The organism is Agrobacterium sp. DE0009 (assembly GCF_007680755.1).
In the GTDB taxonomy this organism is placed as follows: Bacteria; Pseudomonadota; Alphaproteobacteria; order Rhizobiales; family Rhizobiaceae; genus Agrobacterium; species Agrobacterium tumefaciens_B.
Genome location: NZ_VEIU01000004.1, coordinates 113,696 through 171,366, shown reverse-complemented (window position 1 = coordinate 171,366; position 57,671 = coordinate 113,696). Strand labels below are relative to the sequence as shown.

The following is a 57,671-nucleotide window of genomic DNA, read 5'->3' as shown; positions in this document are numbered from 1 at the left end:
GTCGAATTTGACAGCTCCAAACCCTGGAGCGCTGATTTTCTCAGCGACATCAACATTCTCTCCGCCAAGTCGGGCGTCCTCGTTCCACTGTCCAACTTTGCTTCGCTCACGCGCACGCAGGCGCCTGTCACCATCAACCAGACGGGCCAGCTCGTCTCCACAACGATCTCTTTCAACCTACCGGATGGGGTCGCGCTTTCCGATGCCACAAGCCGGATCGACCAGATCAAAACGACCATCGGTCTGCCGCAGGACGTCTTCACCAGCTATGGCGGCACGGCGGCGATCTTCCAGCAGAGTCAAGGGAATACCGGCATCCTCATTTTGGCAGCTGTGTTGACGATCTACGTTGTGCTGGGCGTGCTCTATGAAAGCTTCATCCACCCGCTGACCATCCTCTCCGGCCTGCCGGCCGCTGCCTTTGGCGCACTGGTAGCGCTTAAGGTGATGGGCATGGATTTCTCGATCATTGCGCTGATCGGCCTCTTGATGCTGATCGGCATCGTCAAGAAAAATGCGATCATGATGATCGACGTGGCAGTGGAGCTCATACGCGAAAAGGGCGAGGCGCCGGCGACCGCCATTCACGAAGCCTGCGTCCGGCGTTTCCGGCCGATCATGATGACGACCTTCTGCGCCCTTCTCGGGGCCCTGCCCATCGCACTCGGCTCCGGCGCAAGTTCGGAACTGCGCCAACCACTTGGCATCGCGGTGGTCGGTGGTCTTATCGTCTCGCAATTGCTGACGCTCTTCATCACGCCCGTCATTTTTGTGGAAATGGACCGATTTGGCCGGTTCCTGTCAGGGTTGTTTTCCCGCAATAAAAATGTCGAGCCCCATGCGCCACAGCAGGAACAGGGCGCGAAACCTGAGCCGGATTCCGTAGCGGCCTAGCGCATTTCCTCAAGGCGTTTCAACGCCTGGGGAAACCCTTTTCCCTGCAGCTGAAACGAGACAATGCGACCCTGAAGATCGGGCGCCTCGATTGTGAGTGTCTGTTCCGCCTTCAGTGCCGAGACCAGCTCGACAAAGGGCGAGAAGGAAACAACGCAGCCAACCGGTAAGCAAGTGCTGACCTGCACCTCCTGCAAGCGCATATTTCCCGATTTGACGGAGAAGAGCTTGGTGACGGCCAAACCAAAGGGCAGAACCATCGTGCCAGCAAGCTTCCCCGGTGCTTCTTCACCGGCGAGCCGGAACTCCACGGAAACGACGAGCTTGCGGGTCTTCTCCTCCAATTGCACCTGGGCCATCGCGCAGGTCCGCTTCGTCTCCTGCGTCGCGCCAGAGGCTTTCTCGGGGCCATCGTCATTTCCGGGTGCAGTACAGGCAAGCTGCCAGCTTCCGTGAGCCTCGTGCAAGGATGCTGCGCCTTGCGACGTCTCCTGTGCAGCTGCGCTGTCGAGAGAAAATGCGACGAACAGCAAAGTGAAAGCCATAGCACTTGCGCAACGCGTCTTTCTACACCGCATCAGAAACGAACCCCAAGTTCGGCGGCAGCGGACTGATCCATCAGGCCAGCGCCGAAAACTGCACCATAACGGAATGTCAACGTGGCGGACGGCGTGAGATCGTAGCTTAGCCCCAAATTAAGTGTTGCTGCGTCTCGCGAACCTGTAGTGCTCGCGATCGAAAACGCCTCGCCGCCGTCGGAGAAAAGGCTGCTGCCCATGGCAGTGTCGCCGTAATTGTGACGCCAGGCGAGATCGAACATTGCGCGGCCAAGCATGCCTTCCAGCGCGACATCCCTTGTGATGCGCGCACCGAGCGTCGTGGAAAGCTGTTCGTAGCGTGCCGACGCTGAGGACACGGCGGCGATCCCGCTTTTTTCGCCAAAAGCTTCGGTGCGGCTGTTTACGTAGGCGATGTTGGCATAGGGCTCGACATGGGTCAGATCGAAATCGAAACGCCAGGCTGCTTCGGCAAAGACCTGCGACGTCGAGCCGCCATAGCTGGCGGAGAGGTTTTCGCTGAGTGTCGAGAAATAGACCGAGCGGCGCGTATCCATATCCTGAAAGGCATGGATCGCCCCAAACCGCAGAGACGCAGGCCCGATCATTGTGCCCGCATAAGCAGCCACATAATAACTGTCGACCTCTGCTGAAGCAGCAAATGTCGTCTGGTCAATCCTCTCGTGGCTGTAACCGCCCGCCACACCGGCGCGCCAACTTTTCCCGAGGTCACCATCAAGTCCGAAGAGAATGCCGCCGCCCTTGCTATCAACCGATGAGCCATTGCCATCGCCATCAACACGTCCACGCGACCCGAAACCGCTGGTCCAGAAGCTCGGCGATCCTTCATCCTCGAACAAGAGGTCCCCGTCGTGCTTCCCATAAGCGACGGGCATGATTGGCCGTGCATCGATGCTGTCGAAGGCGCGGCGCAGCCGATCCAGAATAACGTCCCGGGTCTGGCTGCTGCGATTGACCAGAGTCATGGCAACCGACGGATGGATTTCTCCGGCAAGCTGCGAAAATGCCAGTTGCGTTTCACCGCCCTGAAGGAAAATGGCAGACTGATACAGGGCTGCATTTTCTCCGAGGGCCTGAACGGCGTTGGCCGCTGCTCGGGCATTGGCTGTGGTGGTTTGCGCGGCAAGAGATCCGGGGGCCGACGATGTCGGGCTGAACGACAGATAAGCGGTGCCAGTGTCGTCGCTCTTTGCGACAGTCGCGGTCAGATAGGCAAAATTCTCATCGATCCGGGCGAAAGCGCCGGTTATGCCACCCGTCGCAGTGAGGATCTGGTAGCGCGTGTTCAGACTGAAAGCAGATCGGTTCGTCAGCGGCGTGACGACGAGGGTTACGTCATTGGCGATTGTTACGGTACCGTTCACCGCAAGCCTGTCGGAATTACCGGCGGTATCTATATCAACCGCATATTTGGCGCCCGCAGCGAATGTAGCGTCGCCTGTCGATGTCAACGTACCAAGCGGATTGCCCGGAGCCAGCGTACCGCCCGGACCGATAGCAAGGCCGGCAACAGTACCCGTACCGCCGAGCGTCGCGCCGTCGCCCACTGAAACCGCGCTTGCCAACGAGCCATTGACGGTCAGTTTTCCGCCTGAGACCGTCGTCGGCCCCAGATAATTGCTGACGGCCGAGAGTTCGAGGTCGCCTGCACCGGTCTTTTCGAAGCTGCCCGTGCCGTGAATCGCATTCGAAAGCCTGCCGGCGCCATCCACGACGAGCGCCGCGTCATTGGCGATCTCGCCGGAGCCAAAGCTTCCAGCGGTTCCCTTCAAGGTACCGCCAGATATCGTGGTGCCGCCGGAATAGCTGTTGTTTCCAGAGAGCGTCGTCACGCCATTTTCCGCAACAACGCTGCCCGCTCCCGAAATATCGGCTTTGACGAGGTATGCAGTCTGCGAGTGATTGAAAACGATCCGGCCAGCGCCGGCTCCAAAGCTGATCGCCTGAGCATCGATGGTACCGGCCGAACGGGCGGTCTGTCCGGAAGCTGCGCCGACATTCAAGACGCCAGCCGAACCGGCAGAGGACGCAATGAGGATGGTAGGCGCCGCGAGCGCTGCGCCGCCTGTTACGTCAACGCTGCCATCCCCGGCAGAGCCGATGACCAAGGTGTCGTCAACAGAGACGCGCGAGCCGATGCCGTTGACGAGGACGGCACCATCAGACCCCGCCGAAGAACCCACGGAAAGCCGGTAGGCATCGAGCGACGCACCATTCGTCACAATCAAACTGCCGGAACCGGATTGTCCGACCGTCATGCGGCCGGAGGCCCCAAGGCCGTTATCGATGTAAGCCGTTATATTCGAGCCGGCACCTGTGATGGTCATCGTTCCCGATGAGCCCGAGAGATCCCCCAGGACTACCTGCCCCGCCCGGATATTTCCGCCGGCGCTGGCTGTAACCTCGGCCGAAGCCGTGTCCTGATAACCGGCGATCAAGGTGCCGGTCATCGTCCAGCTAGAGCCACCGCCGGTAACGGTGACCGATGATGACGAACCGCTGAGCGCAGCGACGACACTGTTTCTACTCTCGACAGCGCCACCGGCTTCAACCGACATCACAGCGTTGCCACCGCGACCGACAATGATGTCGCCCCCGCTGCGCAACGTGCTGCCAGCGCCGGAAATCCTGGCGGAGCCCGTACTGGCGGCACTATTGCCGAGTACGACGGCTTGACTGCTGACGATGCCGCCACCCGTGACGGTCAAGGACCCGGTGCCGGCATCGCCGATCGCAAGTCCGCCACGGCCGACCGTTAAGGCCGATCCCTCGCCATCGATGCTGGCTGCCCCGGTCGCCCCGGCAACAGCGCCGAGCCGGGCGGCGGCGCTCTCAACCTTGCCACCGGCGGTCACATTCAAGGTTCCGTTGCCGGAAGCCCCACCGGGATCGGCGACATCGCCACCGACCTGAAGATCGCCCGTGACCCAGGTGGACCCATCGCCGGTCACCGTCGCAATGGAGGCGGAATGGCGTCCGATGATGGCGCTGTCGCTGGTCGCTGATGCCGCTGCCTCAACAGTAAGGTGCGCACTGCCCTCGTTTCCGGCGACCAACTGACCGGTTTCCAGTGCCGAGCCAAGCCTGCTCAGGGTGACTTGGCTTCCCGACGCAGAGGAAAGATTGGCAATGACGGTCGTGGTTTCGCTGAGGAGTTTTCCGCCTCCCGTCACCGTCAGTGTGCTGACACCGGCATTGCCGATGACGGTGCCGGCCGCAACCGTCCAGCGGCTGCCGGCGCCGGATATAAGCGCGTCACCTTTCGTTCCTGCCCCCTCGCCCAGAACGGCCCTGTCGCTATTTACCGTGCTTCCGGCAAGAATTTTCAGGTCGCCCCTCCCGCCGCCGCCGGATGGCGCGCCGCTGGCACCGTATCCCACAAAGATCGTGCCTGCTGTAACAAGAGTGGACGAGTTGTCGAGTGTCAGGGAGCCGTTCCCTGTTGCCCCTTCGCCGATGTAGACGGTGCCGGTCGAGGTCGCGCTACCGTGTAAAAGGGAGAGGGTACCGATGCCGTTACCGCCGACCGATAAGAGACCCTGGTTTTGAAGGGTCGCGCCCGAGAACGTGACGGTACCGCCAATTCCCGCGCCGACCCCAACGCTGAGCGAATTTGACAACAGGCTCCCATTGATTACCAAAGTACCGGACGAAACTTGTCCGACCGTGACGGAATTGGCCATGGCAGATGTGCTGGTCGCGAGGACCGGGCCATCGCCGTTGATCAACACGTCATCGCCGGCATCGGGCACCCGGGCTGAGGGCGCCCAGTTCGTCGAGGTAGACCAATCGCCGCCCGGAACGCCGTTCCAGTTCAGGGTTTCCGCCCAAGCACTCTGACCAAGGCTAACGGAAAGCAGGATCGACAAAAACCAGCCTGTACCGAACGCCGAATGGCGGCCGGCAGCTTTTCTGCGTGCAAGACTTTCCGGAGAGGTTTCCCTTTCCAAAAAGAGGCAGAAACAACCGGACATTCAATCTTCCCTAATGAGCGCCGAACGACATCCATGATTCGGCGAATCATTTCTTCACCGAACCAGGTGCATTAAGCCATTTTGGAAAGTGAGCGCCAGCTATAACGTCACGACGACAGGGTTTTACTTTGAACGCCCGGATCAGTGCCGGGAAATGCGGGCGACTGCAGCTGATATCTTGCGTGAAACGCCGGCGACATCGCAGGTTTACTGACGGGCAAATCTCCCGAAGGCCCCACCCGAAAAGCACAGCGGATCGCCATCGCGATGGGCCGCGCGAAGCACTTCGCCGACGATGATCGTGTGGTCGCCCGCATCATGGGCAGCAGCCTTGCAGCATTCGAAACGCGCAAGCGTTCCGGGGATGACCGGCACGCCTTCGTCGTTCAGTTCCCAGTCCAGATCGTCAAAGGCGCGTCCGTTGCGGGTAAAGCGGGCGCTCAGCACATCCTGATCAGCGCTCAGCACATGGATCGCGAAATGCGTCGCGCCATTGAAGGCTGCATAACGCGACGAACTTTTAGCCGGCGACCAGAGCACCAGAGGCGGATCGAGCGATACGGACGCAAAGCTGTTGACCGTCATGCCGATCGGGCCTTCCGGGGTCGTGGCTGTTACCACCGTAACACCGGTGGTGAAAGCGCCGAGCGCATTGCGAAAGCTGCGGCTGTTTTCGCCGCCGGGAACGAATACATGTTCATTGGGCATCTTGATTGGCTCTGCAACTGTCATCACGCCACCTCTTTTCCAATCGCAAGGGTGTAGAGTTCAAACCATGTCTGGCGGTCCATCGTCACGCGAAGCGCATCGGCCGCGGTTCTGATACGCTCAATATTGTTGGTGCCGAGCACCGGCACGATCTTTGCCGGATGGCGCAGCAGCCAGGCGATAGCCACAGCCGTCGCATCGACGCCCTGTTCCTTGCCGACGCGCTGCAGGGCAGCCATGGTGCCGCCATGCGCGCCTGAAAACAGCGAACCGCCGCCGAGCGGCGACCATGCCATGGGCGAGACGCGCTTTTCCTGCAGGTAGGCGAGATCGCCATTGGTGAAGGTATCGGTGGCAAGAAGGCTCATTTCGATCTGGTTGGTCACGAGCCGGTTGCTCATGGCCAATTGCAGCAGCGAAAAATCCCACGGGCGGAAGTTGGAGACGCCCACAGCCTTGACCTTGCCGGAGGCGACCAGCGCATCGAGCGCCTTTCCGGTTTCTTCCGCATCGATCAGAGGGTCGGGACGGTGAATGAGCAGCAGGTCGACGTGATCGGTTCCCATGTCGCGCAGCGAGGCTTCGACCGAGGCGTTGATGTGGTCAGCCGTCGTATCGTAATGCTTGACGCGGGCGGCGGAGTGTCGGCCAGCCGGTGCGACGATGCCGCATTTGGTGACGATTTCGATTTTGTCGCGCAGTCCGGGCGCCGCCTTAAGGCCGCCGCCGAGAATGGCTTCCGCCGTGTACCCGCCGTAAATATCGGCCTGATCCATGGTGGTGATGCCCTGCGCCAGGCAGGCCTCGATCTTGGCCTGCACATGCGCCGGCGAAGTGTCTGCGTCGTCTCCGATGCGCCACATGCCGTAAACGATGCGGCTGAGTTCGAGTTTGTCAGAAAGAGCGATACGTTCCATCAGTGGCGTTCCCCGTTGCCGAGCGGCGTAGCTGGCGTTTCAGAAGGCACCCGGCCGTAGGCATGCGGCAGGGAGCAGGTTTTCAGCTGCGGCAGAACCTTGGTGCCGAAATGTTCAGCCTCGTCAAGATGCGGATAACCAGAAAGGATGAACGCGCGGATACCCATCTTCTGATAATCCTCCAGTGCCGAAAGAACCTGATCGGTCGAGCCGACAAGTGCTGCACCGCAGCCGGAGCGCGCCCGGCCGATGCCGGTCCACAGATTGGGTTCGACATAACCGAACTTGTCGGCGAGTTCGCGGGCACGCGCCTGATGCGATACGCCGAGCGAACCGCTGTCATGGGCGCGGTTGCGGATCAGCTGGCCATATTCGTCATCGAGCTTTGAGACCAGATGTTCGGCATAGTCGCGGGCTTCCTGTTCGGTATCGCGCACCACCATATGGACACGCAGGCCATAATCCAGCGTCCGGCCATGGGCTGCGGCCCGCTCGTTGGCGGCGCGCATGCGGTCTGCCAGCTGGTCTTTCGTCTCCGGCCACATCAGATAGACGTCACACTGTGCGCCGCAAAGTTCCAGCGCGTCGGGAGAATAACCGCCGAAATAGAGAAGCGGGCCGCCATTCTGCTGGTAGGGTCTTGCCGGTTCGGTCGAAACGCCCTTGAACTGGTAGATTTCGCCGTCATGGTCGATGGTGTCGCGCGTCCAGGCCTGCCGCAAAATCTCGACGACCTCGTGGCTGCGCTTGTAACGAAAGGCGCTGTCGGCGACTTCGCCCGGGAAGTCCGAACTGATGACGTTGAGCGTCAGGCGGCCCTTCAGCATGTGGTCGAGCGTGGCAACCGTACGCGCCAGCATGATCGGCTGCATTTCGCCGCAGCGGATAGCCGCCAGAAAATTGATGCGGTCGCTGATCGGCGCGCAGCCCGCAACGAAGCTCAACGTGTCCTGCCCGACCTGATAGGACGAAGGGCAGAGAATGTTGCGGAAACCGAGTTCCTCGGCTTTTTTGACGATATCGGAGCAATGTTCGAAGCTGGAGCGCAGGCTGCCATCCGGCACGCCGAGATAGGCGTAATCATCGGAACACAAAGCGGAAAACCAGGAGACCTCGGCAGCATCGAGATCAGCGGATGTAACGGGTACGACGGTCATGCAATTCCTCCTCAGGGCCGCTCTCGTTTTTCTTGCATAACATCAAGAAATATGTAAATCAATGATGTATCAATTTTTGTTTAGGGGGAGGAACTGCATCATGAAACACACTGGCGGCAGCCTGCCCATGTATCTCCAGATCGCTGAAATGCTGGTGCGCGAGGTGGCGGCAGGGCGGCTGATCGACGGCGAGAAGCTTGCGCCGGAGCGCGATATGGCTGCCGATCTCGGCATTGCCGTCGGTACGCTACGCAAGGCGCTCGCCGAATTGCAGGAGCGCGGCCTTCTGGAGCGCGTACAGGGTTCCGGCAACTACATCCGCGCGGTCAGCGATCCGCAAAGCGTCTACGCTTTCTTCCGGCTTGAACTGATCGAAGGCGGCGGCCTGCCGACGGCGGAGGTTCTGGATGTGGCCCGCCTTGCCAAGCCCGCCGACCTGCCGGCCTTCGGCACATCGGCCGAAGGACACAGGATTCGCCGCCTGCGGCGCATTGCGGGCAAGCCAGCGGCCATCGAGGAAATCTGGCTTGATGGCTCTTACGTCGACACCATCGCCATCGAGAACATGTCGGAATCCCTCTATCTCTATTACCGAACTCGCCTCAACCTCTGGATATCGAAGGCGGAGGATCGCATCGATCTCGGTGACGTGCCCAAATGGACGCCAGAAGTGTTCGGCCAGAAAGCAGGCGCATCCGTGCCCCGCGTCCTCCGTCTTAGCCAGGCGCAGGACGGTGCAGTGGCGGAAGTTTCCTGGACCTGGTTTGACCATACCGTCGCCCGGTACGTTTCTCGCATACGTTGAGATTGCGCAAATTTCGCGTGATCCACGCGAATGAAGGAATTTGACGGCATGCAAGAACGCTGCGGCCTGTCGCGCGGGTGATTTTGCGGTTATATTTCTTTGAATCAACGACTTAATGGTTTTTGATTTTTGTCAGAAATAAAATTGATACACTATTGATTTCATTTTTATGAAAGGTAATATCACGACCTCAGGGAGACAGGCGTTTTCGCCATCCCACGATATCGCCGGACAATCGGGATTGATTTTCGAAGATGCGATACGGGGAACTTGAAGGTTGGTACCGGCTATTGCGTCCACTCAAATTTTGGACGCGCCGGTCGTGAGGAGGAATTATGGCTTCGGTCAGCCTGCGCAAGCTGGACAAGAGTTACGGTGCGCTTCGCATCGTCAAGGGCATCGACCTTGAAATTAACGATGGCGAATTCGTCGTGTTCGTCGGCCCCTCCGGCTGCGGCAAATCGACGACGCTGCGTATGGTCGCAGGGTTGGAAAGCATTACCGGCGGCGAGGTGAGGATCGGCGACCGTGTCGTCAACCGGCTACCGCCGCGCGAACGCGACATTGCCATGGTGTTTCAGGACTATGCGCTTTATCCGCACAAGACGGTGCGCGAAAACATGGGTTTCAGCCTGAAGGTGCGCGGCGTCAGCGCTTCCCAGGCCAATGCCAGCATCGATGAAGCGGCGAAGATGCTGGGCATCGAGCACCTTCTCGACCGGCGGCCTGGCCAGCTTTCCGGCGGCCAGCGTCAGCGAGTAGCCATGGGACGCGCCATAGTACGCCGCCCGCAGGTCTTCCTGTTCGATGAGCCGCTTTCCAACCTGGACGCCAAGCTGCGCGGACAGGTGCGCACCGAAATCAAACGCCTGCATCAGCAGCTCGGCACGACGATCATTTACGTCACCCATGATCAGGTGGAGGCCATGACGCTCGCCGACCGCATCGTCATCCTGCGTGGCGGCGATATCGAACAGGTTGGTACGCCGGATGAGGTTTATAACCGCCCGGAAAGCGTCTTTGTGGGTGGTTTCGTCGGTGCGCCCGCCATGAATTTCGCCCGCGCCAGGGTCAATGGCGACCGGCTGGCATTTTCCGACGGCAACTCCCTGCCGATGGCGGCCATCCGGCCATCGCGCGAAACAGGGCTCGAAGGCCGAGACGTCATCGTCGGCATTCGCCCGGAACATTTCGGCCCCGCCGAGGGCTTCGACAGCCAGCTCGCCGTCCGGGTGCAGGTGGTGGAACCACTGGGTTCGGACACCCTCGTCCATTTCAGCCTCGGCGACGCGGCGCTGACCGCACGGATGCCACCGCAGCTTCGGCCAGCGCCGAACGAGGAACTGCGGATCGGGGTCGATCCGTCCAAGGTCCATCTTTTCGACGCAAAAACGGAGCGCTCGATCCACTGATTGCCGGGCGAAAATTGCAGCGGCCAAGGATTAATAACGGGAGGAACACATGACACTTAAAACTATCAGGGGCAAAGCCCTCATGGGCGCAGCGCTCTGCGCAACAATGCTCGCTTTTTCGGGACAGGCCTTTGCCGACGCCGAACTGAAAATCTTCGTTTCCAGCCAGCATCAGCCGGATGTCTGGCGCAAGGCGCTGGACCAATATGAGGCAAAGACGCCGGGCGTGAAGGTGGTGATCGAGACCGGCGGCAATACCTCGGAGATGCAGGCGCAATATCTCAACACCGTCATGTCGGCCAAGGATTCGAGCCTTGACGTGCTAATGCTTGACGTCATCCGCCCCGCGCAATTCGCCACCGCCGGCTGGACCAGCGATTTCTCCGGCAAGGACTTGTCCGCCTATCTGCCGACCTATGCCGAAGCCAACACCGTGGGCGGCAAGATCGTGGCGCTGCCTGCCTTCGCAGACTCCATGTTCCTCTATTACCGCAAGGACCTGCTCGACAAATACGGCATCAAGCCGCCGACCACCTGGGACGAGCTGAAGGAAGCCTCCAAGAAGGTGATGGAAGGCGAAAAGAACCCCGAGCTTCAAGGCCTGTCCTTCCAGGGCAAGGCGATCGAAGGCGCGGTTTGCACCTTCCTCCTGCCCTATTGGAGCGAGGGCAAGTCTCTGGTTGAAAACGGCAAGCTGAACTTCGACAATCAGGCGGCGGTGGATTCGCTCAAGCTCTGGAAGACCTTTGTCGATGAAGGCATTTCCAAGAAGAATATTTCGGAAGTCGCGACCGACGACACCCGCAAGGAGTTCCAGGCCGGCAAGGTCCTCTTCGCCGTCAACTGGTCCTACGCCTGGACCCATTTCCAGGGCAAGGAATCGCAGGTGAACGACAAGGTCGGCGTCGCCCGCCTGCCGGCCGTCAAGGGCGGCGAGCAGACGACCTGCCTCGGCGGCTGGGAATTCGGCGTCTCCGCCTATTCCAAGCAGCAGGATGAAGCCAAGAAGCTGGTGGAATATCTCTCCAGTCAGGATGTGTCGAAGTTCATGGCGATCAACGCAGCACTTCTTCCCACCTATGCCGCGCTCTACAAGGATGCGGACGTGACCAAGACGATCCCGTGGTTCGCGGACGCCCTGCCCGTCGTCGAAACGGCAAAGGCCCGTCCGGTTACCCCGCGTTATAACGAGGTCAGCGAAACAATCCGCACCACCGTCAACGGGGTGCTTGCCGGCGTGATGACACCGGAAGATGGTGCAAAGCAGATGGAAAGCCGTCTGCGGCGCGTTCTGCGCTAAGCTTTGAGGCCGGAAGGCGGCATGCGCGCCATGCCCTTTCCGGCCGTTTCGACTGACAGGAATAAAGCCGCCTGAACGGCGCGATAAACGGGCCGGACATGAACCGGCCCGATCGGGAGACGATGACGTGAATCCAGTTGCGGGAGTGGCAGACGTGACAATGCCGGAAAGAACGATGGTCAGGGTGGATGAGCAGAAATTGCCGGGCTGGACGCGGTGGCTCGATCTCGGCGACCGGTCGCTGGCCGTACTGCTGCTCGCGCCGGCGGCGATCCTGCTTTCGCTCATCATCGTTTACCCGGTGGCGCGGCTCGTCTATACGAGCTTCTTCAGCCTATCGCTGACCTCTGGCCTGCCGGCGGAATTCATCGGCTTTGAAAATTACACGGCGATGTTCGACGATCCGATTTTCTGGGAAACGACCTGGAATACGGTGCTAATAACGCTGATCACCGTGCCCGGCGCACTATTCATGGGCCTTGGCCTCGCATTGCTCGCCAACCTGCCTTTCTCCATGCAGTGGCCAATGCGGCTTTCGCTTCTCATCCCCTGGGCGCTGCCGCTCTCCTTTGCAGGTCTCATCTTCGCGTGGTTCTTCCATTATGAATATGGTGTGGTCAACGACGTGCTGAACCAGCTGGGCTTTGAAGGCATCATCTGGTTCAACTCACCGAACTGGGCCTTTGCCGCCATCTGTCTGACGATTATCTGGAAGACCTCCTCCTTCATGGCGCTCATGATCCTCGCGGGGTTGCAGACCATCCCGCGCTCGCTTTACGAGGCAGCGGATGTGGATGGCGCCGGCAAGATCAGGCAGTTCTGCGAAATCACCCTGCCGCTTCTGAAGCCATCTATTATCGTCGCCCTCATCTTCCGCACGATCACGGCGCTACAGACATTTGATATTCCCTACATGATGACCGGCGGCGGCCCCGGCACATCCACCACGACGCTTGCCATGTATATCCACCAGAACACCGTCTCCTTCCTCGATCTCGGTTACGGTTCAGCGCTGGCGGTCATGATGTTTGCGCTTTCCATGTGCGTCACGGCCGTTTACCTCCGTATCATCAGGACGAAGGACTGATCCCATGAGCACCGTTGCCACCTCTTCCGGTCTGTCCTCCTTCTTCTCTGGCAAGCCGCTGCGGTTCATCGCGGCCTCCATTCTTCTGATAAACGGCCTTTTCCCGGCTATCTGGATCCTCTTCACCTCGCTGAAAACCGAGGCGGAGCTGACTGTCAAACCGATCACCTGGTTTCCGCACGCGCCGACGCTCGCCAACTACATGCAGGCCTTTTCGGATCAGCCGCTGCACCTCTTCCTGTTCAACAGCTTCATCGTGGCGCTGCTTTCCACGGCACTGACCATCCTGATTTCGGTGTTGGCGGCTTACGCGTTGGCTCGGCTGAACCTTAAATACCGGGCGCTTATCCTGTCGCTCATCATCGCCGTTTCCACCTTTCCGCTGGTGACGCTGCTTGTGCCGCTGTTCGAAATCATGCGGGCGCTCAATCTGCTCAACAGCTGGACGGCGCTGATCCTACCCTACACGGTGCTTTCACTGCCGGTGTGCACGCTGATGCTGGTTTCCTTCTTCGAAAGTATTCCGCGCGATCTCGAAAACGCTGCCATGATCGATGGCTGCACCCGCATCGGCGCGCTGTTCAAGGTCGTCGTGCCGCTCTGCGCGCCGGGTGTCTTCACCGCAGGCATCCTTGCTTTCGTGAATGCCTGGGACGAGTTCCTGCTGGCGCTCTCCTTCAATTCCAACCCTGCGTTGCGCACACTGCCCGTTGGCATCCAGCTTTATCAGGGGGAGTTCGCTTTCCCCTGGCCGGTCATTTCGGCAGCGTTGGTGGTCGGCATTGTGCCGGTCGCGATCCTCATCGTCATCTTCCAGGAACGGGTTGTCTCTGGCCTCACCGCCGGCGGTCTCAAGGGCTAAAAGGTTAAGTCATGCATTTCGAAAAGACCCACGATGGATTTACGCTCTCAATCGGCAACCGCGCCATCCTGGCCCATTCGCCCGATAAGCCGGCCTTCTTTGCCGGTTTGGGCAAGGAGCGGATGGAGATGTACCGCGGCAATTTCGATATCGAAGACTACGTCATCGAAAGGACTGCCCTGCGGTATGCCCAAGTCAGTGACGGCGCAGTGACGCTCTCATCTGAGAAGGGTCAGGTGCCGCGCCTGCGCCTGACACTGGACGGTCATGCAATTCGCATGACAGCGCTGGACAACACTATCAACCGCCTCTGGCTGCGTGTCGTTGCTGAATCGGATGAGCACGTCTGGGGCGGAGGCGAACAGATGTCCTATTTCGACATGCGCGGCCGCCGTTTCCCGCTCTGGACCTCAGAACCGGGCGTCGGCCGGGACAAGACGACCGAAATCACCTTCAAATCCGACCTCAGCGGCAAGGCCGGCGGCGATTATTACAACACCAACTATCCACAACCCACCTACCTCTCGTCGCGCAAATATGCCCTGCACGTAGAAACGAGCGCCTATTCCGTTTTCGATTTCCGCAATGGCGATTTCCACGAGATCGAGATCTGGGCCATCCCCGAAAAAATCGAGCTTTTCGCCGGTGACCGGTTTACAGACATTGTTTCAGCCCTGTCGCTGCGGTTCGGGCGGCAACCCGAATTACCTGATTGGGTCTATAATGGCGCGATCATCGGTTTAAAGGATGGCGTCAACTCTTTCGCCAGACTGGAAAAAATCCGCGCTGCCGGAACGAAGGTTTCAGGCCTCTGGTGCGAGGACTGGGTGGGACTTCGCCAGACATCCTTCGGCGCGCGGTTGTTCTGGGACTGGCAGGCAAACGAAACCCGTTACCCGCATCTGCGCCAGAAAATCGCCGAGCTTGCGGATCAGGGCGTCCGGTTCCTCGGCTATGTGAACCCCTATCTTTGCGTCGACGGCCCGCTCTTTCCTGTCGCTGAAGCGGCCGGTTATTTCGCCACCGACGCCGAGGGCAAAACGGCGCTGGTGGATTTTGGCGAGTTCGATTGCGGCGTGGTCGACTTCACCAACCCGGCTGCCGCTGACTGGTTTGCAGAGGCGATCATCGGCAAGAATATGCTGGATTTTGGCCTCTCGGGCTGGATGGCCGATTTCGGCGAATATCTGCCGATCGATATCAAGCTTGCGAACGGCGTCGACGCCAAGCTGATGCACAATGCCTGGCCCACGCTCTGGGCCGAGGTCAATGCGAAAGCCGTGGAAAGCCGCGGCAAGACCGGCGAAGCCCTGTTCTTCATGCGCGCAGGCTTCACCGGCGTGCAGGCCCATTGCCCCCTCATCTGGGGCGGCGACCAGTCGGTCGATTTCTCCCGTCACGACGGCCTTGTCACCGTCATCTGCGGCGCGCTCTCATCCGGGCTCATGGGCAACGCCTACCACCACTCCGATATTGGCGGCTACACCAGCCTTTTCGGCAATGTGCGGACGGCGGAACTCATCATGCGCTGGACGGAGATGGCCGCCTTCACCCCGGTTATGCGCACCCACGAGGGCAACAGACCGCGCGACAACCTGCAGATCGATCAGGATGAAGCGGTTCTTTCCCATTTCGCCCGCATGAGCGCGATCTATGTCGCGCTCGCTCCCTATCTGAAATCGCTTTCCGCCGAAGCGGCAAAGACGGGCCTGCCGGTGCAGCGGCCGCTTTTCCTGCATTACGAGAACGAGTTGCAGACCTATGCCATTCAGGACTGCTATCTCTATGGCGAGGACATGCTGGTCGCACCGGTCTGGAAGGCGGGCGAAACGCAACGCTCGCTCTACCTTCCGGGTGACGGCGAATGGGTTCATCTCTGGAGCGGCGCGCATTATCTGGGCGGACGGGAGATATCCGTCGAAGCACCGCTCGGAGAACCGGCGGTGTTCTATCGCGCAGATTGCAATCACCGTCAGCTATTTGAACGGCTTCGCACCATCGGCTAAAGGCTTTGCCCCTTGCGTCACCCCGTCAGGCGGGGTGACGTGATGGCCTTCTTGAAAAGCGCGGTCATCGCGTCGCTGATACCCTGCGACGGGCTGACCTCGAAGAACAGGCCCGGCGAAGCGCATTGCTGCATGCGTGTGCCGATTTCCGACTGAAACGGCTTGATCCAGCTATTATACCAGTCATTGGTCGGCAGCGGCAAATAGGTGGTGTAGAGCACGGCGATGCGAAAGCCCTTTTCTTTCAGCTTCGTGCAATATTTGAGGTCGATCGGTTCCTGACAGCGACCGCCCGTCGTTTTTTTGGTGCAGGTCGAGGGCTTGTAACTATCGCCGACGCCATCGGTTACGAAGAAGACGATCTTCTCCGGACTCGCCGAACTCGCGCCTGTGCCGGAGTTACCGATCTTGTCCCCGATCTGGGTCAGCGCCCGGTCGAAATCCGTCTGCTGGTCGTTGTTGAATCCCTGCTTGGGGATAGACATCAGGTCAACTTCGGCGGCTTTTTTCTTCGCCGTCGCCAGATCCGATGTCAGCGGCACGACTTCAAGTAGCTTCGTATCTTCGGCTTTTTCCCCGAAGGAATAGACTGCCATACGATATTGATTGCTGCTTTTGCGCATGGACTTCGCCGTATCCATAAGGCTCGCTGTCGCCTTTGCGACCACATTGATGCGCGTGGTCACGCCGAGACGTTTTGCCTTGTAGTAATAGCTGTTGGTATCCACCACACCGTCCTTCACGATGTGACAGGCGAAAGCGCATTTATCGCTCGTATTTGCGACCATGGTGGCAACATCGGTCGGGGTCGCACCCACCCCCATGGACGGCGTGTTGTCCAAAAGCACGTAAAAATCGCTGAAGGTTTCCGTTTCATATTTGGCGGTGGCAGAGCCAGAAACCGTGAAGAGATCTTTTCCCAGTATCTTGGAAAGCGTGGTATCGACAGAGGCCTTGAAGTTGACGGAAGACACAATCGCATTGCCGCTTTTTGTCACCTCTATATCGAGAGACAAAAGCGAATAGTCGGGATTGGCTCGCTCATTGCTTCTGAAAAATGCGGCGCCTTCGTCGCCGCCAAGCGTAATGACGCCATCTGCGGACATCTCCTTTGCCTTGTGAACGCTTGACGAGCTATCGGAGACCACCGCCAGAGCCGCCGCATCCGCCGCCCTCTGCAGGTCGGATTTTACGGTCATGCTGTGCGTTACATCCAGCGCAACGCCGGCAGTACCGATGAGCGGCACCAAAAGCAAAGCAGTTAGAATTCCGAAATTCCCTGATCTGTCCTGCCAGATATTTTTCAAGTTTGCCCCCACAGCGTTTGGAGACAGAACTTAGAAAAAGACCGTTGAAAGGCAGTTTCGAAGGATAACTAATTTTCGATAAATCTAATTTCCTAAATAACTAAACGTCGATCCGCTAAGCCTTCCGCTATGCTGGTCATCACCCGGTCAGGCGTGGCGAGCTGATCGCCTTCTTAAAAAGCGCCGACATGGCCTCGCTGATACCCTGCGAGGGGCTGACTTCGAAAAACAGGCCAGGGGAGGCGCAGGCTTGCATGCGTGGGCCGATCTCCGTTTCGAATGGTGCGATCCAATTATCGTAGTGCTGATTACCAGGAAGCGGGAGGTAAGTGGTGTAAAGCACGGCGATACGGAAGCCTTGTTTTTTGAGGTTGTCGCACAGCTTGGTGTCTATGGGTTCCTGGCAGCGTCCATTCCAAATCTTTTTCTTGGTACATGCGGCTTTTACAGCATCGGCCACGCCATCCGACACGAAGAAAAGGATTTTTTCAGGTGTAGCGGAACTCGCGCCACTTCCCGATGTTCCCATCTTCGGTATTATCCTCGTCAGTGCACGGTCGAAATTCGTATACTGGTCGCTTTTATAATTGTGGCCTGGAACTGACATCAACTCAATTCCTCCGATCTTTTTTTTGGCCGCCTGCAAATCCGAGGTACGCGAGACAATCTCCGGAAGGTCTTTGTTAAAAAAGGCATCCTCTGCTGTCTTTCCGAAAGTGTAGACAGCAATGCGATACTGATCAGGTTTTTTGCGCGTGTCCTGAGCCGTGTCCATCAAACTCGCGGTCGCCTTTGCAACCACGTCGATGCGCGTCGTCGCGTTGATGTATCCCTTCGCCTGCGGATCCTTGTTTTTGAGCCGGAAATAGCTGCTGTTGGGATCGGAAGATCCGTCCGCCAACGTGACATGGCAGGCGAACTGACAACCGAGGGCGGCTTTCATCGTGGCCACATCGGCGGCGTTGCGCCGACGCCCATGGAAGGCGAGTTGTCGAGCAGCAGATAGAAGTCGGTATAGGTTTCCGTCTCATATTTGGCAGTTGCGTTGCCGGAAACAGTCAGGAAATCCTTTCCGAGGACTCTGGAGAGAGTTGTATTGAGCGAAGCCTTAAAACTCACTGACGATTCGATCACGGTGTTATTCTTCTTCACCTGTATATCGAGCGCCAATAGGCGATATTCCGGGTTCCCCCGCTGATTGCTGTGAAAAAAAGCTTCAGCCTCTTCCTTTCCAACCGAAACGACGCCGTTGCTGGCCATTCGCCGTGCAGCCTCGGCACTGGCTGAACTTTCCGCAACCACGGCCAGAGCCGCAGAATCCGCTGCCATCTGAAGATCGGATTTCACGCTCATGGCTCGAACGACATCCAGCGCAACGCCGGCGGATCCGATGATCGGTATGATCAACAGAGCACTCAGAATCGCAAAGTTCCCAGACTTGTCCCGCCAGATGTTTTTCAAGCTCAGCTCCGAATTATCAGAATTCGGATGAGGTTTATTTCAGTGTCGTTGCGATATAGTTTATCTATATAACTAATTACCAATAAATCCGATATTAATAATAACTATATTTAAGTAATATATAGAAGACCTATGATCTGTCGGCGGAGCCGTTGACATTTTTAGATCATGTCCTACAAAACAATCTCTTCCGAGGGGAGCACCTGACGGTGCTGAGATGGCGATGAGCCGGACCCTTGAACCTGATCCGGGTCATGCCGGCGTAGGAACGGAACTGTCGCGCCTTCAAGGGGCTGCCCATTCTCTTCTCCGCTATGCTTGATCTATGTGATCGTCACATCTGGAGACGACCGATGACGCTGAACACTTCCTCTCTTCGCACATGGTGCGTTTGCGTCTGAGGACCGGCTCATGCGTGCCACCCATGCGCTGAATGGTGTTGGTCTTCTGCTGCTTCTCTGGCAGGCGGGAACATGGCTGTTTGCGCCGCCGCGTTATATTCTGCCATCGCCCGCCGATGTCGCCGCCGCCTTTTGGCGCCAGCCGGGCTTCCTGTTCGGTCAGGCCACGGTGACGCTTGGTGAAATGGCGCTCGGGCTTGCGGCAGGCGTTACCGCCGGTGTCCTCGTCGCCTTCACGATTGCCGCCACCTCGCGCTTCGGCCGCTTCGTCTGGCCCATGGTCCTGGTGTTGCAGGCCTTTCCGGTCTTCGTGCTCGCCCCCATCCTCGTCCTCTGGTTCGGCTTCGGCATGGCTTCGAAAGTGGTTATGACGGCGATCATCATCTTCTTTCCCGTCGCTTCGGCTTTCACCGATGGCCTCAACCGCACGGACCGCGCCATTCTCGACGCCGCCTCGCTGACACAGGCGAGCCATTGGCAAATCCTCACCCGGCTGCGCGTGCCGCTGGCGCTTCCCTCGCTGATTTCGGGCTTGAGGGTGGCGGCGCCGCTCGCCCCACTCGGCGCCGTCATCGGCGAATGGGTAGGCTCATCGGCCGGGCTTGGTTTCGTGATGATCCAGTCCAATGCCCGTATGCAGACCGATACCATGTTCGCCGCCATGGCCATTCTGGCCGTCATGGCCGTGCTGCTCCGGCTGATCGTGGATCGGACGACAGACAATCTCGCGCCCTGGGCCAAAGAAACAGAACACAACATTCCTTTCAGATATTTACGGAGACTGTCGGCACCATGAAACGAACGCTTCTTTCCCTCGCCATCGCCGCGGCAAGCGTCCTTGCGCCCATGCAATCTGAGGCCGCCGACAAGCTGACTGTGTTGCTTGAATGGTTCGTGAATCCTGATCATGCCCCGATGGTGATAGCCAGGGAACGCGGCCTGTTCACCGAGGCCGGGCTGGAAGTGGAACTGGTGCCGCCAGCCGATCCTTCCGCAGTGCCGCGCCTTGTCTCGGCGAAACAGGCCGATATCGGCGTACATTACCAGCCAAACCTTTATCTCGACCACGAAGCCGGCCTGCCACTCGTGCGTTTCGGCACGCTGGTGGAAACACCGCTCAACACCGTTACGGTTCTCGCCGATGGGCCGATCAAGAGCCTGAAGGACCTGAAAGGAAAAAAGGTCGGTTTTTCCGTTTCCGGGTTCGAGGATGCGATGCTGAAGCGCATGCTGGAGAAAGACGGGTTGACGAAGGACGATGTCGAACTCGTCAATGTCAATTTCTCACTCTCGCCGTCGCTGATCGCCGGCAAGGTGGACGCTACGCTTGGCGGTTTCCGCAACTTCGAACTGACGCAGATGAAGCTTGAAGGCCATGAAGGACGATCTTTCTTTCCCGAAGAAAACGGGGTGCCTGCCTATGACGAGCTGATCTTCGTCACTCATCGCGAACTGACCACGGACAGCCGCCTGCCACGCTTTCTTTCCGCCGTGGAACAGGCCGCGATCTACATTACCAACCATCCGCAGGAAGCCTGGCAACTCTTCATCAAGGCCTATCCGAACCTTGATGACGCGCTGAACAAGCAGGCCTTTTTCGACACGCTGCCGCGTTTTGCTAAGCGCCCGGCGGCACTCGACCGCGCCCGATACACCCGTTTCGGCGCTTTCATGCAGGAGATGCAGCTGATCAAGCAGGCCCCCGCAGCGGAGGATATTGCCGTGGAGTTGCAACAGCCATGAGCGGCAATTTCCCGACAGCGGCAACGGCCGCCGAAATTCTGGACTGCGTGCGGCAAACGCGCCCACGCGTCCATTGCCTGATGAATACCGTGGTGCAAAAATTCACCGCCGACGGCATCACCGTCGTCGGCGGCATTCCCTCCATGACGACCTCACTCGAGGAAATCGAAAGCTTCGTTGCCAGGGCGGATGCGCTGACCGTCAACCTTGGCACGCTGGATTCGGAGCGACGTAAGGTCATTCGCATCGCGATCGAAATCGCAAATGCATCTGGCAAGCCGTGGATCGTCGACCCCGTGCATGTCGACTATTCACCCTCGCGGCTGGCGTTCGCGCGCGAACTCATTGCGCTTTCCCCTACCGTTGTACGCGGTAATCACGCCGAAATGACCCTGATCGGCGACGTCCCCAACGTCGTCAGGATCGAGACCGGTCCTGTGGATCATCTTGGCGATGCAACGCGCAGCGTGAGGATCGTCAACGGCCATCCCTGGATGGCAAAGGTCACCGGTACGGGTTGCCTCTCGGGCGGTGTCATCGCCGCCTTCATGGCGGTGGAGAAAGACGCGCTGACGGCGGCGGCTTCTGCCCTTGCCGTGACAGGCGTCTGCGCCGAACTCGCCGCCAAACAGGCGCGCGGCCCGGGCACTTTCGAACCGGCTTTTCTGGATGCGCTTTCCGAGATTTCCGGTGACGCCATCATCAACCACGCGAGGATAGAGAATGCACAAGGTTGATTACCGTCTAAACGCGCTGGTCGACGCAAGCCTCGGCGATGTTGCGCCTTTGCCGGAGCTTGCTCTGGCGGCAGCACTCAATGGGGCAACGATTTTGCAATATCGCGACAAGCATGGTTCGACCCGGGACATGATCGACAATGCCCGCGCAGTTCAAGCGGCTATTGCCGGTACAGGTGTGCCTCTGGTCATAAACGATCGGGTGGATGTCGCGCTCGCCTCCGGCGCGGATGGGGTTCATCTCGGTGCAGACGATATGGATGCGCAGACTGCACGACGCATCCTGGGGGAAAAGGCGATCATCGGCCTCACCGTCAAGAACCGCGCCGACGCCGAACGGGCGGCTTCCATGCCAGTCGATTACGCGTGCATTGGTGGCGTGTTTGAAACAGTCTCCAAAGTCAATCCGGACAAGCCGGTGGGCGTCGATGGTTTTTCGACGCTGCGCGCGTTTTTGAGGGAGTCGCGGCCTGAAATGCCTGTCGGTGCGATCGCCGGCATCGATCTTGCGCGTGTACCGGCCGTCATTGACGCGGGTGCGGACGGTGTTGCAGTCATTTCCGCCATTTTCCGCGCGGCCGATATTGCGAGTGCAGCGCGCGACTTCCGTTCGACAATCGACGCCGCGCTGAAAGCGAGACAGCCATGACATCCATCGCATTGACCATCGCCGGTTCCGATAGCGGCGGCGGCGCGGGCATCCAGGCCGACATCAAGACCTTCTCCGCCTTGGGCGCCTACGCCGCAAGTGTCATCACGGCCATTACCGCCCAGAATACACGCGGTGTGACGGCTGTTGAGGATATCTCCGTCGTCACCATCGTCGCGCAGATGGATGCTGTTTTTTCCGATCTCGACGTCAACGCTGTCAAAATCGGCATGGTCTCGCGGATCGAAACCATCGCGGCCATTGCTGAACGGCTTCGGCAGCAGTCACAGCCGGTGGTGCTTGATCCCGTCATGGTGGCGACTTCGGGCGACCGGCTGCTGCAGGAAGATGCCATCGAGACGTTGCAGCGCGAGCTTTTACCGCTCGCTACGATCGTCACACCGAACCTACCCGAAGCGGCGCTGCTGGCCGGAACCCGGATTGCGGAAACGGAGCAGGAGATTACCCGCCAGGCCGAGCTGATCCTGAAGGCCGGTGCGAAGGCGGTGCTTATCAAGGGCGGGCACGGCGATGGACCTGAGAGCACGGATTATCTGTTCGCGGATGGTACCATGCGGGCGCTTTCTGCACCAAGGGTGGACACGAAAAACGACCACGGCACCGGCTGTACGCTGGCAGCGGCGATTACGGCGCATCTTGCGATGGGACATGAATTGCGGGAGGCGGTCGGGCTTGCGAAGGATTATCTGAACGGCGCGCTCGATGCCGGCAGGGGGCTTGCCGTTGGACATGGGCGGGGGCCGGTGCATCATTTTTATCGGTGGTGGGGGTGACATCGGTACGTTGAGTGTGGGGTATTGACACCGTGAGCAAGCCGCTTGTCGATCTCCCCCTTGAGCGGGAGATGTCCGGCAGGACGGAGGGGGTGAGCCGCACACTCCGCCCCATCACCGCGCCTTCGGCGTCGCCAGCACATTCCGGATCGCAAAACTCGAATGAATGCGCGAAACCCCCGGCAGTTTCGACAGGATCTCCTTGTGAATCCGCTCGAAATCCCCCGCACTTTCCGCCTCGCAGCGCAGGAAATAATCCGAACCGCCGGTCATCAGATAACATTCGCGGATTTCCGGATAACGTCGTACCGCATTCTCGAAACGGTTGAGGAAATCCTCCGTCTGACGGTCGAGCGTGATCTGCACGATAACCGAAATCACCTCGCCGCCGGCAAGACCGCTGGTCAAGGCGGTATAGCCGCGGATAATTCCTTCCCGCTCGAGAATATCGACGCGGCGCAAACACGCCGACGGCGAAAGCCCGACCTCTGTGGCAAGCTTTGCGTTGCTGATGCGGGCATTCAGCCGAAGGAGGCGGATGATGTGGCGGTCGGTCGCATCGAGGGACGACATAGAAAATTCCAATTTATGAACGAAAATTGCGTGATTGCATATTCTATCGCATTTTCTTCGAACAATCGCCAAGAAATTCGATAATCGTTGCAATACCCTCAGAGGATAAAAACGAGGGTGAACGACCATGGACATGCAGATCAGCCGCCAGCAGGCCGCCGGTGGTGCAAGCGGCCATCTAACCATCGATCTGGGCGCATTGCGCGATAACTATCTGACCCTTGCGGCGATGGCACCAGCATCGCGGACGGCCGCCGTCGTGAAGGCCGATGCCTATGGCCTCGGCGCGGATATCGTCTCGCAGACCTTGTTCGAAGCGGGTTGCCGCGATTTCTTCGTCGCCCATATCGACGAGGCGCTGGCACTCAGGCTCCGGCTTTCGGCCGAAGCACGGATTTTCGTCCTCAGCGGTTTGCAGCCCGGCAACGAAACTTCCTGCGCCGCCATGGCCATCACCCCCGTTTTGAATTCGCTGGAACAGATCGCCCAATGGTCGGACCATGCCAGAAAGCTCGGCAAGACGCTCAGCGCCGCCGTGCAGATCGATACCGGCATGTGCCGCCTTGGGCTCTCCCCCGAAGAGCTAGAAATCCTCTCCGCCCAGCCGCAGCTGCTTGATGGGATTGATACAGCCTTCGTCATGAGCCATCTCGCCTGTGCCGACGAGCCGGATCATGCTTCCAATGCCGCGCAGCTCGCCGTGATGCGCAAGGCCGCCACCGCCTTTCCCGATACACTGGTGTGTTTTTCCAATTCGGGCGGCATTTTTCTCGGCAATGACTATCATAATGCTTTGCTGCGCCCCGGCATCGCGCTTTATGGCGGTGCGCCTTCCGCTGCCGGCCCCAACCCGATGAAGCCGGTCGTCCGTCTCGATCTCGCCGTCATCCAGACTCGCACCGTTCCCGCCGGCTCGCTGGTCGGTTACGGCGGATCTTTTACGGCGAGCGGTCCGACACGGCTTGCGACCATCGCTGCCGGTTATGCCGATGGCTTGCCGCGTTCGCTCAGCAATCGCGGCGCCGCGTGGTACAATGGCGTGCGCCTGCCAATTGCCGGGCGCGTTTCCATGGACAGCATCATTCTCGATATATCCGCCCTGCCCGAGGGAACATTGACGCAGGGCAGCCTCGTGCAGATGATCGGGCCTGATCAGACACTGGAAGACATCGCCGAGGATGCGGGCACGATTGCCTATGAGATTCTGACCGGCCTCGGTCGCCGTTACCGCCGCAGCTACATTCAGCCGGGCATGAGCCCGACAATCGATTCCACATCAGCCTTTGACAAGTGAGACGATCATGAACGTCACTATCCTCGGAGCCGGCGTTGTCGGCGTGACCTCTGCCTGGTACCTGGCCAAAGCCGGACACAAGGTAACGGTGATCGACCGCCAGCCGGCTGCGGCGCTGGAAACCAGTTTCGCCAATGCGGGCGAAGTGTCGCCCGGTTATTCCTCGCCATGGGCGGCGCCCGGCATTCCGGTTAAGGCCATGAAGTGGCTGTTCATGAAACACGCACCGCTCATCATCCGGCCGACGGCGGATCCCGCCGCCTGGCGCTGGATGAGCCAGATGCTGCGCAACTGCACCTCGGCGCGTTATGCCATCAACAAGAGCCGCATGGTGCGCGTTGCCGAATATAGCCGTGATTGCCTGATGGCGCTTCGCGAAGAAACTGGCATCGACTATGACCAGCGCATGCAAGGGACCCTCGAAGTATTCCGCACCCAGAAGCAGTTTGATGCCATCGGCAAGGATGTAGACGTACTGACGGCGGGCGGCGTGCCGTTCGAGATTCTCGACCGCGATGGCTGCGCCGCCATAGAGCCCGGGCTCGCACCCGCCAAGGAGAAGATCGTCGGGGGCCTGCGACTGCCCGGCGACGAAACCGGCGATTGCTTCATGTTCACGACGGAACTTGCCCGCATGGCCGAAGAAGCGGGCGTCACCTTCCTTTACGACACCGGCATCATGCGGCCGATTGTTGAGGGCGGTCGCATCAAGGCCGTAGAGACCACACGCGGCCTGATGGAGGCCGATATCTTCGTCGCGGCACTCGGCAGCTACTCTCCGCAGTTCGTGAAGCAGCTCGGCATCACTTTGCCGGTCTATCCGGTGAAGGGCTATTCCATCACTGTTCCGATCGTCAATGAAGCGCGGGCTCCCGTCTCGACGGTCATGGACGAAACGTTCAAGGTCGCGATTACCCGTCTCGGCTCTCGGATCCGCGCCGGCGGCATGGCGGAAATCGCGGGTTTCAGCAAGGATTTGCCGGCAGCACGCCAGGAAACGCTGGCCCACTCCGTCGAAGACCTGTTCGGCGGTGCGGGTGATCAGGGCCAGGCGAAGTTCTGGTGCGGCCTGCGCCCGATGACGCCCGACGGTACGCCGGTCATCGGCGCCACTCGCTACAGCAATCTTTATCTCAACACCGGTCACGGCACGCTCGGCTGGACAATGTCCTGTGGCTCGGCCCGTGTTCTGGCTGACCTCATCAGTGGTGAAAAGCCGGAAATCGACACCCACGACCTTGCCATCAGCCGTTACGCTGCCTGAGCGCAATGCAAAAGCCCTATCCCGCCGGCAAGGCGGGATGGACAGCGATCAAAGAGCCAATGCGTCCCTGAGCGCCAGCCCTTCCTTCATGCGAAGGTCGAGATCGGCTTCGATGTGGTCGAGGTGCCGCAGCATCAGCGCACGGGCTTTTGCCGCATCCTTCGCCTCCAGCGCATCCAGTAGGTCGGCGTGGTCATTATGGCCGCAGCTCGAAACACCAGACCGACCGTAAAGCGCGATGACCAGCGACGAACGGGCGACCAACTCATCCATGAATTTTTCGAGGATGGCGTTGCCGGCAAGCGAGGCGAGCATCAGATGAAAATCACCGGATGCCTTGATTTCCGCACGCCTTGCGCTTGGCCCGCGCTCATGCTGATGGCGGCTTTCCTCGACAAGGTGTTCCCTCAGACGCTTCGCCGCCGCAGGTGTGATCTTTTCGATTGCCGCGTCCACGACGCCGGGCTCGATCAGCCGGCGCGAGGCAAAAACCTGCCGCGCCTCATCTGGCGTGGGGTTGGAAACGAAGGCGCCGCGATTACGCTCCGTCTTCACCAGCCCTTCGTAAGCCAGCATCTGAAGCGCCGCGCGCACGACCGTGCGGCTGACATCGAAGAGCGTTCCAACCTCGGCTTCCGACAACTTCGTTCCGGGAGACAGGCGCCGGTCGACAATGGCGTCCCGAAGCGTGTCGCGGATGGCCTGCGCGCGATCCTCATGCGAACTGTCCGGATTGAATGATATGTGGGAAAGGCTCATCTCTGCGTCCTGTTGCACCTTGAGTTCTAGCGCGAAGTTCGGCGCGCGCAAACAGGAATTGCGGAGCGCCGCCGCTCCGCCACAATTCATTCAGCATCCGTTCAGCAGCCAGCCTGTAATTCCTTAACCATCGAATTTGCAACTGGCAGCGTCCTGCCACTTGGATGGAAGAACAAACCATGTCGTCCTTTGCAGCTAAAACAGTTCTGACAATTGCCGTCGCCGCCGCCACGATCGTTCCCCTGAGCAGCGCTTCCGCCGGAGACTGGGACCGCCATGATCGCCGCGATGCTGCCCTTCTCGGCGGCGTGCTCGGCCTTGCCGCTGGTGTCGCCGTCGGTTCCGCATTGTCCCGCCCCGCACCGGTCGATGACGAGCGCGTCTATATCGACCCGCCGCGTCGCTACGAGCCGAACTATGTCTATGAAGAGCCGGATTATCGTTATTACCGTCCGCAACCGCAGGCGGTTTACCGCCCCGCTCCGGTCTATCGCCCGGCACCGGTTTACCGTGCGCAGCCGGTCTACGACACCAATCCAGGTTACTACCAGCCGCGCCGCACGTACCGTACCATCGAGCCGTGGACGAACGCCTGGTACGACTATTGCTCGCAGCGGTATCGCAGCTTCAATTCCCGCTCCGGCACCTATGTCGGCAATGACGGTCAGCGTCATTTCTGCGTAGCGGGCTGATCAAAGACATTTCGACGCCTTCAGTGTCTTCTTTTTTAAAGCCGCGGGCGGAAACCTCCGCGGCTTTTTCATGAGCACAGCATACTGCCTACACTGCACCGCTCTTCACATAATCGCCGCGGTTGATGCCGTGACGTTGCAGCTTGTCGTAGAAGGTCTTTCGGGCGATGCCAAGCGTCGCGATGGTTTCCGCCACGTCGCCATTGGCCTGTTCCAGCGTTTCACGAATGATCCGCGCTTCGATCTCGTCCATGCGCTCCGGCAGGGTGCCGGAGGAAGGCAGAGCAGCTTGTGATGCAGGAGCTCCGACTGGACCCGTCTCCAGCCCCAGCACCACCCTTTCGGCAAAGTGCCCGAGTTCGCGCACATTGCCCGGCCAATCATGCTCATTCAGGTGATGCGAGATAGCAGCGCTAATCTGCGGCACGGGCATGTTGAAGCGGTTCGCAGCCTTGGCAACAAAATGCGAGAAGAGCAAAGGGATATCCGGCTTGCGTTCGCGCAATGGCGGGATCGAAAGCGTGACGACGTTCAAACGGTAGTAGAGGTCTTCGCGGAAGGTGCCCCGCTCAGCAGGATCGCCAAGATCGACCTTCGCGGCTGCCACGACACGAATATCAACCGGCCGTTCGTCATTCGACCCCAGCGGCGAAACTTCCCGCATTTCAAGCACGCGCAGCATCTTCACCTGCACGGCGAGCGGCATGCTTTCAATCTCGTCCAGAAAGAGCGTTCCGCCGCTCGAATGTTCGATACGCCCGACCCGCTTTTTCTGAGCGCCGGTAAAAGCGCCCGCCTCGTGGCCAAAAAGCTCGCTTTCGATAACCGTTTCCGGCAATGCGCCACAATTCAGCGCCACGAAATTTCCCTTAGCGCGCTTCTTGCTCCACCGGTGAAGCGCCGTCGCGACCACTTCCTTGCCGCTGCCCGTTTCGCCCGCCACCAGCACATCCACATCCGTATCGGCAATGTGGCGCAGCGTCGTGCGCAGGCGTTCCATGGCAGGCGTCTGGCCAATCAGAGGAAGGTCGTCCTCAGCCTGCCCCGCCGCCCGGCGAAGCGCTCGGTTCTCCAGCACGAGACGGCGCTTTTCCAGAGCCCTGCGTGCGCTTTCAACCATACGTTCGGCGGGAAAGGGCTTTGCAATGAAGTCGTAAGCGCCGTTATGAAGCGCATCGACGGCCATTGGCACGTCCCCATGGCCGGTGATGAGGATGACGGGCAGATCCGCATCAATCTTGCGGACATGATCGAAGAACTCGAGCCCTGTTATGCCCGGCATCCGCACGTCCGATATGATGACGCCATCGAAATCGTCGTTCAACGCCGCGAGCGCCTGCTCGGCGCGGGGAAAAGACGTGACGGACAGTCCGTCCAGCTCCAACGTCTGTACCATGGCTTTTCGCAGCTGGGAGTCATCATCAACCAGGAATATGGTTCCAGTCGTCGTCATGTCATGCTCGCTTCAGAAATACGGAAAAACAGGTGCCTGCCTCGCTGCTTGCCACCTCAATCCGCCCGCCGTAATCCGACGCAATCTCGTTCGAGATGACGAGACCAAGGCCAAGGCCGCCTTCCTTGGATGTATTGAAGGGAGAAAACAGCTGGGCGCGGATGGCGGCGGGAATGCCGGTGCCATTGTCGCTGACGGAAATCACGATCATCTCGCCTTCCTCACGTACACGCACCTCAACTCTCGATTTTTCAATTGTTTCCGTGGCTTCGAGCGCGTTCTGCAACAGGTTGATCAGGATCTGTTCAAGCCGGATGCGGCTGCCCAAAACCATCAAATCCTGATCCGGCAACACGATATCAAGGGCATCCATCTGACCGGAAAAGCGACTGCGCAACAGCACGACAGCGCCTTCGATGACTGACCTGACACTCACGGGCTCGGCAGCGGTACGGCCCTTGCGCGCAAGGATTTTCAGATCGGTGGTTATGGTGCCTATACGCTCGGTCAGGGCGGCAATATCCTCAAGGTTTTCGGTAACCTCCGCGAAACGATCACGCTTGAGCAGGGTCCGCGCATTGTCGGCAAAGGCGCGGATCGTGGCGACGGGCTGGTTGATCTCATGCGCCACACCCGCTGCCACTTGCCCGAGGATGGAAAGGCGGTTGGCCTGCACCAGCTCATGCTGCACATTGCGCAGTTCGCCGGTGGTTTTCTGGTGAAGGGCGATTTCCGCCTGCAAGTGGTCGCGTGTCTTCGTCAGATCGCGGGTCCGCTCCTGCACCTTCATTTCGAGTTCCAGACGGGCTCGTTGCTCCTCTTCCTTTTCCCTTAGCGCCTTATGCCTGCGCCATAGCCACAAAGCGGAGATCGCAACGAGCGGCATCAACGTCGCCAGCGCCACCACCCTGCCCTCCCTTATGGCAGCATTTAGCGCCGGTGCGACTGGCTGAAGATAATGCAGCGTCCACGACGTCGTTGGAACGGGGACTTCCAGGCGCAGGTAATCGCCGCGCTCTTTCACGGGCGCATCAACGTGGATGAGAGGAATTGCCTCGCCAGAGCGTCGCGCCGCCCGAAAAGGAAGGGTGGAGAGCGTCTCATTGCCGAATTGAAGGCTCTCGGAGATGATTTTTCGCCGCGCCTCATCGATTGGCGACACGGTCCTGAACCGCCATTCCGGCACGCTGGTCATCAGCACGACGCCGTTCCTGTCAACGACATAGACCGGCTTGCCGCCGATGTTCCAGTCCGTTTCAAGCCGATTGAACTCGACCTTGGCGATGACGACACCAAGCGCGCGACCATCCGCAGCATCGATGCGGCGGGAAATATAGAGCCCGGGCCGGCGGCTGACATTTCCGAGCGCGTAATGTTCGGACATGCCATCCTTCATTGCCTGCCGGAAGTACTCGCGGAAGGCATAGTTTGAGCCGACGAAACTATCCGCCTCCCGCCAGTTGCTCGAGGCTATGGTCAAGCCCGTCGGTCCGGTGACATAGATGACCGATGCTTGCGTGCCTTCGATCAGCCCCTCCAGCTTTTTATTCAGCCGATCGAGTGCGGGCGGACCACCGCCATCAAGTGCCGCAGCAATATCAGGATCACCCGATAAGACCAGCGGAATGGCGCGCGGCCGCTCCAGTGCAACATTCAAAAGCGCGATCTTCAGCTCCGCATCGGTCGCCGCTTCGGAACCCGCCTTGCGAAGGGCCTGATTGCGGGCGATATCATCGGCGACAAGTAGCACACCAAGACTGACGAGCAACCAGAGGCCGGCCAGCGCCAGCCACTGTGCCTGCCGCCTGGCGCGGGAATTCAGAGTGCGGTTCTCGGTCATCGCATTATTGTGCGGATTCACACACAGGTCGCAAGCATTTTTGTCCGGAATTCCGCACAAACCGTCAAGCACTCCCAAAGCCTGAATAAAAACTACTATTTAAATCAATCAGTTGCGGCAAATAATCAAGTCTGGCATGCGTATTGCACATGACTCCTCAATCGGCGCGAAGCCGTCAACGACACGGCGATCCCGGGAGGCCAATCAAGGCAGGGTGAGGCCGAGGAGGAAAAAACATGATCGATACGACAGCCGTGGCCGCGGGCCACGCCAAACTGCCATTTTACAAGCACCTGTATTTCCAGGTTCTCGTGGCCATCATCGCCGGTATCGCGCTCGGCCATTTCTATCCGGCCTTCGGTGAAGAGCTGAAGCCGCTCGGCGACGGCTTCATCCGCCTCGTCAAGATGATCATCGCACCGGTGATCTTCCTCACCGTCGCAACCGGTATTGCCGGCATGAACGACATGAAGAAGGTCGGACGTGTGGCCGGCAAGGCCATGATCTACTTTCTGGTCTTCTCCACCCTTGCGCTCATCGTTGGCCTCATCGTCGCCAACACCGTGCAGCCCGGCGCCGGCATGAACATCGATCCGGCCACGCTGGACGCCAAGGCCGTCGCGACCTACGCCGACAAAGCCCATGAGCAGACGATTACCGGCTTCCTGATGAACATCATCCCGACGACCATCGTGGGTGCTTTCGCCAGCGGCGATATCCTGCAGGTGCTGTTCTTCTCGGTGCTCTTCGGCATCGCGCTCGGCGTCGTCGGCGAGAAGGGTAAGCCGGTCACCGATTTCATGCATGCCCTGATGTATCCGATCTTCAAGCTGGTCGCTATCCTGATGAAGGCCGCCCCCATCGGCGCTTTCGGCGCGATGGCCTTCACCATCGGTAAATACGGCATCTCGTCCGTCACCAACCTTGCGATGCTGATCGGCACCTTCTACGTCACGTCTTTCCTGTTCGTGTTCGTGGTCCTCGGCGCTGTCTGCCGTTACAACGGGTTCTCCATCGTTGCGCTCATCCGCTACATCAAGGAAGAACTGCTGCTGGTTCTCGGTACCTCGTCTTCCGAGGCTGCCCTGCCCGGCCTGATGAGCAAGATGGAAAAGGCCGGCTGCAAGCGCTCCGTCGTCGGTCTCGTCATCCCCACCGGTTACTCTTTCAACCTTGACGGCACCAACATCTACATGACGCTGGCAGCCCTCTTCATCGCGCAGGCAACCGGCATTCATCTCTCCTTCGGTGAACAGATCCTGCTGCTTCTGGTCGCCATGCTTTCTTCCAAGGGTGCGGCCGGCATCACCGGTGCGGGCTTCATCACGCTTGCGGCAACGCTCTCCGTCGTGCCTTCCGTTCCGGTTGCCGGTATGGCGCTGATCCTCGGCATCGACCGCTTCATGTCCGAGTGCCGCGCGCTGACCAACTTCGTCGGCAATGCGGTCGCCACCATCGTCGTCGCCCGCTGGGAAGGCGAACTGGATCAGGACCAGCTTGCCCGCGTTCTGAGCGGCAAGGAAGAATTCACCGGCATCGCCGATGTGGATCAGCTCCCGGCTTCTGTGCAGCCGGCAGAGTAATACGACCTCCCAAGGTCCTGCCTGTGCCGGCTCGTCCGGGCAGGCATTGCATGAAGGCCGACGCATCGCCTCGATGCGTCGGCCTTTGTCGTTTGCGCAACGACCTAAAAATGGTTTTATCGGACACACAGTGAGATTGGCCACATCGGCATAAAACCGTTTTGACGAGAGTAGCGCTTATGAGAAACATTTTTCTGGCATGGCAATTCTGGGCCTTGTTATCGGCGGCCTTCGCGGCCCTCACTGCCATTTTCGCCAAAATTGGCATCGAGAATGTCAATTCTGATTTCGCCACGTTTATCCGCACCGTGGTCATTCTCGCTGCCGCCGGCTTGATGGTCTACGTCACCGGCAACTGGCAACAGCCTTCCACCATCTCCGGCAAAACCTGGATTTTCCTAGTCCTGTCAGGCCTGGCGACGGGCGCATCCTGGATATGCTATTTCCGGGCGCTGAAAAACGGCGATGCCGCCCGCGTTGCGCCCATAGATAAGCTGAGCGTCGTCTTCGTCGCGGTTTTTGCAGTGCTGTTTCTGGGCGAAAAGCTCTCGCTGCCGAATTGGCTCGGCGTGGTGCTGATCGCCTGCGGCGCGGTTCTTGTCGCGTACCGCGGCTAGTGTCGGCCCTAATGGAGCGACCGACACTACGCTCAAGTATCAGCCCCGGGCCTGCAACGCCTTGTCAAGACCGCGCCTAACCCCGGCAAACAGCTCATCCAGCTGCTCGGCCGTGATGATCAGCGGCGGGCAGAAGCAGATGGATTCGCCAATAGGCCGGGTAATGACGCCTTCGCTTTCGATAGCGGCGGCCAGCGCAAGCGTTGTGTCGCCCGGCTTCATGCCCTCCCACGACTTCACTTCCAGCGCACCGATAAGGCCTATGCCGCGCGAGGAATGGATGAGCGGATGATCGGCAAGAGCCTTCAGATGATCGAGAAACTTTCCTTCCAGGCGCGCGACATTGCCGACAAGATCGCGCTCCTGAATGATCTTCAGGTTCTCAAGGCCCACCGCAGTCGCAACCGGATGGCCGGAGGCGGTGTAACCGTGGCCGAAAGAGCCGATCCGGTCTGATTCATCGGCGATCGGCTGATAGAAATTGTCGTTCATGATGATAGCCGAGAGCGGCATATAGGATGACGAAATCTGCTTTGAGACGACAAGCACGTCGGGTTTGATGTCGTAGGTCTCGCAGGCAAACATCTTGCCGGTACGGCCAAAACCACAGATGACCTCATCAACCACCAGCAGGATGTCATACTTTTTCAGGATCGCCTGCACGCCTTCCCAATATCCTTCGGGCGGCAAGAGAACGCCACCCGCGCCCATGACAGGTTCACCCCAGAAGGCGGCGATGGTCTCGGGACCTTCGCGGAGGATCAGGTCTTCCAGTTCCCCAAGAATACGCGCGGTGAAGTCTGCCTCGCTTTCCCCATCCTTTCCAAAGTGGACATAGGAGGGGCAGGCCGTATGCAGCATGCGGTCCAGCGGCAGGTCAAAGCTCTCATGATTGCGCGGCAGACCGGTGATAGAGGCCGACGCGATGGTTACCCCATGATAGCCCTTGATGCGGCCGATGATCTTTTTCTTGTCCTTTTTGCCAAGCGCATTCGAGCGATACCAGACCATTTTGGCGACAAGGTCGTTGGCCTCCGAGCCGGAGGAGGTGAAATGCACCTTCGACATGGGCACAGGCGCAAGCTTGATCAGCAGTTCCGCCAGATCGACGGACGGGCCATGGGTCTTGTAGGAGAAGGTGTGGTAATAGGGCAGCTTCTGCATCTGCTTCGTTGCCGCATCAACCAGCCGCTTTTCGCCGAAACCGAGCGCTACCGACCACAGCCCTGCCATCGCCTCGATATAGCGCTTGCCGCTGCTGTCGGTCACATAGATGCCCTCGCCGCTTTCGATCACCAGACCGCCGGTCTTTTCGAATTTGCGCAGGTTGACGTTCGGGTGCATCTGATAGGCGATATCGCGTGCCTCGACGGAATTCGGCAGGATGGTCATCGATGAGGGCTCCGTTTCGGTTGATGTCCAAGGCGTCAGACGTGCTGTCCGCCATTGATGTGGATTTCTGCGCCGTTGATATAGCTCGATTGATCCGAGCAGAGGAAATAGACGGTTTGCGCCACCTCGGCCGTCGTCCCGAGACGCCCCAGCGGCACCTGCGCATCCACCAGTTCGGCGGTGCCGGGGGAAAGAATGGCCGTGTTGATCTCGCCTGGCGCTATGGCGTTGGCGCGCACGCCACGCGGGCCGAATTCATGAGCCAGTTCGCGCGTGAGCGCCGCCAGCCCAGCCTTGGAGGCGGCATAAGCGACGCCGGCAAAGGGATGAACCCGCGAGCCGACAATGGAAGTGACGTTGACGATTGAGCCCTTGGCCGCTTCCAGTTCCGGCAGAAGGGCGCGCGCAAGAAGCGCCGTCGAAACGAGGTTGACGTTCATGACCCGCGTCCAGATTTCCGCCGTTGTATCCGCCACCCCTAGCCGACTGCCGCCTTCACCCTTAGGCGAAATCCCGGCATTGTTGACAAGAGCTGCAAGCTTGCCCTCGGGCAGGCGCGAGCGCACCTCATCCGCCAGCTCATCGATCCGCGACAAATCCTCGAGATCAGCCTGAATGTGGCTTTCCCTGGCAGAGGGCCAGCGGCATTCCTCGGAAAATGGCTGCCGCGATACGGTGAGGATCCTCCAGCCTTTTTCCTGAAAAAGCTTGACGGTGGCATGCCCGATCCCGCGGCTCGCGCCGGTGAGAAGCATGAAGGGAACAGCCATGTGAGAACTCCTGTGCCATGCGATCCGTTAAGCCGGACACATTCAGCATCGCATGTTAAAGGGCTGCAAGCGGCTGGCAAGGTCTTTTCTGTCGCACTGCGGCAATCTCTGGATCGGCCATGAGCTCATCCCATGCGAGACCCCACGCTCAATCCGCGCAGGTTTCCGATTTCGCAAAATCTCCGCCAGCCCGAAAGACAAGGGGGTAAGTGGTCGCGGCCGCCAAAGGTTTTGCATCGGCGATGACGCCCTGTAAGTTGCGGCGGGATAACCCGGCCCGAAAGCTTGCGAGGACGTCAAATGTTTCTGACCAACAAGGAGATGCTCGACCTAATCGAGCTTCGTCATGATCTTCATCGTCACCCGGAAGTTTCCGGCGAGGAGAAAGAAACCGCACGGCGCATTTGTGCTTTCCTTGAGCACGCGCAGCCCGACCATGTCTTGACCGATTTCGGCGGCCACGGCGTCGCGGCCATCTATGATAGCGGCAAAGCCGGCCCGGCAATCCTCATCCGTTCCGAACTCGACGCTTTGCCCATTCACGAGAAAAGTGAGGCGGATCACCGATCGGTTACCGACGGAAAAGGCCATCTTTGCGGTCATGACGGACATTCTGCCATTCTGACGGCATTGGCGTTGGGGCTTTCCCGCGAGCGGCCGGCGACCGGCCGGGTGATCCTTCTCTACCAGCCCGCAGAAGAGAACGGCGCGGGCGCAGCGGCCGTCCTCGCCGATCCTCGCTTCGAACAGATCAAGCCCGATTTTTCCTTTTCACTGCACAATCTGCCCGGCCTCCCACTTGGCTTTGTCAGCGTGACGGCAGGGCCGGTCAATTGCGCATCGCGTGGCATCAAGATTCGGCTCTCCGGTAAAACCGCTCATGCCTCTTCACCCGAGCACGGCATCTCGCCAATGCGGGCAATCTCGCAGTTGATGCCAGCCTTGGCTCAACTCGGTTCAGGCTTTCCGCCCGAGCCTGATTTTTCGATGGTCACCATCACCCACGCCGTCATGGGAGAAGCTGCTTTCGGTATTTCGCCGGCGGACGCTGAAATCTGGGCGACCCTGCGAACGCTGACGGACGACCGGATGGAAAAGCTCTGCGAGGCAGTGGAATCACTCGCGAGACAGATTGCAAGCGATCAAAAGCTAACGCTTGAGATGGCTTATGACGATGTTTTCCTGCATTGCGAAAATGCTTCTGATGCGGTCGACCATATCCGTCGAGCGCTGGACGACGAGAATATAGCCCACGGTTCCGAAGGCCTGCCGATGCGGGCCTCGGAGGACTTCGGCCGATTTCGTGCCGTTTCCTCCTCCGCCATGTTCTTCCTGGGTGCAGGTAGAGACTACCCCAACCTGCACAATCCGGATTACGATTTTCCAGACGCGTTGATCGGCATCGGTGCACGCATCTTCATGCGCCTGATCCGCAACCTGACAAAAGCGACATAGCGATCAGCCGCCCTGGGGGCCGTTGCTCGGCCGGGCAGCACGGACGGCGGCGAGCCCCCTGATACCATCCTTGTTACCGATCGCCGTCAGGCTCTCGAAAATCTGGGCGGCCTCACCATATCGCTTCATCGCAAGATAGGAATAACCACGCAGCACCATCAGATCCGTGCGCTCATCCGCAAGCCGTGCACGCTGGTCGAGCAGGAGCAGCGTCTCGGCATAGCGTTTCGACTGGAAGGCGGAAACCGCGCGATCCGCAAGGATGGACACCTGCAACTCGGTCGCGCGAGGGCGGTCCAAGCTCGACTTCGTCGCCGAGACGGCCGCGTGATCCGTGAGGCCCATGCGCAGATAAGCAAGGCTCTGGCCGTACGCCGCGTCGCTTTTCACCGTCGAATGACCGCTCTCAATTGCTGATTCAAAGGCTTTCAGTGCCTCCGCCGGCCGGTTCGTTTCCATCAGGCACCAGCCGAGATCGAGGGCCTGCTGCGGCGGCAGACGCTGCGGATCAGGATAAGCCGTACAGGACCGTGGTCGTGAGGCCGCGCTCGTGTCCCTTTGTGCTTGCGCGGGCCTGCGTGCCTGCTTGCGGGCAGCTTCCGGCTGCTGTGCGACAGCAGGGGCATAGGTCACCGCAGTCTCGCTCTGGGGTGCATATGTGGGGACCGGCGTTGTCGCCTGGGCCGCCGCGGTTATGGGCGCAACCGGCTGGCCGGTCTGGTCCACCATACGCGCGGTTCCGACATCGGCGATGCGTTGCGAGCGACCGCCCCACTGCTGCTGGATCCCGCGTAGACCGGCGAGATTACGCAGATCGTGATAGCTGACTGCTATTCCATAGGCAGATGGTTCATCGTCCGGCTTCCAGCCAAGGGCTGTGCTAAACCATTGCAGGGCGAGCGGGGTCTGCCGAAAAGCCAGCGAATACCACCCGAACTGCTGGGCGGTCGCCGCATCCTTACGGGCTACCGTTTCGGCAGCGATGCGTTGCAATACATCAGGCGGCAACGCGACCGGTGGCTGCAGCGCAAGAAGATTGGCCGTTGCGGCAAGATAGGTGGCACGCGCATCGTCGGAAGCGCCCCGCCACTTAAACATGACATCTTCTGCCTCGCGCGGCTCGTTGCGATCAATCAGGGCGAGCGCCAATCCCTGGGATGCCGATGCGCTATCTTCCTCTTCCCGCGCCTTGCGGAACCACTTTTCCGCCTCGGTCATGTTTTTCTGGCGAATGTAATACCAGCCCAGCAGGAGGGCATCGCTTGAAAGCTTGTCGGTCTCTGCCAGCCTTTCAAGCCGCATCACATAGGCTGAGGGAACGGTCGCGACCTGCTCCTCGCCATCTTTTGGCTTTTCTCCGGCTTTGGCCACAAACTGGCGGGCGAGATCGTTCTTGACGGGTTCGAACTCGAGCTGACCATCCGCGCCGGGTTTCTCCTTGGCCAGCAATTCGTCCATCATCTCGGCCGGCAGGAGCGCCGATGCCTTCTGCACCGTGGCGAGCCTGTCGTTTGCGGCAGTGCAATTATTGAGAATGTACAGATAGGCGTCGCGCGCGCGTCCCATCCGGTCCGTATTGGCGAAAGCCTCCGCTACCCGCCACAGGACGTCGACCTCGCCGCAGGTCAAGAGGCCAGGATTACCGGCCGCCGTGTCCACCACCGTGGCATATTGCTTGAGGTCGGAGGCATTGACGAGACGTTGACGCGCCTCGGCGAGGGAAAGCATGCCCATCAGATTGTCCGGCGGCTGCCAGTCTGGCTCGGCCTGCTGGCGATCGGCAATGGCCTTCCTCACCTCTGCATAGCGGCCATCCGTGTAGAGCTGCCACATGGCATCGAGTTTCGGATCGCCGTTTTCGGGGACGGCGAGAGGATCAGCAGGCGGCGTCCAGTTGGGATAAAGCGCGCGAAGGCGTGCGATTTCCGCCTGGAGGCGCTGGGTGTCTCCCTTTGCCGCAAAATAGCGCAACGCGCTCAGATCGACGTCGGGCATACCGTCCGATTTCGGCTGCGACGCGCGCGGCGGCGGCGAAACGGTTGATGGTGCCTGGGGCTCATCCCCCGGACCACGGGACTGTTGTGCGGGCACCGGATCGGATGCCGGCACCGTGACGGGCGGCGTTGCAGGCTGCGTCACCTGCGCCATTTCGCGGTTCTTGACGAACGCATTTATCTGCGCCGGATTGGCGGCTGGCGAAATGCGCTGTACGGCCCTGTTGTCCCCCACTGCGGAGGTGTGGACGTCCGATACCCGTCCGAGAATGGTGTCACGCCAATGGAAGGCCGCGAGCGCCACCAGGACGAGGATGAGGGCCGAGGTGGACAAAGGCTTGTTCATCGGCATTCCCCGTTATTCCTTGCCAGAAACGACAATGCCAGAAGATGCAATGTGGAAGGATAATAAAGCGTTGGCTGGAAGTTCTTGAGATCGTCGGAGATTGCGGGCCCGCCGCTGACGCAGGCCGCAAGCGCCGGAATAATACGGTAGCCTGGATCCGATAAAACGTCTTTCACGGCACCGGTCTTCAAATCGAAGGTTCCGGCAGCACCGCTCTCCAGCGTCATGCCATTTTTCAGCCGGGACAGCAGTTCAGGTGGGCCCATCTTCGCCCTCGCGAGATAAAGCGGGATCCGAACGGCATTATAACCGAACTCCGGCGGAAAACCGGATGCTGGCTGCGGCTTTGTTTTCACGGATACCCAATCTGCCGGCAGCTTTTTTTCACTGAATGCAAACGCTCCGATCTGCGCCACACCGTCATCAGCCACCGTTTTCCAGAGCGGCGACGGCACGAGGAGATCGAGAACGGGGAACGCCTCGAAAATCAGATAGGAGGGATTGACGACAGGGCCATCGGTCCGGTCAGCCTCGTCGAAACCGCTGGCGGCCGGCAAAAGCAACGTGCGCCCACCACGCTGTACAACGGTCTTTTTAAGGACGGCGGAGGCAATGGCAGCGGCTGCTTCGGCATAGTCCTGACGGTTCCACTGACCGGCAGCAAGCGCCAGCGCGTAAGCAATCAGGATATCGCCATCCGTGGCGTTGTTGATATCGGTGACATGCGGCTTGGTGCGTGGGTCCCATTTCCAAGCCGAAAGTCCGTCATCACGGACCAAAAGCTCCGTGCGCGTGAAACTCCAGATCAGTTCGAAGTCGGAAAGATCATCTGCAAGCACTGCAAGCCACATGCCATAGCCCTGCCCCTCGCTGTGACTGATGTTGCCATTGCCGGTATCGATGATACGGCCGCCAGAATCCAGGAAGGCGTCCTTATAGGCCGCCCAAGCCTCGGGCGAGACCGAGGCGGCGCGTGTGGCAGATATGTTGGTGAAAATTGCCATGACGGACAGAAGGGTGAGGATTACCAGTTTTGAAATCGCGCTCTTCATCTGTGCCGCCCCATCATCCGCAGCATCGTAAACGTGGCAAGGCCAAGAAGTGACACGAAACCGATAAACGCCAGTGAATAAGACAGAACATTGGACGACAACCAGTTGGCCGCGACGAGCCGCCAGTTGGAGAAGGAAAACGCCCGCGTGATGTAAAAATGCGGCCGCTCCACCTCAACCGTTTCAACCTTCTCGGCAGCGGCATCGTAAGCTGCCACACGCCCCGTTACGCTACGCCAGCGGTCTTCCCGCGTCATTGCCGCCATGCCGTCAAACAGCTCGGCCGAAGACGGGGCGGTCGCCAGCGTCCACACTCCATTGCCGGACGGGCTGAGGCCCTGCGCCAGCATGAAAGACACATTGCCGGGTGGCGCATAAGCCTGTTCGGCCGCTGGCAGGAAGCGCAGCGTTTCCGAGCTGAGGTCAAAATTCCGCTTCATCCACTCCTCAAGGGACGACACCTGCCCCTCCCAGACGCCGCCGTCCACCCTTTCGCGCCAGTCGTTGAAAAGAGTTTCGCTACTCTGCGTCGGCGCCTGGACACCTGCACCCATCTTCCACGAGATCTGACTGGAAGGCACAAGGTTGAACTGACCGATCAGAGCCTGCGGGAATTGCGAGATCGTTCCGACGAACAACGCGTCACGATCGCCGATCACCAGCGGGGACGCTACCGTCTCGATGTCGATGGGATGGCCCGCCACGCTCGCCAGCCGGCTGACCAGCGTGGCGGCGGCAGACATGGTGTCCGTGTCGAAGCGATCGAGCGAAAGCGCAACCGGCGTTCCTCCGGTCCGGTAAGGTTGTCCGGCGCCTGCCATCGCCGCCAAATCCGGCTTGAGGCCGATCTGGGCGTAATCGGGGATATGAAGTTCCGAGGTATCGAACAGGGCAAAGCGCGGGGTGGTGCTGGCGGGCGCACCGGGAGCGCAGGCCTGATCCTGTGCCGTCATCAACACGGCCTCGATGGTCACCTTGTTCGGCCCGGGCTTGAAGTGGCGCATCGTCACCTTGATCGGCAGATGCCGGAAAATCCCGCCGCCATTATTGGAGATCGGCACAGTGGAGGCGATCTCGTCATTGACGTAGATATCCACATGGCTCCCTGGCAAGACCTGTGACGAATAGGCGGCATCGAGGAGAAGCGATGCCTCGCCATAGGCGGAGGCGTAAAAATCGGCCGGCATGCCGACGTAGAATTCGTTGCGGAATCGCCGTCCGCCGAATTCGGCGCTTTCAATGCCGAGCTCGGAAAGCGCGATCCGCCGATCCGACATGACGAGCGGCACGTCGGGCGCATGCCAGCTGCGGGTCGAGAAGGTGGTTCGCTGCGCACCCGGCGTACGCGAGATCGACGAAAACAGCGTCTCTATCGCCGCCTGAACCGCCTGCGGCGTGGGGCCGCTCACAAAAAGAGGCGAAAAACCGCCCGGCGCCGTCGCACCAAATCCGGCAAAGGCGCCCGCCGATGCCTCTGGCGGGAGAGTGCCGGCTATACCGGCAATTTCGCGGGCTGTACCCGCAAAGACCGTCAACGTGCCGGCCTTTCGCTCGGCGGAGGGAGCCGTCACGAAACGGATGGTCTGATTGGGCATCTGCGTTCTGAGCGCGAGCGCCTGCGAAAGCCGCAGAAGAGAATCTGCGAATGCCGGATTGCCGAGCGCCGGCGCGACAATCTCGATTGAGGTCATCGCCTTGCCATCCGGTCCGGTAGACTGAATGTCGTCGATATTGGCAAAGCTTCCGGCGACGTCCGCATTGAAGCCAATATAGGTACTTGCGGGGTCGATTTCCGTCCACAGATCATAGGTGGACTGGATTGTGCAGTCGGTTCTGTGGCGTTGTTCTACGCCCAGTCTCACGACATTCGAGCCAACCTGCAAAACGCCAGGCGGTATTTTCAGGGAAACATTGCCTTCGGTCTCAGGCGCTTCAATGCGCGCCGGCTCAAGCGGCACGTTGTTGAGGCTGACCTTCAAATTCGAGCTTTCCGGCGCAACCACGATCGCGTTCTGGTAGCCAATATTGAGCGTAACTGCCGCATTCACCTGCTCAGGCGTCAGGTAGACGCTCCATTGCCGGCGGTCTATCTCGCCGGAAAGGCTGAGTTTCTCATAGGGGAGGATATAACGGCGACGGCTGTCGGCGCTGGCTGTCGACGCGGGCTCCGTAACCGGCCTCGTGGCATCCTGCCGCTGCGGAGCAGAAACCGGTGGTGGGGCTGGAACGGCCGGTCTCTGTTGTGGGGCTGGCTGCGCCGAAACGGGTGGCGGGCTGGATGGCTGGGACGGCGCTGTCGCCGGCATTTGGGCAGGGGGCAGCGCCCGCGGCGGCGGTGGCGTCGCGGGTGGGCGCTGGATGGGCGCAGTCTGGGCAGGCCGTTCCGGAGACATGTCGAAGGGCGATTGCGCCATCGCGCCCGTTGCCATGACAGTCAATAGGAGCAGTGCAAGAGAATCCCGAACGGGTTTGTGGCCGGTCATTTCACGGCTCCCGCAGGCTTGACCTCTTTCGCCCCCGGCCGAAGCGCCTTGCCGAGGTAATAAAGGCCACGTTGCGTCTGGAAGAGCGCTATCGCGAGAAAAATTGCCGTGCCGCGGATGAGGCCGGGGTTTTTGCGGCGAACGCGCTGGAATTCGCTCCACTGCTCCGAATTGGCAAAAATAAGGTCCGCAATCAGGCGATGATCGACGGCGCGCTGCGGCGAGAAGGTGCAACCGATCGAAAGGAAGCCATCGCCTTTCGCCGTGCGAACCACTTTGACAGGCATGGATTCCGGCACGCCCTCGCTATGTGGCTTCACCTTGACGATGGCGGTCGAGCCTTTTTCGATGCCGGCGGCACCTTCGTACAGGTTGATGAGCAGACCATGCACCGAAACATTGTCGATCGACGCCGGTACCCACGTATCGCTGCCCTCTAGCTTGACTTCGCAACGCCGCTTGACGGTGATGCGTCGCGAAGCCGATTTGTCGCCGCGTTCGGAGACGACACCGAGCGCGCAGCCCGCAAAGATGAGGTTGAGCAGGTTCCACCCACCGACCACGAGCGTCACATCCGCCTTGTAGGGTTCGCTGTAAATTCGCCACGCGGCAAAGGCCATCGCCACCAGCAACAGACCGAAAATGACGAAGAACGGTCGGCTGATTTCCGAAAGGCGCGCCTCTGCGATCGATTCATCCTTGGCCGTTACCTTGAAGGTAGGTTTGCCGGGATTGAAGATCACGGAAACGACGGCCGGCAGCAGGTGAACCGTCTGCACATACTCATAAAGTTCCGAAATCCACGGCCAGCGGAAGCTGCCATAGAGATAGTTCTGCATCATCAGGTTCACGAGCATGTAGGCCGCCGTGTATGCCAGAAACTCGCCGCCCGACGCGACGAAAATCTGCAGATCGAAGAACAGGTAGAAGAGCGGCGCGAACAGAAAGATCGTGCGCGGGAACGGAAACAACCAGAACAGCGTCGACGACATGTAGCAGAGACGTTGCGTCACCGAGAGGCCCCGCTTGAACAGCGGCTGACGGAAGATCAGGATCTGCATCATGCCCTGCGCCCAGCGGCTGCGCTGGCCGATGAAGCTCGCAAAGGTCGCTGGCTGCAAACCGGCGATCAGCGGCTTGTCGACATAAATGCTGTTCCAGCCGCGGGAATGCAGCGCCAGCGCCGTTTCGCAATCCTCCGTGATGCTGACGCCGCTGAAGCCGTCCGTCTCCAGAAGCGCCTCGCGCCGCAGCACGGCGGCTGAACCACAAAAGAAGGCGCCGTTCCATTTATCGAGACCGCGCTGGATGATGCCGTAAAACATTTCGTTTTCGCTCGGCATCGTCTCAAAGGTGCGCAGATTGCGCTCGATAGGATCGGGATTGACGAAGAAATGCGGCGTCTGGACGAGAAAGAGACGTGGATCTTCCTGGAAGTAACCCACTGTCTCGAGCAGAAAGTCGCGCGCGGGTGCGTGGTCGGCGTCAAATACCGTCACGAGTTCCCCGGTCGAATGAGCAAGACCGTTATTGAGGTTTCCGGCCTTGGCATGCACGTTGCGCTCGCGCGTGAGGTATCGCACATCGAGGTCTTCGCAGAGCTTCTTCAGTTCTTCATGGCGGCGCTGCGCCGCCTGTGCCTCGACGATGTTGCTGGCATTGCGCTTCTGTACCGAGCCGCCATCATCCAGCAGCCATACGGTGAAACGATCTGCCGGATAATCCATGTTCTTCGCAGCCGCCAGCGTATTGGCCAGAAGCTCGGAATCCTCATTATAGGTCGGGACGAAAACATCGACCGTCGGCCGGTAGTCAGGCGCGCCGGGTCTCGTCTTGCGCGACGGCAATGGCATGGACACGATGACAAGGCTGAGGCCCAGCATGACGACGCTGTACATTTCCGCGAGATAAAGCAGAAATCCCGGGATGAAGTTTTCGAGCTGGTTGACCGGCGGCAGCGTACTCGTGGTGCGCCAGTAAACGTAACGTAGAACAATCGCCGTACCGAATCCGAGCGCGATGAGGCGCCAAGCGCCCTGCCCGTTGAAGCTCTTGATCGTCGCCAGAAGGATGAGCGAAATCGCGGTTGCCACCAGATGCGTCTGCAGGCTGATCGGCATCGTGATGATGGCCAGCACGCAAAGCGATACAAGTAACCAGACGATGATTGTTACGGCCTTGCTCATCCAGAAACTTTCCGTTGTGTTCCCCATCCGGACTTTTCGACCGGCGTTCCTGCTTTTCGCGTCTCGGCTTTCTCGTTGGTTCCGGCGCTCACCTGCATCCTGACGTCGCTCCAGATCCGGACAGGCACGCTGGCGACGGAATGACCACCTGCTGAACCTGCGAAGCATTGGCTGGACGGGCACTATTGACCTGCGCTGCGCCCGTCTCTGAACGTCTCGCGGGCTGGACCGGCGCGCCCACCGAGGTCGGCGACGGAATGGCGACTGCTGCAACGGGCGGCAGGGGTTGTGGTTCCGGTTGCGAGGGCGCTGCAACCGCAACGCGGCGGATTGGCCGGACCGGCACACTGGCGGTCACTTCGCCGCCCGGCCGCATCGGCACATCCTCTGACTTGATCGGATAGACCTGACTTCCGGGACGGCCAAGATTCGGGTCAACGGCACGCGGCGTGCCGTAGGGGTTCCAGCTGGGCGACGCATAGGTGCCGGTGATGGTGTAATTATACATGACGGCGAGCAGACGCTCCACGCTCGCGCCGGACTGGCACAGCCGCAGCCGTACCTTGATGCGACCGAGATTGCGGAAGTCCTGCCGCATGCTTTCCGGGGACCGAATATCCTGCCAGCCATAAAGGCAGGTATCATCACCCCTTCCCTGGCCGGCGGCATAGGAGAAGGCACCGTAAGCGTTCTGGAAATAATTTGCCGTCATGGCGATGTTCTGGCCCGGAAACTCCGCGCGGATTTCGCGCGCGACGGAAGCGGCGCGAAACCCGCTAAAGGAAAGAGTATCGCCGCCCGTGTCACCCGCCTGCTGCGGACCAAAAAACTCCGCCTTCAGATAATTCTGACCGGGCGTCGCAGCCTCCGAGCGCAAGATGACCTGCTGCGCAATGGCGTTGGAATAGGTACGATTGACCACAGTGACGATTTCCGGGCCACCGGGTGGCGGAAAAATCAGCGCCTCGGAAGGCGACGCCATCTGCGCGCCTCCGAACGACCGAACGCCCGCAGGAGTATTGCAGCCGGAAAGCACTGCAATAGAAAACAGCAATGAAGTATAGGCAGAAAATTTCACTGCCTTGCGCCCCTTTATGTCCCCACCGCCGCCAAGGTTAGAAAGAGACCGAATCACTAACGACCAGACCATTCCTACGAAATACGTGAGGACCAAGAATAAGCAATCGCAAATTTACGTTGTAATTTCTGATACTTTATGGATAGCGAATCGCCACACTCTACCCCTATCTGTCACAAAAAGATCGTGGAACCATTCGCTTCCCTGAAGGGTTCGCATTTCGACAGGGCTGTAATTGCGCGGTTGTATCGCTGGAGGGCCATTGTCTATCTGCGCTCATTGCCACGCCCTGTTGTATTGACGACCATGATCCAAGCGTAAAAACAGAGAGTTACCTTATGACAGTGCAATTTCCGAGCGTTTCGCAGAAGCTTGCCGAAGAGATCGGAACACTCCGCAAGTGGCTGCATGACGACGCACTGCCGTTGTGGTGGGAGGCGGGGTCGGCCCGTCCGGACGGCGGCTTCCACGAGCGTCTCGACCAGAATGCGAAGCCGGGTTTTGCCGATAATCGCCGCGCCCGCGTGCAGCCGCGGCAGGCCTATTGCTTCGCGGCAGCAGGCCAGCATGGCTGGCAGGGACCGTGGAAAGACGCGGTGGTCCACGGCCTCTCGTGGTTCGAGAAGGTCTATCGCCTTGAAAACGGCCTTTACGGCAACCTCGCAGACCAGACCGGCAAGCTGATCGACCCATCGTTCGATCTCTACAATCAGGCCTTTGCACTTTTTGCTGCAGCACAGGCAGCATCTACGCTTCCAGAGCGACGGGAAGAGATGCGTGCCCGCGCGCTCGAAATCCTTGCCGTGCTTGAGCGCGACTACAGACACCCGGTTGCAGGCTTCGAGGAAGAAAATCCGCCGCGCACGCCGCTTTGCTCCAATCCGCATATGCACCTCTTCGAGGCCATGCTGGCCTGGGAGCAGGAGGACCCGACCGGTCCATGGTCGGCTTTTGCAGACGAGATTGCGGGACTGGCGCTCACCCGGTTCATCGACAGTGGCAATGGCGGATTGCGGGAGTTCTTCGAGCACGACTGGACGCCGCATCACAGCGAGAAAGGCCGGATCATGGAGCCGGGCCACCAGTTCGAATGGGCCTGGCTGCTGGTGCGCTGGGGTAGCCTGCGGGGAAATGCCGAGGCCATCCAGAAAGCTGAGAGGCTGTTCGAGATCGGCGAGAAATATGGCATCTGCCCGCGCCGCAAGGTTGCCGTGATGAGCCTTTACGACGATTTTTCGGTGCATGACGGGCTGGCGCGGCTGTGGCCGCAGACGGAATGGCTGAAGGCCGCAGTGCGACTGGCAAGCGTCACCGGCGGTGAGGAGCGACAGCGTTACCTTGCCTCCGCCCTCAGTGCCATCGGCGCATTGCAACCGTTCCTCGACACGCCGGTCAAGGGTCTCTGGTTCGACAAATGGCCGGCGGACAAGCCGATGATCGATGAACCCGCACCAGCAAGCACCTTCTACCACATCGTCTGCGCCATCTATGAGGCTGAGGCGGTGTTGGCAGCCGACCTATAACAGCAAGCCACAAACGAGCGGCATCGCCGCTCGTCTGCTTGATGCCGGTCACACCTTGGCCGGGCGCACCACGCGCCAGTCAGGTCGACCGAGATTATGCGGCCAGGGATGGACATCCTTGTCGTTGAAATAGACGACTTCTTCCAGCCTTGGAAAATCCGCCTGCTTCAGCGACACGTCGTTCATCCATGGCCGGACATAGGAATCGCTGCCTTCATAACCAAGTTCAGCGACCCAGACTGGCTTATTGAAGGTTTCGACGAGTCCGTACCCCTTGCGCAGGAGATCGGTGAAGGTCTGTGGCGCGCCATATTCGATCTTGTCGTAGTCCTCGAGACCGAAAACCGAAAGACCAACCAGATCCGCGTAGCCGTCACCGGGGTAGTAGGCCCGAAGGCCGTCCAGACCCTTGGGTGACCACATCACCTTGACACCAGGGACAGCCTTGCGGGTCATATCCACGACGCGTTTATAGGCGGTGATGTAATCCCGCGGGTTCCAGCCCGACCACGAGAAGCGGCCAGTCGTGTCTTCCATTTCCTGTCCCCAGCGCAGGATCAGCGGACTTTTCATCGCGGACATGCGTGCGGCGATCGCCTGCATGTTCTTGTCGTAGTCTCCGCTCAGAACCTTGCGCCGCAGTTCGTCGGAACTCAGCCGCCAGTTCACGTCCCATGACCAGGGTTCGACCGTGATCATAACCTTGCGTTTGCGCTCCAGCGCGTAGGCATCCGCAAGCGCCAGGCTGTCGAGATCGACATCTTCCCAGGGCAGGAACAGATGTTCCGTCGCCACCCCGGCCTGACCGGTAAAATCCCCATGCGGATCGTAGGCGCCGAAACGAATGCCATCCGCATGCAACGTCGGGCGTTTGTCTGCAAGTGTCTTCATGCCCGTGGAGGTCATGGGGGCGACCCCTTGCGCGTCGAGCTTGAACACCGGAGACATTCCGGCGGTAAAGGCTGCGGCGGCGCCACTCGCGAACAGAAGTGTTCGTCTTGTTATCTGCATGACACCTTACTCCTTACCTTGTTGCCATCATCGCCTTGTCGTAAGCGGCGATCTGCGGCGTGACATCGTCCTTACGGACGAGTTTGAGGAACTCATCACCGGGGCGTGGCGGGTTATGCCGGAACACGTACCATTGCCCGCCCTGCTTGCGCTGGTAGAGCACGTTGCCGATGCGGCCATGGTCGAAGCAGGTATCGGCCTTGCCGCTTCCGGTCGCAGCTTTCCAGGTCGCGCGCATGCACAGGGTACCGTTGGCATCGACGGTCCAGCGGCCTTCACCGATGGACTTTTTGCCCTTTTCTTCCGTTGCGGCGATGAATTTGCGGCCGTCGGCAATGAACCGGCCGCCGCCCGTATCCCATTTCCAGGTCTTGTCGAAATACATCTCCACGACCTCGCTGGTTCTCAGTGGCTTCGGCGTCTTCGTGCCGCCTGCAGCATGGACGACGCTAGGCGCTGCCACCGCAAGACACAGTACGAAAGCGGAGAATCCGCATGTGCTTATTGTTGTTTTCATCACAGCCTCCTCCTTCATTGTCCGACCCTATTGTCGGCCAGCATGATCTCTCCAGTCGCCACCGCGGGTGGTGGCGGCATCATTGGTTCCGCCTGCATTTCCGGCGGACCACCCAATCCAGGCACGGAAATGCGCAGTTTTAGGCGCACCGATCTCGCACCTTCCACGCCCGCACCGGCGACCGTGAACCGCGTTTCGGTAAAACTCACATAGGGCTGCCCATGCGACAGGGCCTCCAGGCCGCCGATCGCGTGGTGACTGAGTTGGACGGCGCTCCCCGTCACCAGCAGCAGCGAACAGGCAGCGGCGGACGCACCGCCGCGCAGGGCGGGAAGCTTCGGAACACCGTTTTCCATGGCGTGACGGATGAGTAGAAATACCGACAGCCCGGCATAGATCGCCACGTTAACGGCAGCGAAAACGAAGAATCCTTCGGCCCCGTTTTCCCGTGGCGCCAGCACCATGGCGAGAAGGCTGAGCGCTGCGAGAACGATGTAAGGGGCGACGACTCTGAGAGGCAGCGGCGGCTTTGCCTGCGTGCCCTTCGGCGTGATGCGGAAATCAACGAAATTGCCGCGGACCGTGTCACGTATCGCCGCCAGCACGCCCATCAGCGACCAGGGCCACCGCAGGAACAGAAACACCATCGCTTCCCAGCTGAAGAGCTTGGCATCATGCGGGCGAAAAGCGCCCGTGCCGCGCCAGAAGAAGGCGAACACGATCATGATCAGTGACGCGGGCAGGAAATGCGCCAGAAACGCCGGATAGGATGCATTGACCAGCACATTCCCCCTGAGCAACGCAACCGCCGGGAGCACGAACATCAGCGCCATGAAGCTGGAAAACAGCGGGTACCAGAGCTGCGAAAACAGGAATTGGAACCTCAGCCTCGGGGGCAGCTTCGGCACGTAGTGCCGCGAATATTGCAGAAGAATGGTCATCAGGCTGCGCGACCACTGAAATTCCTGGACAATGAGATCTGCAAAGGTCGTCGGCCCGTCGCCATGGGCGATGGCGTTGACGGCGTGGACGCCACGCCAGCCGCCGGCATTCATCAGAAGCGTCGTGGAGTGGTCCTCGGCAAGCTCCGGCCCGAGGCCGCCAACCTCGCGCAGCGCTTTCGTGCGCACGGCATAGTGCGAACCGATGCAGAGCGGCGCCCAGCCATTATTATAACCCAGCTGCAGCGCGCCATGCAGGCTCGCCTCGGCATAGAGCCTTCCGCGGGCGGCCCAGCTCTCACCGGCGTTGGCGTCGCAGATGCTCGGAGCCGAAACATATCCAACCGCCGGATCGGCAAAAGGACGCATGATCTCACGGAGATAATCGGGTTGAGGCACATGGTCGGCATCGAACTGCGCGACGAAATCATAACGTTCATAACCGTAATGATCGTAGAAATAGGCGAGATTGCCTTCCTTGCAGCGTGTGCGCCGCGGCCAGGTCTTGCGATGATAGTCGGCGACGCCCTGCCGGGTCGAAACGAAAACCCCGTGCGCGCCGCACCATTTCAGCGTCTGGGCATCCGGCGCTTCATCGGCCAGCCAGACATCGAACTCAAGACCCTTTTGCTCGAGCATGGCAAGTAGCGTCTTTTCCACGACCGCAAAAGGTTCCGAGGGCGCCTTGGTGACGACCATCGCCACCCGGCCGCGCGGCAGCGGCGAACGCCGGTCGACGACCTTCGCGTTCAGAAAGATGAAGATGAAATAGGAGGGCAGAAGCGTGATCCACGCGAGCGTGAACGTGACGATCGTGTAATAGGGCCAGTCGACCACCCGGTCGCGGTCGAGCCACCAGATCCAGAAGTAAGCAAGCGTTACCAGCCAGCCACCGATGCCGAGCAGATAGGCGATACGGTTCCAGCCGGCAAAGACAGGCAGCATCCGCAAGTGGACGGCCCCTGCAGCGGCGGCGGCTTTGGGCACCGAAGGAATGGCGTGTCCCTTCATGACCGCACCTCCAGCCCGAAACCGGGGCCAGCTGTGCGGATGATGGTGTCTATATCGGAGCGCGTGGGAGTGAAACCGAGGGTTTCTTCCGCACGTTTGATATCCGCAAACAGCGCGGGCGGGTCGCCGGCACGCCGGGCGCGGAAATGGACTGGCACCTCCTGCCCCGTGACACGGTGGATGGCGCGAATGATATCCCCCACCGAGGTACCGCGGCCGGACCCCAGATTGACCCGCAGCGTCTCCCCGCCATCGATGAGATATTTGACAGCGGCGACGTGCGCATCGGCAAGATCGCTGACGTGGATGTAATCACGAACGCACGTGCCATCGGTGGTTTCATAATCCGCACCGAAAACGTCCAGTTGCGGCAGCTTGGCAGCGGCAGCCATCAGCGCACGCGGGATCAGATGGGTTTCAGGCTCGTGCCGTTCGTAAAGCTCGCCATCCGGATCGGCTCCCGCCGCATTGAAGTAGCGCAACGCCACGAACCGCAGGCCATAGGCAGCGGCATAGTCTTCCAGCGCCATCTCGAAAATCAGCTTGGTTCGCCCGTAAGGGTTGACCGGCATCTGCGCAGTTTCCTCGCGGATCGGCAATTGCGGCGGCACGCCATAGGTTGCGCAGCTGGAAGAAAACACCAGACCCCCTATATTTTCGTCGAGGCAGGCATCCAGCAGCGCCAGGCTCCCGGCAACATTGTTGCGGTAATATTTGCGCGGATCCTCCACGGATTCACCGACATAGGCATTGGCCGCACAGTGGATGACGAAGGATGGCGCGAATTCCCGGAGCGTTGCTCTCAGGAGGCGGTTGTCGAGAATGTCGCCCTCGACAAAGGGACCCCATCGAACCGAATCCGCATGGCCGGTCGAAAGATTGTCGTATGCGATGGGCCTGAAGCCGGATCGTGCAAGCGCCTTGCAGATGTGGCTGCCTATGAAGCCGGCCCCGCCCGTGACGAGGATTGTGCGTGGCATGTCATGCGACCTCCGCCACGGCCTTGCCTGCCAGCATCGCATCGAAATAAGCGATGGTTCTCTCCAGGCCGATTTCAAGCGGTACGCGCGGCTGCCATCTCAGCAACTCGTTTGCCCGTGAGATATCGGGGCGACGTTGCTGGGGGTCGTCGACCGCCGCAGCCAGATGCACGATGCGCGACCGTGAGCCCGTCATGCGGATGACGATATCGGCCAGTTGCCGCACCGGAATTTCCGTTGGGTTACCAAGGTTGATCGGCCCGGTGCAGTCTTTCGACTTCGCCGAGAAGCGCAGGAAGCCGTCGATGAGGTCATCGACATAGCAGAAGGACCGCGTCTGGCTGCCATCGCCGTAAATGGTAATGTCGTCGCCCTTCAGCGCCTGGACGATGAAATTCGAAATGACGCGGCCGTCATCAGGGCGCATACGCGGCCCATAGGTGTTGAAGATACGCCCCACCTTGATGTCGACGCCAAAAGTTCGGTGATAATCGAAAAACAGCGTTTCGGCGCTGCGCTTGCCCTCATCGTAGCAAGCTCGCGGCCCGATTGTATTTACATTGCCGAAATAGGTTTCGGGCTGCGGATTGACATGAGGATCGCCATAAACCTCCGAGGTCGAAGACTGTACGACAGTTGCACCGCACTTGCGCGCCACCTCAAGCACGTTGACCGCGCCAAGCACATTCGTCAGCAGCGTGCCGACAGGGTCGCGCTGATAGTCGGGCGGCGACGCTGGTGAAGCGAAATTGAAGATCAGCGATACATCGATATCATAGGGCTTGCGAACATCGTGCTCGACCAGCGAAAACCGCTTATTTTCCCGCAAATGGGCAACATTTGCCGTGCGTCCGGTGGAAAGATCGTCGAGGCAAATCACCTCGTGGCCGCTGCTCAGCAGGCGCTCGCAAAGATGGGAGCCCAAAAAACCGGCCCCACCATTAACGAGGACACGTTGACCAGGTTTCCATTCCGAATAAATGGTTACGCCATTGTCGTGATCGTTGGGAACGAAATTACGCATGACACACGTCTCCCCATGAGGAATCAGCACAGCTGATCCAACTACCTTTGATCAAACTTCAGATTGCACGGCATTTTGAATATCGCCCTCCGGTTTTTACTTCTTCTGGAGGAATTAATATTCACATTCGAAACTTTTCAACTTCCATGATAGGCACAGTGAAAGACAGGTCAACTCTATTTTATCGAAATATTACAATTGATTACCCTAGATTTCTCGAAATAACCCATCCGTTTAATCCTTTTTAATTATGCCTCTATTATGCCTATCTTATTGAGCATTAGCGCAAGCTTCGCTCAACCCGTCGGGTCTATGTTGGTTTTGTAAGGCTCGGTCCACCGGGAAAAAACCGCCCGGCGAGATGCGACAGACAGTCGGTTTCAGGGGACATAAACCATGAATGAAATGCCTTATTCCCATAGCGGCAAAACACGCCATTTTCGCCTGGCGCTTGTTGCCGCAGCACTCGCAACTTTGACTTTCGCAACGGCATCATGTTCCGTTGTCGAAGACGCTGTTCTGATCAATGCCGCGTCTGCCGACAGCGCAACCGTCAAGACCCGGGTTGCTCAGTCGAAGGCATCCTATGGCTATCAAAAAACCGGCAACGCGGCCGTTACTCTTGTCGCCGATGCCGCAGACACGCCAGCGGTATCACGGCAGCCTTCCTGGGGCTCATCTCCATACATCTGCTCGCCGAGCGGATTCGGGCAGAAATCCCGCTGCTTCCTGAGACCCTGAGCCTCCGGAAAAACCGGGGAGCTGGCGTCGGGGCTGATGGTCGCCCTGACGCTCAGTTCTTCCAGCCGCCGGAGACCGTCGCGTCTTCATCTTTACTGAAGAAGCGCGACGCGGCCTCCGTGCGGTTGCGCACGTTCATTTTCTTATAAATATTGCGAACGTGAACCTTGACGGTGTTCTCGGACAGACGAAGCCGATCGGCGATGATCTTGTTTTGCGTACCCTTGCAAAGCAGGTCAAGAATTTGCACTTCGCGCGTCGTTAGCGCCGCCATCTCGCTCTTGGAAGCGGCCAAGGCATCGGCGCGGTTGGCGATCACACGGTTGTCCTGCACGCTCTTGGTGCTGACGGAAGAGGTATGGGGCGTAAGCCTGCCGAGAAGAGCTGCCGGAAAATGCTCACCGCCCTTCATGAGCAGATCCACCGCCGCCATGAACACATCGAGCCTCAGGTTGAGCGGCAGCACGCCATCAATGACACGCATTCCCACCAGCGTCTTCAGCGACTCCTCGAACTTGTCGATTGTTTCCACAACAAGCGCGATCGGGGCATCCGGGTGCTTTTCACGAACATCAGAAAGAACAGCCTGCAGGCGCTCTGCTGCCATACGGTAAGGCAGAACCAACCGCACATCGTTGCCGTAATCCTCCTCGACCTCGCCTGACGAGGGAATACTCACCACAGCGAACGATGGGAACTTTTTGCCCAGCGCCTCCATGAGACACTCGCAAAAAAGGTCCGGGTCCGCTATCACCAATACTGTACCATTTATAGGAATCCCGGCGGTTTTTTGTTTAGCCGTATAATCTGACGTTCCCATGAACATTGACGCCTCCCTCAAGGGCTTACGCGTTACTATCTTTTGGTTGTACAGTCTCTTGCCCGCAGAGTACCCCTCCTCCCCGGATAGCCAGGGACGATTTTCCGCGTCATGCCATGTCAACTATTATTAATCACCCGTTAATTCAGACACGCTAATACGAAAAGCTGTGTAAATAAATGGCCCAAAAGGGTTATTTTTTACAATTGACATACAAAATAGGTTACGGCGGGATAGAATCATTCATCCTCGTTCTACCCCTGAAACAAGCACCGCGAAAAAACTTTCCCTTTGGTTTCACTATCTCGAAGAACGAAACTTTAGATTGATATTCATTCGCATAGCGCTGATGCGCAAGATGCGCGGGCTGTGCCATTCTGGGATGAAGACGCCTTCCGGCCAAAATAAACCATCTTTCTGGAAAACCGGATATTTCTGGCTGCGGCTCGAATTTTCAGCGAACTTGAGCGCTGAAAGGCACCCGAAAGACTATACTTTCGCAACAAGCGCCATGGTGTCTAACCCAAATTGATAGCTAGGAAGCAAAAGTTTTCTGCGGCACAGTCTGACCGTCGCTGAACGGCGGCTGACGAAAAGATGCTTCCGGTCCTGACGTGTGTTTGAAGACACCGGTCTCTTTTCAAGAAACAAGCAAGTGAAAAAGACGAGGCCACCGCGCTCCCCATCGGAGCGAGGAACGGATTTGTGCGCCGTTTTAACGAGTAGCGCACAAGGGCTGAATGACAAGAGCCCGGCTACGGGCCGATACCAAGCCGCAGATGATGCGTCATGAGTCCATCTGCAAACATCAATCTTCATACTATTCGGGGCAAGCGCGACAAAATCCCATTTGAGATGAGAGGGATTTCGAAAGCTGCTCCGAGCTTTTTCGGAGGAAATCGAAATGGGTTACAAGCCACAGCCTGCTGGCGACGACATCACCAAGATCGGCGCGCTTTCCGAGGGTTTTGCTAACACCTCGACCAACGACGCCGATGTCGACGACAGCAATGTCGGTACCGCGAACGGCGAAAACCGCAACAACGATTACAGCGACAACAGCACGGACAACAGCTCGCATGTTGATCTCGACGCTACGGTCGATCTGGCTGTTGGCAACGGTGACAATCGCGACAACGACTACGACTGGAGCTACGAAAGCAAGTCGTACAGCGACAACGACACCATCACCAAGACGACCACCATCAACGATAACGACACCGACTATGACTGGAGCTACAGCTCCAAGTCCTACAGCGACAACGACACCACTGTGCAGACGATTACGGAAACGGATACCAAGACGTTCTCCTACTCCGACAACGACACGTCAGTGGCGACGACCACCACCACCGGCAGCTTCAACTCGTCAGACAGCTACTACACGTCCGATGACGACTTCGGCAACGTTGGGGGTGTAGCGGATGTCGGCAATCTCGGCATCGCCGGCGGGGACCTCACCTTCAACCTGGGTGACGACTTCTCCTTCACCCTTGATGTCGACAACATCCTCAACAGCTCGCTCAATGGCGAAGGCAACGACACCGGCTTCAGCATGGTGCAGGCCAACCACCTGGCGGACCAGGATCAGGCCTGGGACGTCGACATGCAGAACGGTGGCGCTCAAAACCACCTCAGCGCCAATGCCGGCGACGCCTATGGTGCTGAAGGCATGGACGGCAATTGCTGGGACCTCAACGCCGGCGACGACGCAGCAGGTTCGAGCACGGCAGATGCATCGGCAATCCTGGCAAACTCCGGCTTCCATTTGGAACTGGTGCAGGGCGCCAACATGCTCTCCAACGCTGTTGACGTCACGATCACAGGCGGCAACTCCAGCGTTTCGGACGTTGGTGAAGATCACTCCTGATATCCACCCTTGGTGAAACGAACTGCACCGGCACGCGCCGGTGCAGTTTGCGGTTGATCGACCAGGTCAGGCAAATGACACACCGTCCTTGAGACAGGTGCGACAGCCTCTCCCCGTCCCTGCCGCAATGATCAGGGAGGGATCATCAATGCATATCGACAAGATTTCCGAAATGATCGCACATTTCATCGGACTGTTTGACACGGTTATCGATGAAGCGCGTCTCAGAGCCAATCTGACCGAAGGGCACGTTCGTGCCGCTCCGGACAGACTAGCGGCAGATGAAGCAGCGGGGCTGCCCGACAAGAATTATGACGTTCCGCTTCAGGACTACGAACCCGGCGTCAATTACCGGGCCGGCTATTACGATTTCGACTATGTCCGGCCGCACTTCGCGCGCGGCGTCGAACACGACAGCCAGCAACTCGCGAACAATGTTCCCGCTGACATGTCAGCCAGCAATTTCCGCTTCCCCGGCCGCACTTCATTTGAAGAAGAGCGCGAGTTGATGGTTCACACCGGTCCAGGCTCCGTCATCGGTCATCTTTCCCAGGTCAATATTCTTCAGGACGATGACTATTTGAACATGACGGATGGTCCGAATGTTGCACGCGACACCTCTTTCGTGACGCAACGGACCGTGGAATTCTATAACGAGGCGTCCGTCTTTACGCCGTTTTCCACCTTCCAGCGCGTCGATGGTTACGATGCCCTGCAGGTGCTGGCCAAATCCGCGCATGACTATATCGATCATGCCCGCGAAACCGGCGTATCCTCCCTCGGCACCGGCGCGGATCAGGATTTCGTTCTGGCCGGCCATGATATCAACGGCCTTTACATCAACGGAGAATTGGCCCAGGCCAAGCCGACGCTTGACGAACTCATGCCGGATCGGGGCATCGCCAAGCCCGCCGAGGCGCCTGAAAAAAGCGAGGTTTCACTGCACGAAGACAGCCCTGCCGGCAACAGCCTTGACGTTGCCGCCGGCGCCAATGTCGTCGCCAACATCGCCACGCTGATCAATACCGGCGTCATGACCTCCGTAACGGCTGTCATGGGCGATTATCACCAGATCGACGCGATCACTCAATCCTATGTCTATAGCGACCGGGACGAGATCGACTCTGTCTTCACGCGGTCCGGTGATCAGGCGGCCACCGCCGCCTATAACATCGCCAGTTTCGAGCGGACCGTTTTTCCGGGTGCCGAGAAGGATGCGGGCGGCGACGACAATGGCGAACCGCCGACATTTCCCACGGCGTGGCGCGTGAGTGTCCTGGAAGGCGACGTCTCCTTCGTTCACTGGATCGAACAATATCAATTCGTCAGCGACAACGACACGATGACGGTAACGACCTCGGGCGCCAGCGTCAGCCTGCTGACGGGCGGTAATGCGACACTCAACGTCGCCAATTTCCTCGGCATCGGCATGCAGTACGATCTTGTCATCGTCGGCGGTCATGTGCTCGACATGAACATCATCAGCCAGGTCGCCGTGCTTTACGACAATGACTGGGTTCGGGCCAATCCGGATGCCCCTGAGGGTGCCACCGTCCAGTCAAGCAACAACCTGCTCTGGAACGACGCCACAATCCACAATGTCGGCAGCA

Annotated in this window: 45 protein-coding genes, 1 pseudogene and 1 riboswitch (2 of these 47 running past the window's edge); of the genes and pseudogenes, 22 read left to right on the top strand and 24 right to left on the bottom strand. The window is 59.3% G+C overall.

Translation table 11 applies throughout. The annotated features are described in order from the left end of the window. A protein-coding gene (locus tag FS804_RS16320) for an efflux RND transporter permease subunit (RefSeq protein ID WP_144577770.1) crosses the window boundary here: on the top strand, positions 1 to 894 show its end. The gene continues 2,247 nt to the left of window position 1, outside the view; only the last 894 of its 3,141 coding nucleotides appear in the window; the start codon falls outside the window, past its left edge; the stop codon is at positions 892 to 894. Here FS804_RS16320 and FS804_RS16315 read toward each other — a convergent pair. The 5 genes from FS804_RS16315 to FS804_RS16295 all read right to left on the bottom strand — a co-directional run bounded on the left by FS804_RS16315 (position 891) and on the right by FS804_RS16295 (position 8,228). After that, complete coding sequence (locus FS804_RS16315; protein WP_144577769.1) at positions 891 to 1,439, bottom strand: invasion associated locus B family protein; 549 nt, start codon at positions 1,437 to 1,439, stop codon at positions 891 to 893. The genes FS804_RS16320 and FS804_RS16315 overlap by 4 nt on opposite strands. Before the next feature lie 32 nt (positions 1,440 to 1,471). Continuing rightward, the gene (locus FS804_RS16310) at positions 1,472 to 5,446 is read right to left on the bottom strand and encodes an autotransporter domain-containing protein (protein ID WP_144577767.1); all 3,975 of its coding nucleotides are present in this window, start codon (positions 5,444 to 5,446) and stop codon (positions 1,472 to 1,474) included. A gap of 207 nt (positions 5,447 to 5,653) precedes the next feature. Beyond that, positions 5,654 to 6,178 carry a flavin reductase family protein gene (locus FS804_RS16305; RefSeq protein ID WP_063950015.1) on the bottom strand — a complete coding sequence of 175 codons (525 nt, stop codon included), beginning with the start codon at positions 6,176 to 6,178 and terminating at the stop codon, positions 5,654 to 5,656. Next, positions 6,178 to 7,071: an aldo/keto reductase family oxidoreductase gene (locus tag FS804_RS16300; protein WP_144577766.1), complete on the bottom strand. Its 894-nt coding sequence runs from the start codon at positions 7,069 to 7,071 to the stop codon at positions 6,178 to 6,180. The genes FS804_RS16305 and FS804_RS16300 overlap by 1 nt, the downstream gene beginning before the upstream one ends. Then, positions 7,071 to 8,228, bottom strand: a complete 1,158-nt coding sequence (locus FS804_RS16295) for an LLM class flavin-dependent oxidoreductase (protein WP_144577764.1) — start codon at positions 8,226 to 8,228, stop codon at positions 7,071 to 7,073. Before FS804_RS16295 ends, FS804_RS16300 begins: the two co-directional genes overlap by 1 nt. Positions 8,229 to 8,328: 100 nt before the next feature. Between FS804_RS16295 and FS804_RS16290 the strand changes: the two genes are divergently transcribed. The 6 genes from FS804_RS16290 (at position 8,329) to FS804_RS16265 (ending at position 15,700) form a co-directional block, all read left to right on the top strand. After that, entirely contained in the window at positions 8,329 to 9,033 is a 705-nt protein-coding gene (locus FS804_RS16290; protein WP_144577763.1) for a GntR family transcriptional regulator, read from the top strand. A 335-nt stretch (positions 9,034 to 9,368) separates the two neighbouring features. Continuing rightward, on the top strand, positions 9,369 to 10,445 hold the full coding sequence (locus tag FS804_RS16285) for an ABC transporter ATP-binding protein (RefSeq protein WP_144577761.1): 1,077 nt from the start codon (positions 9,369 to 9,371) through the stop codon (positions 10,443 to 10,445). Positions 10,446 to 10,494: 49 nt separating this feature from the next. Continuing rightward, on the top strand, positions 10,495 to 11,745 hold the full coding sequence (locus FS804_RS16280) for an ABC transporter substrate-binding protein (RefSeq protein WP_144577759.1): 1,251 nt from the start codon (positions 10,495 to 10,497) through the stop codon (positions 11,743 to 11,745). A gap of 175 nt (positions 11,746 to 11,920) precedes the next feature. After that, on the top strand, positions 11,921 to 12,832 hold the full coding sequence (locus tag FS804_RS16275) for a carbohydrate ABC transporter permease (protein ID WP_186376864.1): 912 nt from the start codon (positions 11,921 to 11,923) through the stop codon (positions 12,830 to 12,832). A 4-nt stretch (positions 12,833 to 12,836) separates the two neighbouring features. After that, positions 12,837 to 13,694, top strand: coding sequence for a carbohydrate ABC transporter permease (locus FS804_RS16270; protein WP_144577755.1), 858 nt, complete (start codon positions 12,837 to 12,839; stop codon positions 13,692 to 13,694). Between the two features lie 11 nt (positions 13,695 to 13,705). Further along, complete coding sequence (locus FS804_RS16265; protein WP_144577753.1) at positions 13,706 to 15,700, top strand: alpha-glucosidase; 1,995 nt, start codon at positions 13,706 to 13,708, stop codon at positions 15,698 to 15,700. A 17-nt stretch (positions 15,701 to 15,717) separates the two neighbouring features. Here the strand turns inward: FS804_RS16265 and FS804_RS16260 are convergent, their stop codons facing one another. Together FS804_RS16260 and FS804_RS16255 are read right to left on the bottom strand one after the other, a co-directional pair. After that, positions 15,718 to 17,007: a pilus assembly protein gene (locus FS804_RS16260; RefSeq protein ID WP_144577751.1), complete on the bottom strand. Its 1,290-nt coding sequence runs from the start codon at positions 17,005 to 17,007 to the stop codon at positions 15,718 to 15,720. Between the two features lie 139 nt (positions 17,008 to 17,146). Continuing rightward, positions 17,147 to 18,468 (bottom strand): annotated as a pseudogene (locus FS804_RS16255) (TadE/TadG family type IV pilus assembly protein). Positions 18,469 to 18,651: 183 nt separating this feature from the next. Beyond that, a riboswitch (TPP riboswitch) is annotated at positions 18,652 to 18,754 on the top strand. A gap of 125 nt (positions 18,755 to 18,879) precedes the next feature. On the opposite strand from FS804_RS16255, the gene FS804_RS16250 reads away from it, so the two are divergent. Genes FS804_RS16250 through thiD form a run of 5 tightly spaced genes read left to right on the top strand, consistent with a single transcriptional unit; the run spans position 18,880 to position 22,792 of the window. Further along, positions 18,880 to 19,665 (top strand): ABC transporter permease, encoded by a 786-nt coding sequence (locus tag FS804_RS16250; protein WP_144577749.1) that lies wholly within the window; start codon positions 18,880 to 18,882, stop codon positions 19,663 to 19,665. Further along, positions 19,662 to 20,612, top strand: coding sequence for an ABC transporter substrate-binding protein (locus FS804_RS16245; protein ID WP_063950022.1), 951 nt, complete (start codon positions 19,662 to 19,664; stop codon positions 20,610 to 20,612). Before FS804_RS16250 ends, FS804_RS16245 begins: the two co-directional genes overlap by 4 nt. Further along, positions 20,609 to 21,349: a hydroxyethylthiazole kinase gene (locus FS804_RS16240; RefSeq protein ID WP_144577748.1), complete on the top strand. Its 741-nt coding sequence runs from the start codon at positions 20,609 to 20,611 to the stop codon at positions 21,347 to 21,349. The genes FS804_RS16245 and FS804_RS16240 overlap by 4 nt, the downstream gene beginning before the upstream one ends. Beyond that, on the top strand, positions 21,336 to 21,998 hold the full coding sequence (gene thiE, locus FS804_RS16235; protein WP_144577746.1) for a thiamine phosphate synthase: 663 nt from the start codon (positions 21,336 to 21,338) through the stop codon (positions 21,996 to 21,998). Before FS804_RS16240 ends, thiE begins: the two co-directional genes overlap by 14 nt. Further along, positions 21,995 to 22,792 carry a bifunctional hydroxymethylpyrimidine kinase/phosphomethylpyrimidine kinase gene (gene thiD, locus FS804_RS16230; protein WP_144577744.1) on the top strand — a complete coding sequence of 266 codons (798 nt, stop codon included), beginning with the start codon at positions 21,995 to 21,997 and terminating at the stop codon, positions 22,790 to 22,792. The genes thiE and thiD overlap by 4 nt, the downstream gene beginning before the upstream one ends. Before the next feature lie 114 nt (positions 22,793 to 22,906). On the opposite strand, the gene FS804_RS16225 is transcribed toward thiD, so the two are convergent. Continuing rightward, positions 22,907 to 23,365 carry an Lrp/AsnC family transcriptional regulator gene (locus FS804_RS16225; protein ID WP_063950026.1) on the bottom strand — a complete coding sequence of 153 codons (459 nt, stop codon included), beginning with the start codon at positions 23,363 to 23,365 and terminating at the stop codon, positions 22,907 to 22,909. Between the two features lie 127 nt (positions 23,366 to 23,492). Here FS804_RS16225 and alr point away from each other — a divergent pair, with 127 nt between their 5' ends. Both alr and FS804_RS16215 read left to right on the top strand, forming a co-directional pair. Then, entirely contained in the window at positions 23,493 to 24,659 is a 1,167-nt protein-coding gene (alr, locus tag FS804_RS16220; RefSeq protein ID WP_144577742.1) for an alanine racemase, read from the top strand. A gap of 7 nt (positions 24,660 to 24,666) precedes the next feature. Then, positions 24,667 to 25,923 (top strand): D-amino acid dehydrogenase, encoded by a 1,257-nt coding sequence (locus tag FS804_RS16215; protein WP_144577740.1) that lies wholly within the window; start codon positions 24,667 to 24,669, stop codon positions 25,921 to 25,923. A 48-nt stretch (positions 25,924 to 25,971) separates the two neighbouring features. Here FS804_RS16215 and FS804_RS16210 read toward each other — a convergent pair whose 3' ends face one another. Next, the gene (locus FS804_RS16210; RefSeq protein ID WP_144577738.1) at positions 25,972 to 26,682 is read right to left on the bottom strand and encodes a GntR family transcriptional regulator; all 711 of its coding nucleotides are present in this window, start codon (positions 26,680 to 26,682) and stop codon (positions 25,972 to 25,974) included. 179 nt (positions 26,683 to 26,861) lie between these two features. Here FS804_RS16210 and FS804_RS16205 point away from each other — a divergent pair, with 179 nt between their 5' ends. Beyond that, a complete protein-coding gene (locus tag FS804_RS16205) occupies positions 26,862 to 27,374 on the top strand; it encodes a BA14K family protein (protein WP_144577736.1) in 513 nt (170 codons plus the stop codon). Positions 27,375 to 27,462: 88 nt separating this feature from the next. Here FS804_RS16205 and FS804_RS16200 read toward each other — a convergent pair whose 3' ends face one another. Further along, positions 27,463 to 28,827, bottom strand: coding sequence for a sigma-54 dependent transcriptional regulator (locus tag FS804_RS16200; RefSeq protein ID WP_144577733.1), 1,365 nt, complete (start codon positions 28,825 to 28,827; stop codon positions 27,463 to 27,465). 1 nt (position 28,828) lies between these two features. Next, positions 28,829 to 30,667 (bottom strand): sensor histidine kinase, encoded by a 1,839-nt coding sequence (locus FS804_RS16195; protein ID WP_144577731.1) that lies wholly within the window; start codon positions 30,665 to 30,667, stop codon positions 28,829 to 28,831. A 236-nt stretch (positions 30,668 to 30,903) separates the two neighbouring features. Here FS804_RS16195 and FS804_RS16190 point away from each other — a divergent pair, with 236 nt between their 5' ends. Further along, positions 30,904 to 32,250 carry a dicarboxylate/amino acid:cation symporter gene (locus FS804_RS16190; RefSeq protein WP_004438672.1) on the top strand — a complete coding sequence of 449 codons (1,347 nt, stop codon included), beginning with the start codon at positions 30,904 to 30,906 and terminating at the stop codon, positions 32,248 to 32,250. Positions 32,251 to 32,429: 179 nt separating this feature from the next. Beyond that, entirely contained in the window at positions 32,430 to 32,867 is a 438-nt protein-coding gene (locus FS804_RS16185) for an EamA family transporter (protein ID WP_144577729.1), read from the top strand. A gap of 39 nt (positions 32,868 to 32,906) precedes the next feature. On the opposite strand, the gene FS804_RS16180 is transcribed toward FS804_RS16185, so the two are convergent. After that, positions 32,907 to 34,259, bottom strand: a complete 1,353-nt coding sequence (locus tag FS804_RS16180) for an aspartate aminotransferase family protein (protein ID WP_144577727.1) — start codon at positions 34,257 to 34,259, stop codon at positions 32,907 to 32,909. A 35-nt stretch (positions 34,260 to 34,294) separates the two neighbouring features. Further along, the gene (locus FS804_RS16175; RefSeq protein WP_186376833.1) at positions 34,295 to 35,029 is read right to left on the bottom strand and encodes an SDR family NAD(P)-dependent oxidoreductase; all 735 of its coding nucleotides are present in this window, start codon (positions 35,027 to 35,029) and stop codon (positions 34,295 to 34,297) included. Positions 35,030 to 35,329: 300 nt separating this feature from the next. Between FS804_RS16175 and FS804_RS16170 the strand changes: the two genes are divergently transcribed. Continuing rightward, positions 35,330 to 36,484 (top strand): amidohydrolase, encoded by a 1,155-nt coding sequence (locus FS804_RS16170; protein WP_144577725.1) that lies wholly within the window; start codon positions 35,330 to 35,332, stop codon positions 36,482 to 36,484. 3 nt (positions 36,485 to 36,487) lie between these two features. On the opposite strand, the gene FS804_RS16165 is transcribed toward FS804_RS16170, so the two are convergent. The 5 genes from FS804_RS16165 to bcsN all read right to left on the bottom strand — a co-directional run bounded on the left by FS804_RS16165 (position 36,488) and on the right by bcsN (position 45,527). Then, complete coding sequence (locus FS804_RS16165) at positions 36,488 to 38,830, bottom strand: cellulose synthase (protein ID WP_186376832.1); 2,343 nt, start codon at positions 38,828 to 38,830, stop codon at positions 36,488 to 36,490. Further along, positions 38,821 to 39,876, bottom strand: a complete 1,056-nt coding sequence (locus tag FS804_RS16160) for a glycosyl hydrolase family 8 (RefSeq protein WP_144577723.1) — start codon at positions 39,874 to 39,876, stop codon at positions 38,821 to 38,823. Before FS804_RS16160 ends, FS804_RS16165 begins: the two co-directional genes overlap by 10 nt. After that, the gene (locus tag FS804_RS16155; protein ID WP_144577722.1) at positions 39,873 to 42,359 is read right to left on the bottom strand and encodes a cellulose biosynthesis cyclic di-GMP-binding regulatory protein BcsB; all 2,487 of its coding nucleotides are present in this window, start codon (positions 42,357 to 42,359) and stop codon (positions 39,873 to 39,875) included. Before FS804_RS16155 ends, FS804_RS16160 begins: the two co-directional genes overlap by 4 nt. Further along, positions 42,356 to 44,545, bottom strand: a complete 2,190-nt coding sequence (bcsA, locus tag FS804_RS16150; protein WP_144577720.1) for a UDP-forming cellulose synthase catalytic subunit — start codon at positions 44,543 to 44,545, stop codon at positions 42,356 to 42,358. Before bcsA ends, FS804_RS16155 begins: the two co-directional genes overlap by 4 nt. Positions 44,546 to 44,633: 88 nt before the next feature. Then, positions 44,634 to 45,527 (bottom strand): cellulose biosynthesis protein BcsN, encoded by an 894-nt coding sequence (gene bcsN, locus FS804_RS16145; RefSeq protein ID WP_144577718.1) that lies wholly within the window; start codon positions 45,525 to 45,527, stop codon positions 44,634 to 44,636. A gap of 434 nt (positions 45,528 to 45,961) precedes the next feature. Between bcsN and FS804_RS16140 the strand changes: the two genes are divergently transcribed. After that, a complete protein-coding gene (locus FS804_RS16140; RefSeq protein WP_144577716.1) occupies positions 45,962 to 47,146 on the top strand; it encodes an AGE family epimerase/isomerase in 1,185 nt (394 codons plus the stop codon). Between the two features lie 48 nt (positions 47,147 to 47,194). On the opposite strand, the gene FS804_RS16135 is transcribed toward FS804_RS16140, so the two are convergent. The 5 genes from FS804_RS16135 to FS804_RS16115 are packed head-to-tail and all read right to left on the bottom strand — an operon-like array spanning position 47,195 to position 52,630. Beyond that, entirely contained in the window at positions 47,195 to 48,157 is a 963-nt protein-coding gene (locus FS804_RS16135) for a glycoside hydrolase family 26 protein (protein ID WP_144577714.1), read from the bottom strand. Between the two features lie 13 nt (positions 48,158 to 48,170). After that, entirely contained in the window at positions 48,171 to 48,674 is a 504-nt protein-coding gene (locus FS804_RS16130; RefSeq protein WP_063950171.1) for a DUF995 domain-containing protein, read from the bottom strand. A gap of 14 nt (positions 48,675 to 48,688) precedes the next feature. Next, positions 48,689 to 50,626 (bottom strand): glycosyltransferase family 2 protein, encoded by a 1,938-nt coding sequence (locus tag FS804_RS16125; protein WP_144577712.1) that lies wholly within the window; start codon positions 50,624 to 50,626, stop codon positions 48,689 to 48,691. Next, a complete protein-coding gene (gene galE, locus FS804_RS16120) occupies positions 50,623 to 51,606 on the bottom strand; it encodes a UDP-glucose 4-epimerase GalE (protein ID WP_144577710.1) in 984 nt (327 codons plus the stop codon). The genes FS804_RS16125 and galE overlap by 4 nt, the downstream gene beginning before the upstream one ends. 1 nt (position 51,607) lies before the next feature. Next, positions 51,608 to 52,630, bottom strand: coding sequence for a UDP-glucuronic acid decarboxylase family protein (locus tag FS804_RS16115; protein ID WP_144577708.1), 1,023 nt, complete (start codon positions 52,628 to 52,630; stop codon positions 51,608 to 51,610). Between the two features lie 396 nt (positions 52,631 to 53,026). Between FS804_RS16115 and FS804_RS16110 the strand changes: the two genes are divergently transcribed. Then, on the top strand, positions 53,027 to 53,371 hold the full coding sequence (locus tag FS804_RS16110) for a hypothetical protein (protein ID WP_144577706.1): 345 nt from the start codon (positions 53,027 to 53,029) through the stop codon (positions 53,369 to 53,371). 52 nt (positions 53,372 to 53,423) lie between these two features. On the opposite strand, the gene FS804_RS16105 is transcribed toward FS804_RS16110, so the two are convergent. Beyond that, on the bottom strand, positions 53,424 to 54,197 hold the full coding sequence (locus FS804_RS16105; RefSeq protein WP_144577704.1) for a response regulator transcription factor: 774 nt from the start codon (positions 54,195 to 54,197) through the stop codon (positions 53,424 to 53,426). An 898-nt stretch (positions 54,198 to 55,095) separates the two neighbouring features. Here FS804_RS16105 and FS804_RS16100 point away from each other — a divergent pair. After that, positions 55,096 to 56,061 carry a fibrinogen-binding protein gene (locus FS804_RS16100; RefSeq protein WP_144577702.1) on the top strand — a complete coding sequence of 322 codons (966 nt, stop codon included), beginning with the start codon at positions 55,096 to 55,098 and terminating at the stop codon, positions 56,059 to 56,061. A 148-nt stretch (positions 56,062 to 56,209) separates the two neighbouring features. After that, positions 56,210 to 57,671 carry the 5' portion of a hypothetical protein gene (locus FS804_RS16095; protein ID WP_144577700.1) on the top strand. 554 nt of this gene lie beyond the right edge of the window, so the window shows 1,462 of its 2,016 coding nt (coding positions 1-1,462); the start codon lies at positions 56,210 to 56,212; its stop codon lies off the right edge, out of view.

Excerpts from the sequence above, each read along its gene's own strand:
- FS804_RS16310 (WP_144577767.1), bottom strand. The coding sequence starts at position 5,446 with ATGTCCGGTTGTTTCTGCCTCTTTTTGGAAAGGGAAACCTCTCCGGAA.
- FS804_RS16250 (WP_144577749.1), top strand. The coding sequence starts at position 18,880 with ATGCGTGCCACCCATGCGCTGAATGGTGTTGGTCTTCTGCTGCTTCTC.
- FS804_RS16265 (WP_144577753.1), top strand. The coding sequence starts at position 13,706 with ATGCATTTCGAAAAGACCCACGATGGATTTACGCTCTCAATCGGCAAC.
- FS804_RS16135 (WP_144577714.1), bottom strand. The coding sequence starts at position 48,157 with ATGCAGATAACAAGACGAACACTTCTGTTCGCGAGTGGCGCCGCCGCA.
- FS804_RS16185 (WP_144577729.1), top strand. The coding sequence starts at position 32,430 with ATGAGAAACATTTTTCTGGCATGGCAATTCTGGGCCTTGTTATCGGCG.
- FS804_RS16270 (WP_144577755.1), top strand. The coding sequence starts at position 12,837 with ATGAGCACCGTTGCCACCTCTTCCGGTCTGTCCTCCTTCTTCTCTGGC.
- bcsN (WP_144577718.1), bottom strand. The coding sequence starts at position 45,527 with ATGGCGTCGCCTTCCGAGGCGCTGATTTTTCCGCCACCCGGTGGCCCG.
- FS804_RS16140 (WP_144577716.1), top strand. The coding sequence starts at position 45,962 with ATGACAGTGCAATTTCCGAGCGTTTCGCAGAAGCTTGCCGAAGAGATC.
- FS804_RS16195 (WP_144577731.1), bottom strand. The coding sequence starts at position 30,667 with ATGACCGAGAACCGCACTCTGAATTCCCGCGCCAGGCGGCAGGCACAG.
- FS804_RS16180 (WP_144577727.1), bottom strand. The coding sequence starts at position 34,259 with ATGACCATCCTGCCGAATTCCGTCGAGGCACGCGATATCGCCTATCAG.
- alr (WP_144577742.1), top strand. The coding sequence starts at position 23,493 with ATGGACATGCAGATCAGCCGCCAGCAGGCCGCCGGTGGTGCAAGCGGC.
- FS804_RS16300 (WP_144577766.1), bottom strand. The coding sequence starts at position 7,071 with ATGGAACGTATCGCTCTTTCTGACAAACTCGAACTCAGCCGCATCGTT.
- thiD (WP_144577744.1), top strand. The coding sequence starts at position 21,995 with ATGACATCCATCGCATTGACCATCGCCGGTTCCGATAGCGGCGGCGGC.
- FS804_RS16125 (WP_144577712.1), bottom strand. The coding sequence starts at position 50,626 with ATGAAGGGACACGCCATTCCTTCGGTGCCCAAAGCCGCCGCCGCTGCA.
- FS804_RS16215 (WP_144577740.1), top strand. The coding sequence starts at position 24,667 with ATGAACGTCACTATCCTCGGAGCCGGCGTTGTCGGCGTGACCTCTGCC.
- FS804_RS16305 (WP_063950015.1), bottom strand. The coding sequence starts at position 6,178 with ATGACAGTTGCAGAGCCAATCAAGATGCCCAATGAACATGTATTCGTT.
- FS804_RS16285 (WP_144577761.1), top strand. The coding sequence starts at position 9,369 with ATGGCTTCGGTCAGCCTGCGCAAGCTGGACAAGAGTTACGGTGCGCTT.
- bcsA (WP_144577720.1), bottom strand. The coding sequence starts at position 44,545 with ATGAGCAAGGCCGTAACAATCATCGTCTGGTTACTTGTATCGCTTTGC.
- FS804_RS16155 (WP_144577722.1), bottom strand. The coding sequence starts at position 42,359 with ATGACCGGCCACAAACCCGTTCGGGATTCTCTTGCACTGCTCCTATTG.
- FS804_RS16190 (WP_004438672.1), top strand. The coding sequence starts at position 30,904 with ATGATCGATACGACAGCCGTGGCCGCGGGCCACGCCAAACTGCCATTT.
- FS804_RS16295 (WP_144577764.1), bottom strand. The coding sequence starts at position 8,228 with ATGACCGTCGTACCCGTTACATCCGCTGATCTCGATGCTGCCGAGGTC.
- thiE (WP_144577746.1), top strand. The coding sequence starts at position 21,336 with ATGCACAAGGTTGATTACCGTCTAAACGCGCTGGTCGACGCAAGCCTC.
- FS804_RS16200 (WP_144577733.1), bottom strand. The coding sequence starts at position 28,827 with ATGACGACGACTGGAACCATATTCCTGGTTGATGATGACTCCCAGCTG.
- FS804_RS16290 (WP_144577763.1), top strand. The coding sequence starts at position 8,329 with ATGAAACACACTGGCGGCAGCCTGCCCATGTATCTCCAGATCGCTGAA.
- galE (WP_144577710.1), bottom strand. The coding sequence starts at position 51,606 with ATGCCACGCACAATCCTCGTCACGGGCGGGGCCGGCTTCATAGGCAGC.
- FS804_RS16160 (WP_144577723.1), bottom strand. The coding sequence starts at position 39,876 with ATGAAGAGCGCGATTTCAAAACTGGTAATCCTCACCCTTCTGTCCGTC.
- FS804_RS16210 (WP_144577738.1), bottom strand. The coding sequence starts at position 26,682 with ATGAGCCTTTCCCACATATCATTCAATCCGGACAGTTCGCATGAGGAT.
- FS804_RS16245 (WP_063950022.1), top strand. The coding sequence starts at position 19,662 with ATGAAACGAACGCTTCTTTCCCTCGCCATCGCCGCGGCAAGCGTCCTT.
- FS804_RS16315 (WP_144577769.1), bottom strand. The coding sequence starts at position 1,439 with ATGGCTTTCACTTTGCTGTTCGTCGCATTTTCTCTCGACAGCGCAGCT.
- FS804_RS16115 (WP_144577708.1), bottom strand. The coding sequence starts at position 52,630 with ATGCGTAATTTCGTTCCCAACGATCACGACAATGGCGTAACCATTTAT.
- FS804_RS16130 (WP_063950171.1), bottom strand. The coding sequence starts at position 48,674 with ATGAAAACAACAATAAGCACATGCGGATTCTCCGCTTTCGTACTGTGT.
- FS804_RS16280 (WP_144577759.1), top strand. The coding sequence starts at position 10,495 with ATGACACTTAAAACTATCAGGGGCAAAGCCCTCATGGGCGCAGCGCTC.
- FS804_RS16225 (WP_063950026.1), bottom strand. The coding sequence starts at position 23,365 with ATGTCGTCCCTCGATGCGACCGACCGCCACATCATCCGCCTCCTTCGG.
- FS804_RS16240 (WP_144577748.1), top strand. The coding sequence starts at position 20,609 with ATGAGCGGCAATTTCCCGACAGCGGCAACGGCCGCCGAAATTCTGGAC.
- FS804_RS16175 (WP_186376833.1), bottom strand. The coding sequence starts at position 35,029 with ATGGCTGTTCCCTTCATGCTTCTCACCGGCGCGAGCCGCGGGATCGGG.
- FS804_RS16165 (WP_186376832.1), bottom strand. The coding sequence starts at position 38,830 with ATGCCGATGAACAAGCCTTTGTCCACCTCGGCCCTCATCCTCGTCCTG.
- FS804_RS16205 (WP_144577736.1), top strand. The coding sequence starts at position 26,862 with ATGTCGTCCTTTGCAGCTAAAACAGTTCTGACAATTGCCGTCGCCGCC.
- FS804_RS16100 (WP_144577702.1), top strand. The coding sequence starts at position 55,096 with ATGGGTTACAAGCCACAGCCTGCTGGCGACGACATCACCAAGATCGGC.
- FS804_RS16105 (WP_144577704.1), bottom strand. The coding sequence starts at position 54,197 with ATGTTCATGGGAACGTCAGATTATACGGCTAAACAAAAAACCGCCGGG.
- FS804_RS16170 (WP_144577725.1), top strand. The coding sequence starts at position 35,330 with ATGTTTCTGACCAACAAGGAGATGCTCGACCTAATCGAGCTTCGTCAT.
- FS804_RS16110 (WP_144577706.1), top strand. The coding sequence starts at position 53,027 with ATGAATGAAATGCCTTATTCCCATAGCGGCAAAACACGCCATTTTCGC.
- FS804_RS16275 (WP_186376864.1), top strand. The coding sequence starts at position 11,921 with ATGGTCAGGGTGGATGAGCAGAAATTGCCGGGCTGGACGCGGTGGCTC.